The sequence below is a fragment of the Microbacterium sp. genome (genome assembly GCF_044340635.1).
Classification (GTDB): Bacteria; Actinomycetota; Actinomycetes; order Actinomycetales; family Microbacteriaceae; genus Microbacterium.
The window spans coordinates 113824-171494 of record NZ_JBIITF010000006.1; the positions used below are offsets into that span (position 1 = coordinate 113824).

A 57671-nucleotide genomic window follows, 5' to 3' on the forward strand; every position below is an offset into this window, starting at 1 on the left:
CGCGGGGCTGGCCGATGAGTTCGGCGACCTCATCCTCCGTGAACATCGCGTCGCAGTCGCCGCCGAAGGCTTGGTCGATCGGTCGCGGCGTCGGTGTCGCGGACGGCTCGAAACTCGCCGTCGGCGTCCGCGTCGACGGGGAAGTTGCGGTGTCGGTCGGTGACGCGCTGCATCCCGCCAACAAGACCAGGGACACCAGCGACGCGACGAGTGGGACGCGATTCCTCATGCAGCAAACCTACGGGGCGCTCACTACCCGCCCAGGAATATGCACCATCAGGAAACGACGATCCGGTCACGCCGAATCGACGCGCCTGCCCGATAGGCTCGCCCGCGTGTGCACCCGCATCTTCTGGAACGACAATCCGATCGCCAAGACCGTCGCGCGCTGCATGGACTGGGCCGTGAGCGACGAACCCGAACTCTGGTACGTCCCCGCAGGGCAGGACCGCACCGGCGATGCAGGGCCCGGATCTCACACCTGGGTCTCTCAGCAGGCCAGCGTCGTCGTCAGCATGTGGGGTATCGGAACCGTCGACGGGCTGAACTCCGCGGGCCTTGCGGCGCACGCCCTCTACCTGGACCCGGCGGATGTCTCGTTCCCCCTCCCCGACGAACGGCCGGTTGTCGCGCACACGATGTGGGTGCAGTACCTCCTCGACAATTTCGCCACGGTCGCGGATGCGATAGCGGCCGTGGGGGACATCCGAATCGTTGCGCCGCTGCTCCGCGGTGAGACGTTCGGCGTCCACATCGCGCTCGAGGATACGACCGGCGACTCCGCCATCATCGAGCCCCTCGAGGGCCGGATGGTCGTGCACCACGGACCCGAATACACCGTGATGGCGAACTCGCCGACCCTCGACCAACAAATCGAGAACCTCGAGCGGTACCGCCCGTTCGGCGGCGAGCTCCCACCCCCGGGAGACATCACCTCGCCCGATCGCTTCGTGCGCGCCGCCTACTTCCTGCACTACCTGCCTGAGCCCGCGAGCGTCGACGAGGCTGTTGCCGGCGTGTTTCAGCTGATCGCCAACGTCTCGGTGCCGTACGGCGCCCCCTACGCCGACGGCGGGGTCTACCCGACGTGGTGGCGGGCTGGCGCCGACCTCACGAACCGCACCTACTACTTCGGGTCGACGCGAAGCCCGGGCATCTTCTGGGTGGACCTGCCCGCGCTCGCCGGCCGCACAGAGGTGCTGCGGCTCGACCCGCGTGACACGTCACTCGTCGGGGACGAGACATCCCGACTCGAGCCCGCCGCTCTCCGCTACTGAGCCCACGTCGTCGAACTGTCACGAAACGCTCGATACGGGACCCGGATGCAGCGGTTCGTGACAGCTCGACGACTCGAAGACACCTCGGCGCGCCACTAGCGCAACGCCCACCGGCGCGCAACGGGTGGCCGGATGATCGCGCTCAGAGCGCGCCTGTGACAGGTTAGAGAGGTGGTTCACCGTCTGCCTGCCACCCCACACGCGTAGGACCAGCGACGACCGCATCCGAGTGAGGACGAACGCATGACTGCTCCCCCAGAGCCCGCCCCGTACACGGCCTCGATCCCGATCATGACGCAGGAGCCGTTTCCGGACACGCCGGGCAGTCCCGAGCCGGAGTGGTTCAAGACCGCGGTGTTCTACGAGGTGCTCGTCCGCTCCTTCAAGGACGGGGACGGCGACGGCACCGGAGACTTCCGCGGGCTGATCGACAAACTCGACTATCTGAAGTGGCTCGGCGTCGACTGCCTGTGGGTTCCGCCCTTCTTCCCCTCACCTTTGCGCGACGACGGCTACGACGTGGCCGACTACACGGGCGTCCTACCCGAGCTCGGGACGGTCGCCGACTTCCAGGAGTTCCTCGACGCCGCCCACGAGCGCGACATCCGCGTCATCATCGACTTCGTCATGAATCACACGAGCGACGAGCATCCGTGGTTCCAGGCGAGCCGCAACGACCCGGATGGCCTGTACGGCGACTTCTACGTGTGGAGCGACACCGACGAACTCTACGAGGATGCCCGCATCATCTTCGTCGACACCGAGCCCAGCAACTGGACGTGGGATCCGGTCCGCAAGCAGTACTTCTGGCACCGGTTCTTCTCGCACCAGCCCGACCTCAACTTCGACAACCCGAAGGTTCACGAGGCGATGATCGATGCCATGCGGTTCTGGCTCGACATGGGCCTGGACGGCTTCCGCCTCGATGCTGTGCCGTACCTCTACGAGCGGCCGGGCACGAACGGCGAGAACCTGCCCGAGACCCACGAGTTCCTGCGGAAGGTGCGGGGGATCGTCGACACCGAGTACCCGGGGCGCGTGCTGCTCGCCGAGGCGAATCAGTGGCCGGCCGACGTCGTCGACTACTTCGGTGACCCCGACGTCGGCGGTGACGAATGCCACATGTGCTTCCACTTCCCCGTGATGCCCCGCATCTTCATGGCGGTGCGCCGCGAATCGCGCTTCCCGATCAGCGAGATCCTCGCTGAGACGCCCTCGATTCCGTCCGGATGCCAGTGGGGCATCTTCCTGCGCAACCACGACGAGCTCACGCTCGAGATGGTGACGGACGAGGACCGTGACTACATGTGGAACGAGTACGCGCAGGACCCGCGGATGAAGGCCAACATCGGCATCCGTCGCCGCCTCGCTCCCCTGCTCGACAACGACATCGACCGGATCGAACTCTTCACCGCGCTGTTGCTCTCCCTGCCCGGATCGCCCGTCCTCTACTACGGCGACGAGATCGGCATGGGCGACAACATCTGGCTCGGCGACCGCGACGGTGTCCGCACGCCGATGCAGTGGACATCCGATCGCAACGCCGGGTTCTCGACCGCGAATCCGGGGAAGCTCGACCGTCCGATCGTCCAGGACCCGGTATACGGATACCTCGCGGTCAACGTCGAGGCGCAGCAGGAGGACCGCTCGTCGCTGCTGCACTGGACGCGCCAAATGATCCATGCCCGAAAGAAGCACCCCGCATTCGGGCTCGGAAGCTTCAACGACCTGGGCGGCTCGAATCCGTCGGTCCTGTCCTACTCGCGCGAGCATACGAACGACGACGGCACCGTCGATGTGATCGTGTGCGTGAACAACCTGTCGCAGTTCCCTCAGCCGGTGGAGCTGGACATGCGACGCTTCGAGGGCATGGTGCCCGTCGAATTGATCGGCGGAGCGCCCTTCCCGCGCATCGGCGAGCTGCCCTATCTGCTGACGCTGGGGGGCCACGGGTTCTACTGGTTCCAGCTGCACGAGCCGGCGAACGAAACCGAGGAGGTGGGGTTGCTGTGACCTCGATAGATCACGCCCTGTTGGAGGGCTATCTCGTACGAACACGCTGGTTCGGTGGCAAGGGGCGCCCCTTCGGGGTTTCGCAGGCGCGGGTGCTCGCCGAGCTATCGGCACCCGAGCGGCCGAACGTGACGGTCTACCTCGTCACGGTGGAGTATGCCGACGAGGTCGGCGGCACCGAGCTGTACCAGGTGCCGTTGGCGGGCTACGACGACATCGAAGATCGGATCGGTCACGCGTACGTCGGTGCGGTCGACATCGATGGGCACCAGCGGCATCTCTACGACGCCGTGCACGACCGCGACGCGATGGCGCTGTGGCTGGACGCGTTCGTGGCCGCCGAGGCGAGCGGCCAAGCCGACGCCGGTGGACTGCGATTCCATCGACTGCCGGGCGCCGAGCCGCTCGATCCCGAGCTGCGCCCCTCGCCGATGACAGGCGAGCAGTCCAACTCGTCGGTACGCTTCGACGAGACCGCGATGATGAAGATCTTCCGCAAGCTCAGCCCGGGCGTGAACCCCGACATCGAGATCCACGAGGAGCTCACCCGGGGCGAGTCGGAGTACATCGCCGAGCTGTACGGGTGGATCGAGGCCACGGTCGACGGCGAGGTCATTCAGCTGGCCATGCTGCAGGAGTTCCTCCGCACCGCCACCGACGGCTTCGAGCTCGCGATGGCGAGTGTTCGCACATTGCTGGCGGATCTGGAGCAGGGAGCGGATGACTCGGGTGGCGATTTCGCGGGAGAGGCCGCGCGCCTCGGCGAAGCCCTCGCCAAGGTGCATACGGTGCTGCGTGAGCGTTTTCCGTCCGGTCGGACCGGACAGGAGGCCACCGCGGCTCTCGCGGCCGCCATGACGGAGCGTCTGGACCAGGCACTCCGCGTGGTCCCCGAGATCGAGCCCCACGCCGACCGACTGCGCGCCGTCTACTCAGAGGTCGCCGCGCTCGACGGACTCGACGTGCAGCGCGTGCACGGCGACCTGCACCTCGGCCAGACGCTGCGCACATCACGCGGCTGGCGCCTCGTGGACTTCGAGGGCGAACCGGGCCGACCCTTCGCGGAGCGGGCGCTGCCCGATTCGCCGTGGAGAGATGTCGCAGGCATGTTGCGTTCGTTCGACTACGCGCCCGGTGTCGTCGAGATGTCGTTGGCCGGAACGAGCCGGATCATCGATGAAGACGAGTGGGCTTTGCGGGGCGAACGCGCGGGTGAGTGGTCTTCGCGGGCACGCAGTCACTTCGTGGACGGATACGTCGCGGCTTTGCACTCGTCGGAGGAGGGCGACACCGCGAGCGAAGATGGCGTCGACACCTCGCCAGCCGAGAACGAGGCCAGCGCCCGTGAGCGACGCGTGCTGCTCGCGGCCTACGTCGCCGACAAAGCCGTCTACGAGGTCGTCTACGAAAAGCGCAACCGCCCCGCGTGGGTGGGAATCCCGCTGGCGGCGCTCGCGCGCATCAACGCCGAGTAACTGATCATCCGGACCGGGTGGCCCGGCTCCGGGCTACCCGACGTCGGGTAGCTCGGGTCAGGGCTGCCCGCTCAGGTTGCCCCGCTCAGGCTGTGATGACCTGTGCGGTGCCCGGCGCGGCACTCGGGCCCATCTCATCCGCCAGACGGTTCGCCTCTTCGATGAGCGTTGCGACGATCTCGGACTCGGGGACGGTCTTGATGACCTGGCCCTTCACGAAGATCTGACCCTTGCCGTTTCCGGAGGCGACGCCGAGATCGGCATCGCGGGCCTCGCCGGGCCCGTTGACGACGCAGCCCATCACGGCCACACGAAGCGGGACGGTCATGTCCTTGAGCCCCTCGGTCACGTCGTCGGCGAGCGTGTAGACGTCGACCTGCGCACGCCCGCACGACGGGCACGAGACGATCTCGAGCTTGCGCTCACGGAGATTGAGTGATTGCAGGATCTGGTGCCCGACCTTGATCTCTTCGGCGGGCGGGGCCGAGAGCGAGACGCGAATGGTGTCGCCGATCCCCTCACCGAGCAGGATGCCGAAGGCGGTCGCGGACTTGATCGTGCCCTGGAATGCGGGTCCCGCCTCGGTCACGCCGAGGTGCAGGGGCCAGTCGCCCATCTCGGCTAGGAGGCGGTATGCCTTCACCATCACGACGGGGTCGTTGTGCTTGACCGAGATCTTGAAGTCGTGGAAGTCGTGCTCCTCGAAGAGGGATGCTTCCCAGCGAGCGCTCTCGGCGAGCGCCTCGGGCGTCGCCTTGCCGTACTTCTGCAGCAGGCGCGGGTCGAGAGATCCGGCGTTCACGCCGATGCGGAGGGAAACACCGGCGGCCTTCGCGGCGGCCGCGATCGTCCCGACCTGATCATCGAACTTCCGGATGTTCCCCGGGTTCACGCGCACGGCGGCACAGCCCGCGTCGATCGCCTGGAACACGTACTTCGGCTGGAAGTGGATGTCGGCGATGACCGGGATCTGGCTCTTCTTCGCGATGATGTGCAGCACATCCGCGTCGTCTTGCGACGGCACGGCCACGCGCACGATCTCGCAGCCGGATGCCGTCAGCTCGGCTATCTGCTGAAGCGTGGCGTTGATGTTGGTCGTCGGCGTCGTACACATCGACTGCACGCTGACCGGCGCATCGCCACCGACGAGCACCTTGCCGACGCGGATCTGTCGACTCTTACGACGAGGCGCGAGAACATCCGGCACCTTCGGCATCCCGAGATTTACTGCTGGCACGGACCCAGCCTACGCGGGTGCCACGGGGAAGAGGCCCGCTTCCAGCTCACTCGGAGAGGCGCTTCATCTCGCTTTGGATCCGGCCCTCGCTCGGACCGCCCGCCCCCGCGCCGAATGCACGGATACCAGTGGCCACGACGCCGATCGCGATTCCCGCAATCGGCCAGATCGGCCAGAAGCCCTCGAACCCGCCGGACATGCCGCCCGAGAAGGCCCAGATCAGGACGAACAGGAGACTCAGCACCACCCAGGTGATGAGTGCCTGCCAGAAGTGATTCTTTGCTTTCAGGCTGCTGATGGCACGCCCGCGAAGATCTTCGCTCATGGCGAAAGCATAGGGATGGCCGCTGCCCGGCGGTAGACCCGAGGCACCGGTAGGCGCGTGCTATCGTGACGGCATGTCCGCGAACCGCTCCTGGTGGCCCGCCTCTTAGGCGGTGTGTTCGCGTTTCCACGAATCCAGACCGCCCGCCGTGGCGGTCTTTTCGTTGAGCGACCGCCCCGCCGGGCCGAGCCGAAGGACCCACGATGACCGGCCATCGCCCCCCCAGTGATGCGGATGGCAGCGAGCTGCTGCAGCGCCTGCGCGACTCCGCAGAGGATCGTCCCCTCGTCCTGATCGCACGCGATGGCGCGGATGTCGAGATCCTCACGGGAACCGTCGTCGACGTCGAGATGCTTGCCGATATCCCGTTGGTCGACGCGGAGGGCTCCCCGCAGGAGGTCCTCGCCCTGGTTCCGTACCGGCAGGTGCGAGAGCGCGGGTTCGAATGCCACGACGATGGAGCACCGCTTCGTTGCATCATCGTCACCGAGCGCGGCACCGTGTCTCGGGACGAAGCGATGCGCGTCCTGCCGACCGCGCCCGTGCCGCTGCACGACACCGGGTTCAACGTCTCTGACGAGGACTACGCCGAGATCGTCCGTGACGTCATCGCCGACGAGATCGGACGAGGCGAGGGCGCGAACTTCGTCATCCGCCGCGACTTCACCGCCCGCGTAGACGCCGATCCGCGCGAGACCGCACTCACCTGGTTCCGCGCGCTGCTCGAGCACGAGCGCGGCGCGTATTGGACCTTTGCCATCGTCACGCCGGGCCACGTCGCGGTGGGCGCAAGCCCCGAGGCGCACGTCAGCGCCAGCGGCGGCGTGGTCACGATGAACCCCATCTCGGGTACGTTCCGTCACCCCGCAGGCGGATCGACGCCCGAAGCTCTCACCGCGTTCCTCGAGAACACGAAAGAGACCGAAGAGCTCTTCATGGTCGTCGACGAAGAGTTGAAGATGATGAGCGCCGTCTGCTCGGATGGCGGGCGCATTACGGGCCCGCACCTCAAAGAGATGTCGCGGCTGACGCACACCGAATACATGCTGCGGGGCCGCAGCACGCTCGATCCTCGGGACATCCTGCGCGAGACGATGTTCGCGCCGACCGTCACGGGCTCACCGATGCAGAACGCCTGCACGGTGATCCGCCGGCACGAGACGAGCGCCCGGGGCTATTACTCCGGTGTGGCCGCACTCTTCACCCCGAACGGCGACGCACACGATCTGGATGCGCCGATCCTCATCCGCACGGCCTACCTCGTCGAAGGGCGGCTGCGCGTCCCGGTCGGCGCGACGCTCGTGCGCCACTCGGACCCCGATGGCGAGGTCGGCGAAACGCACGGCAAGGCCGCGGGTCTGCTCGGTGCGATCGGCGCAGTTCCGCGCGAGAGTGCGCCCGCACCCGTCTCGGATCCGGATGCGCCGACCACGCCGCGCGCCCCGCTTGCGGAGGACCCGGCGATCGCGACGTTGCTCGCCTCACGCAACTCCCGTCTGGCCCCCTTCTGGTTGAACCCGCAGGACTCCGATGCTCCCGGCCCGTTCCTCGGGAGCACTGCGCTCGTGGTCGACGCCGAAGACCGATTCACGACGATGCTCGCGCATCAGCTCCGCCACCTCGGACTCACCGTGCGCATCGCCCACTGGTCCGAGGTGACGGATGCCGAGGCATCCGATGCAGAGCTGCTGATCGCCGGCCCGGGTCCGGGCGACCCGCTCGACGACAGCCCGCGGATGCGCCGCATGCGCGAGATCGTGTCGGCCCGCCTAGCCTCCGGGCGCCCGCTGCTGGCCGTGTGCCTGAGCCACCAGATCCTGGCCAACACGCTCGGGATGACTCTGGCTCCGCTCACACGACCTCACCAGGGCCTGCAATTGAGCGTCGACATCTTCGGCCGCCGCGCCTCGATCGGGTTCTACAACACCTTCACGGTGCGCACCGAGCCCGGGACGACGCGGGTCGGTCGGACCGAGATCGCAGCGGACCCGGCATCCGGCGACGTCTATGCGATGCGCGGACCGGGGTATGCGTCGGTGCAGGGCCACCTGGAGTCGATTCTGTCGCGGGATGGCATCGAGACGCTCGAGCGCCTGATCGCACAAGCCTTCGCCCCCGTCGACGCCTGACGCCCCGGGCGCTGAGCCGCACGGTCACTGAGCCTGTCGAAGTGACCAGCAGCACCCTTCGACAAGCTCAGGGAGCGAGCGGCGGGTCGTCAGTTGAACAGCTGGATCGGGTTGAACACGTCGGCGAGCAGCAGCAGCGCACCCATCCCGATCAGCAGAATCACGACGACGAACGTCACGGGCACGAGCTTGGTCGCATCGACCGGCTTCGGCGGCGGGCGACGGAACAGACGCGCCCACGCCTTCTTCACGCCCTCCCACAGGGCAACGACGATGTGACCGCCGTCGAGCGGGAGCAGCGGCACGAGGTTGAAGACGAACAGCGCGATGTTGAGCGAGCCGAGCAGGCCGAGCAGCACCGAAACACGGCTCAGGATCGGCGCATCCGTCGAAGCGACCTCGCCCGCAATCAGACCCACACCCACCACGCTCATTGGTCCGTTCGGGTCTCGCTCCCCTCCGGTGAACAGCGCGACGCCCGTCTCGTAGAGCTTGACGGGCAACTGCGCGACGATGCCGACCACGGCGCCGACGTTCTCGATCGCGGCTTGCGGACCGGTCCAGATCGGCTGGCTCTGCAGTTCGTTCGCCGGAGTGATGCCGACGAAGCCGACATCCTGGGTCTCCGCCACTCCGTCGGCGTCGACGACGGGCTGCCCGGCGTCGTCGTAGACGGGACGCTCGGCGAGCAGGGGTGTGACCGCGAGGGTCTGCTGGGCACCGTCCCGCTCGATGTCGAAGGTCAAACGTGTGCCGGGGTTGTCGCGGATGATGGCGGATGCCTCATCGAAGGTCGCGACGGGACGTCCATCGATCGAGAGGATGCGGTCGCCGGGAAGGATGCCGGCGGCCGCGGCGGGGCTTGCGGGGTCGTCCGGGCCGCACTCTGTCTGTTCCGAACCGGCCGCGACGACGCACTCGCTCACGGCTGCGACAGACGTCGATGCGCTCTGCACGCCGATGCCGCTGAAGACAAGCATGAAGAGCAGGATGGCCAGCAACAGGTTCATGACCGGCCCGCCGAGCATGATGATGATGCGCTTGTAGACGGGCAGTCGATAGAAGGTCCGCGTGTCGGCTGTGCCGATCATCGTCTCTTCGTTGGCGACGCGAGCGTCCTGGATCATCGCCGCGAACATCCCCGCCGCACGGCCCTGGCGTGGCGGCGTGGCCGCTCCCCCGCCGTCGGCGTCCTGCGCTCCCACGCGCGCGACCTCGGCCTCGCGTTCAGCGGGCGTCGGGGGGTACATGCCCGACATCGAGATGTACCCGCCGATCGGGAGAGCCTTGATGCCGTACTCGGTCTCGCCGAACTTCCGCGACCACAGGGTGGGGCCGAGGCCGATCATGTACCGGCCGACGCGCACACCGAAGAGCTTGGCGGGCACCAGATGCCCGACCTCGTGCAGCGCGATGGAGACCGCCAGGCCGACGACGATGACGAGCAAGCCAATGGCGAAAGTCAGCACGGTCACGGGCCAACGCTACCGCCGGTTGCTTGGAGCCCGCCCCGAGGGTCGTATGCGTGCGGCCGGAGGGGCGGGAGGACGCGGCTAATGTTGACGGAGAACCAGCGAACGAGCGGATAGGAGCCCGGCATGCGCACACGCCAATTGCGCGCGCTTCGTGGGGCAGCTGCAGCCATGCTCGCCGTTCTCTTCGCCGCCGTCTCGCACACGATGGGTGGCGGCACGGCTCCGGGCATCGTGATCCTGCTCGGGGTATCCGCTCTCGCCTGGCCGGTCACAACGGCGCTCGTCGGTCGGGGGCTCCGTCCGGTCGGACTCGCGTCGGCCGTGATCGTCACGCAGGTGGCCCTGCACGCCGTCTTCGCACTGACCTCGAGCTCCGGTACGTCCGCGGGCGCACTGCCCCAGAACCTCGCCGCGCACCAGCACGGTCAGGTCATCATGGACGCCGCGGGTGCCTTCGCCCAGGTCGTGCTGCCCACGCCGCCCATGCTTGCAGCGCACGCGCTCGCTGCCGTCGTATCCTTCCTGGCACTGTTCGGCGGCGAACGGATGCTTCGCGCCATCGCCGCGTGGACCCTCCGCCTGCTGCACCGGGCCGCCGTCGCGGCGCCCGGCTCCGCCTCGGTTCCGCGCGCGACCTTCACGGTGGCACCCGCACCGATCGCTCGTAACACCCGCGGCACACCCCGCCGCCGCGGACCACCTCTGAAGTGGGGCGACGCACTCGTCGCATGATCCGCCGGGCAATCCGCTCGCGCGTTCCCCACGAATCCGTCGTAGCGGCCCATCGCCGCGCGGCGCCCACAGAGAGAACTCCGAACATGAACACCACGACCCCTGCACACACCCGTTCCGCCCGCCGCCGCCGCTTCGGCGTGCGAGCGGCAGCCGCTGTCCTCGCCTCGGCGGCCCTCGTCGTCGCGGCTCCCCTCGCCGCACAGGCACATGTCACCGCGACACCGGATGCTGCGACCGCCGGCGGCTATGGCACCCTGACGTTCGCCTTCAGCCACGGCTGCGACGGATCGTCGACGACTGCGCTCGAGATCACGATCCCCGAGGGACTCGCCTCGGTGTACCCCACCATCGAAGCAGGATGGCAGATCGACGTGCAGCGTGATGGCGAGAACGGCCCCATTTCGCTGATCACCTACACCGCCGACGAGCCGGTCCCTGATGGGATCCGCGCCGCAGTCGTCCTCGGCGTGCAGTACGCCGAAGACACCGCGGGCGAGACGCTCGCCTTCCCGGTCAACCAGGTGTGCGAAGTGGGCAACACCGACTGGGCCGAGATCGCCGAGGACGGGGTCGACCCGCACTCCCTCGACGCTCCCGCACCCACGGTGACCGTCGGCGAGGCCACCTCGGACGAGCACGGCACCGGCACCTCCGACAGCGAACACTCCGACTCCGACGAGCACGCCTCGGACGCGGTGTCCACGAGCGACGCCTCACCGCTGCCGCTCGTGCTCGGCGGGGCAGGACTCGTGCTGGGCGCGGGCGCCCTCGTCGTCGCCCTGCTGGCCTTCCGCCGCACCCGCAGCTGATGCCCGTTCGGCCCGGTCTCCGCGCCACCCGCGGGTGACCGGGCCGGATGTGTGCGGTCCGAGGCATCCGTCCCCTCGTCTGATTAGATGGAGGCGCCATGACGTCACCCGCCTCTGAATCATCGTCTGACTCGTCCGCGGGTGCGTCGCGGCTTCCGCCGGTGCTGCGGCCCGAGCGGCCGCCCGCCCGCTCCCTGCAGGCGCTGGCCGGCCGGTACGCGACAGCCGTGCACGGCGACATCGCCGATGCGACGGTCTCGGGCATCACCCTGGCGACCGCCGACCTGCGCCCGGGCGAAGCTTTCGTCGCGATCCGGGGCATCAACCGGCACGGCGCCGAGTTCGCGAAGCAGGTTGCCGAAAAGGGCGCCGTGGCCGTGATCACGGATGCCGCGGGCGCTGAAATCGCGGCCGACGCCGGCCTGCCGATCATCGTCGTCGAGAACCCGCGCGCGATGCTCGGCGACCTGTCGGCCTGGGTCTACGGCACCGGTCCCGGCGACGACCTCCCGATCCTGCTCGGCACGACCGGGACGAACGGCAAGACCAGTACGTCGCACCTCCTCGCCGGGATCCTCGAACAGCTCGGGGTGGTCGTCGGTCTCAGCTCCACGGCCGAGCGGCACATCGCCGGAGAGGTCATCGTGTCGCGGCTGACGACGCCCGAGGCATCCGAATTCCACGCCCTCCTCGCCCTGATGCGGGAGCGTGGCGTCGAGGCGGTCGCGGTCGAGGTGAGCGCTCAGGCTCTCAGCCGCCACCGCGTCGACGGGCTCGTCTTCGATGTCGCGGCATTCACGAACCTCACGCACGACCACCTCGACGACTATCCCGACATGCGGGCCTACCTCGAGGCCAAGCTGCCGCTCTTCCAGCCCGATCGTGCCCGCCGCGGTGTGGTCTCGCTCGACTCGGCCGCGGGCGCTGAGTTCGTGGCGAGCTCGGGGATCCCGGTCGTCACGATCGGCACGCCCGCGATCGCCGCGGATCCCGAATCCGCTGCCGCCGCCGACTGGACCGTCACGATCCACGACGAAACGCAGGCCGGTACGCGGTTCACACTGTCGGGTCCCGACGGTGAGCTGACGACGGTCGTCCCCGTCATCGGTCCCCACATGGCCGCGAACGCGGGCCTGGCGATCGTCATGCTGCGCGAGGCCGGGTATACGTGGGAGCGGATCGCCCACGCGCTGGAGCGCGACGGCACGATCCACGCGTACCTGCCCGGCCGGACGGAACGTGTCTCGGGCGACCGCGGGCCCGCGGTGTTCGTCGACTTCGGACACTCCCCCGACGCCTTCGAGAAGACCCTCGCCGCGGTGCGACGTGTCACGCCAGGGCGCGTACTCATGCTCTTCGGTGCGGATGGCGACCGCGACGCCACGAAACGCCATGACATGGGGCGGACGGCGGTGCAGGGCAGCGACATACTCGTCGTCACCGACCACCACCCCCGCTTCGAGGACCCGGATTCGATCCGAGCGACCCTGATCGAGGGGGCTCGACGCGCGCGACCGGACGCCGAGATCCACGAGTACTCACCGCCCGAGCGCGCCATAGAGGCTGCCGTCAAAATGGTCGGCGAAGGCGACGCGATCCTCTGGGCGGGCCCGGGGCACCAGGACTACCGCGATATCCGCGGTGTTCGAACCCCGTACTCGGCGCGGGAGCTTGCGAGGCGAGCGCTCAAGGCGCGCGGCTGGCCCGTGCCGGAACCGCACTGGCCGGTCCCCTACGCCGACTGACACGCACACACGTTTCGACTCGTCGCTACGCTCCTCGCTCAACGAGCGACGTTTTCAGGATGCAGCGGCGATCGCGGCATCCGCCGTGCGGCGTGCCCACGCCTCGGCGTCGGCGAGGCTCTCCCGGGTCAGGGCATCCGGCGCCTCGTGTGCGTCCACGACGCGCGCCACGGTGTCCACGATGCCCGTGAATCCGAGGCGCCCCTCGTGGAACGCATCCACCGCCTGCTCGTTCGCCGCGTTGTAGACCGCGGGGTATGTGCCGCCCGCGCGGCCGACCCGCTTGGCGAGGGCGACAGCGGGAAAAGCCTTCTCGTCGAGCGGCTCGAACGTCCAGGACGTCGCGGTGGTCCAATCGAGCGGACGGCCAACGCCGCCGACACGATCCGGCCAATCGAGCCCCAGCGCGATCGGCAACCGCATGTCGGGCGGCGAGGCCTGCGCGAGCGTCGAGCCGTCCACGAACTCCACCATCGAGTGCACGATCGACTGCGGGTGCACGACGACGTCGATCTCGTCGTACGGCACATCGAACAGCAGGTGAGCTTCGATGACCTCCAGACCCTTGTTGACGAGCGTCGCCGAGTTCGTCGTCACCATCCGGCCCATGTCCCACGTCGGGTGGGCGAGTGCCTCTGACGGGGTCACACCCTTGAGTTCGGCACGGGAGCGACCGCGGAAAGGACCCCCGGATGCCGTGAGCACGAGCCGTCGCACCTCGTGCGCTGCCCCACCACGCAGGCACTGGGCTATCGCGGAATGCTCCGAATCCACGGGCACGATCTGTCCCGGCGCCGCGATTCGCGAAACGAGATCTCCCCCGACGATCAGGGACTCCTTGTTCGCGAGAGCGAGCGTACGGCCGCACTCCAGCGCCGCGAGCGTGGGTCCGAGGCCCACCGAGCCGGTGATCCCGTTCAGCACGACATCCGTCTCGACGTCGCGCACGAGCGCCTCGGCCTCGTCTGCTCCCAGCGCGGTGTGCTCGACCCCGAACTCGGCGGCCTGGGCATCCAACGTCGCGCGGTCCGTGCCCGCGGCCAGCCCGACGACCTCGAAGCGTCCCGGGTTGGCGCGCACGACATCGAGCGCCTGCGTGCCGATCGAGCCGGTGGATCCGAGGATGATGATGCGGCGCATCCGGTCAGCCTACCGAGCGCGCACAGCCGGTCACGTCGACAAGCTCCGTGACCGCGCTCCGGCGCGCGTGGCTCGGCGACCGGGCGGTCAGCCCGCCGCGCGCTGTGTGGCGAGGATGTCGACGACGAAGACGAGGGTCTCGTTCTGCAGCTCGTTGCCCTCGACCGCCCCGTAGCCGAACTCGGGCGGGATCACGACGAGGACCTGCGAGCCGACCGTTTGACCCTCGAGCGCCTGACGGAACCCGTCGACGACGCCGGTGGTCGTGAAGCTCGCGGGTGCGCCGCTCTCCCAGCTGGAGTCGAAGACCGTGCCATCCGACCACTTCACGCCGGTGTACTGCACCAGGACGGTGTCGCCCGAGTTCACGGTCGCACCATCGCCCTGCTTCAGCACCTCGATATCGACCGTCGTCGGCGCATCGCCGCCCGGGAGCGTGATGGTCGGTGCGCCGTCCTCGGCGAGTTCGACGGTCGGGAAGCCATCGACGGGCGACTGGTCGGCACCCCATGCGGCGAGAGGCGTCACGCCGAGCACGTCGACGACGTACACCTCAGCGCTCACGGTCTCGCCGGTGGTCGAGTCCTGGGTCGCCGGGAAAGTCAGCACCATGCGCGAGCCGATGTTGGCGCATCCCATGATCTGTCCGAAATTCGAGTCGCTCGTGACGGCAGCCGGCAGGATCTCGCCCTCGACGTACCCGACGTCGCCGAGACGCTCGCCGGTATCGGCCGAGAATGCGCTCAGCGCGTACTGGACGTAGTCGCCCTCTTCGAGCGGGTCGCCGTCGCCCTCGGTGATGACCGTCCGCTCCAGCTCAGGAACCTCAAGCCCCGTCGTGAAGGTCGCGGTCGATACCGTGCCGGCATCGCCTTCGACCGTGACCGACTCGGACGCGTCGCCGGAGGGGGCTGCGACGTCGCACAGGGAGCCCGTGCCGGAGGCAGAGGCGTCGGGCGTGCCCGAGCCGGAGCAACCCGCCAGGACGAGGGCGGACAGGGCGAGTGCCGACAGGGCGGCGAGGGGGCGAATGCGCACGGATAGACCTCGATGCTGTTCGGGGAGAGACTCCATCCTGACGGAGGTTTCTTTGACTCACCTGAACGCCCGCACGCGCGGTGCTCGCATTCCCTGGCGCGCATGCTTCCCGCGATAACCTCGGGCAATGACCTCCGCAGAACCGGAGCCCACCGGCGCGCCCGCAACTCCCGAAGTCGCGCACAGCGAACCGGGGATGGGTTGGACCTACCGACTGGGCCGGACGTTCGTCGCCCCGCTCGCGCGAATGGTCTACCGTCCGATCGTCGAGGGCCGCGAGAACGTACCCCGCGAAGGTGCCGTGATCCTCGCGAGCAACCACCTCTCGTTCATCGACTCGGTCGCGATTCCCATTGCGGCGCCGCGACCCGTGCACTTCCTGGCGAAGTCGTCGTATTTCGAGGGCGCCGGGATGTCCGGATGGTTCACGCGTGAGTTCTTCCTGGCGATCGGAGCCGTACCCGTCCAGCGCGGAGCCGGACAAGCGGCGCTCGATGCCCTCGACCAGCAGCGGGCGCTTCTCGATTCCGGCCGTGCTGTCGCCCTGTACCCCGAGGGCACGCGGTCGCTCGACGGTCGCCTCTATCGCGGCCGGACGGGCGCCGCGTTCCTCGCTCTGCAGACCGGTGCCCCGGTCGTGCCGGTGGGACTCCTCGGCACGGCCGAGGTCATGCCCGTCGGCGCACGGATGCCGTCGCTCAGTGAGCGGGTGACCGTCCGCTTCGGTGAACCGCTCGACCTGTCGCACCACGGCGCACCCGAGTCTGGGCGTGCTCGCCGCGGCGCGACCGACGAGATCATGGCGGCGATCCACGCGCTCACCGGGCAGGAACTCGCCGGAACCTATAACGAGGCACCCGCCCAGGGCGCGGTCGAGAAGATCAAGCGCGTGCTGCCGCACGAGCGGCTCTGACGCCCCGACCCGATGCCGGGCGCGGATCCGGGCCGCGTCAGCCCGCGACCCCGATCATCGCCTCGTGGCGGACCGGGAAGTTGACCGAGTTTGCGATGAAGCACCACTCGTTCGCGAGCGTGTGCGCCCGGTGGGCCTGCTCGAGCATCGAGGCATCCGCCACCACGACACGCGGCCGCAACACCACCTCGGTGAACGCGCCTCCGCCGCGGCCGTCGAGCGCCATCGTCCCCTCGGCCTCGTCGGAGTAATCGAGCACGATCACCCCGAGTGTGACGCACGCGTGAAGGTAGCTCAGCAGATGGCACTCCGACAGCGCAGCGAGAAGCAGGTCTTCGGGATTCCACTTGGCGGGATCCCCCCGGAACGGACGATCCGCGGATGCCTCGAGCCCGGGTTTTCCGGCGATCTCGATCGTCACCGACCGGTCGTAGTCGCGGTAGCCGCTGGTTCCCGTCCCGCGATCGCCGGTCCATGTCGTGGCCACACGGTAGCGGTGTTCGCCGTTCATACGGGAAGTGTCGCACGCCTCGCCCGGCACGGGCTCGCGATTAGGCTGACCTGGTGTCAAGATCCCTCACCGTTCCGGGCGCCGTCGAACTCGCCACCGTCGATCGCGGCGGCTTCGTCGAATCTCGGCATAGTGGCGCCGCGGTCGTGCTCTCGCCCGACGGAACGATCCGTGCATCCTTCGGCGATGGGGAAGCAACGCTCCTGCCCCGCTCGAGCCTCAAGCCGCTCCAGGCCGTCGGGATGCTCACGGCGGGCGTCGAGTTGGAGGGCGAGCGGCTCGGGCTCGCCACCGCCAGTCACACCGGCACGGATCGCCATGTCGGCGTCGTCCGCGCGGTCCTCGAGCAGGCCGGATTGACCGAGGATGCCCTCGGATGCCCGGCAGCCCGCGCGTCGGATCCCGAAACCCGCGACCGCCAGATCCGTGACCTCGATCCCGCGGCGCCGGTCCGGATGAACTGCTCGGGCAAGCACGCCGGGATGCTCCTCACGTGTGTCTCGAACAACTGGGACACGGCGGGTTACCTCGACCTCGACCATCCGTTGCAGCGTCACCTGCGCGACACGATCGAGCGTCTCACCGGCGAGAAGATCCAGGCGAGCGTCGTCGACGGATGCGGGGCGCCGGTTCATGCCGTGACCCTCAACGGGCTCGCACGCGGCATTCACCGCATGGGCACAGCATCCGAGCGCTCACCCTTCGCCCTGCACCGTCACGCCGCAGCCGTCGTCCGTGCGGTGCGGGAGAACCCGTGGACGATCGCCGGACCAGACCAGCCCGACACCCTCATCGCCGAGCGTCTGGGGGTCTTCGCGAAGCTCGGTGCCGAGGGCGTTCAGGTCGCCGTCGCGCCGGATGGCACGACGGTGGCGCTGAAGATGCTCGACGGAGGCCAGCGCGCGGCACCCATCGTCGCCCTCACGCTGCTGCAGACGGCTGGTGCCTTGAGCGCCGCGGATGTCGCGCTCGTCGCGAATGATCTACAGCTCGACATCCGGGGCGGTTCTGAGGTCGTCGGCCGCATCCGCCCCACCGTCGGCGTCTCGTGATCGACGACGCGTTCGTCTGCATCTGACGTCACGCAACCACCGCCCTCCGGAGGAGAGACCGCATGAGGATCGCCGTTCCGACCGAGGTCAAGAACAACGAGTACCGGGTGGCGCTGACGCCCGCGGGAGCCCACGAGCTTGTGCGTGCCGGACACGAGGTGTTGGTCCAGCGCGGCGCCGGAGAGGGATCGTCGCTTCCGGACGGCGAGTATGCCGCGGCGGGCGCGACGTTGATCGACGACGCCGACGAGGTGTGGGCCGCAGCCGAGCTGGTGTTGAAGGTCAAGGAGCCCGTGACATCCGAGTATCACCGCTTCCGCCCGGGGCTCGTGCTGTTCACGTACCTGCACCTGGCCGCGGACCATGCGCTGACGGAGCGTCTGCGGGATCACGAGGTCGTCGCGATCGCGTATGAGACCGTGCAGTTGCCGGGCGGGGCACTTCCCCTTCTCGCGCCGATGAGCGAGGTCGCCGGCCGTTTGGCTCCGACCGTCGGCGCCCACACTCTCCTCAGGTCTGAGGGAGGGCTCGGTGTTCTGATGTCGGGTGTTCCGGGGACGCGACCAGCACGTGTGACGATCATCGGCGGCGGTGTGGCCGGCGCGAGCGCCGCGGCAGTCGCCGTCGGTCTCGGTGCCGATGTCACGGTCTTCGACACCCAGGTCACGCGTCTGCGGGAGCTCGACGATCGATTCGCCGGGCGGGTGAAGACCGCCGCGTCCAATCCGCTCGATCTCGACCGGGCGGTGATCGACTCCGACCTGGTGATCGGCGCGGTCCTCGTGCCGGGGGCGCGGGCGCCGAAGCTCGTGACGAATGAGATGGTTGCCCGGATGCGTCGCGGTAGCGTGCTTGTGGACATCGCCGTGGATCAGGGCGGATGCTTCGAGGACACGCATCCGACGACTCACGCCGACCCGACTTTCCGCGTGCATGGCTCGGTTTTCTATTGCGTGGCGAACATGCCGGGCGCCGTTCCGCATACGTCGACGGCGGCGCTTGCGAACGCGACGCAGCCGTACATTCGTCAGCTCGCGGGCCGCGGGTGGCGCTCGGCGTTGACGGCTGATCCCGCCCTCGCGCACGGCTTGAACGTCGCCGAGGGTCGGATCGTGAACGCGGGAGTCGCCGAGGCGCACGGTCTGCCGCTGACGCGGCTCGAGGACCTCGTCAGCTGAGCGCACGCCGCTGGCGCACGCCGTGACCGAACGCCGCGTGTGCCCGCCGCTGGCTTCCTCAGGCGAGGCCTCCGTCGATCGAGCGCCCGTACTCAGCCGGGTCGTCCGGCACGAGCACTTTCGAGTCGCGGTTGAGGGTCTCACCGCGGAAGAACGGCTTGGACCGCGGGAACGCGAACCAGATCAGCATCAGCACGACCCCGACCGCGAGGGCGCCGATGCCGAGCACGAAGGTACTTCCGATGCCGAGCAGTGACCCGCTGTAGCCGTAGTCGACGTCGTACATGTCGATCGCGGACTGGACGAATGCGTACGTGAGCATGAGTGCGCCGAGGAGCGGTAGCAGGCCCTTGTAGAAGAAATCGCGTGCCGAGCTGAACAGGTCTTTCCGGAAGTACCATACGCATGCATAGCCGGTGATGCCGTAATAGAAGGCGATCGCGAGCCCGAGCGACAGGATGGAGTCCTGCAGGATGTTGTCGCTGATCAGGGTCATTCCGATGTAGTACAGCGAGGCGACAACGCCCATCACCACGGTCGAGAACGACGGGGTCTTGTACTCGGGGTGCACGGTGGCGAACCGACGCGGCAGGGCCTTGTATGCGGCCATGGCGAGGGTGCCACGTGCGGTGGGAAGGATGGTCGTCTGCGTAGACGACACGGCCGAAATCAGAACCGCGACGACGAGCACCCATCCGAACGGTCCGAGCAGCCCATCCTTGATCGCCAGGAAGAAGTCGTCGGCGTTCGCCTCGTTGCCAAGTCCCGTGCCGTCCGTGCCGAGGCCGGCGTACATCATGGCGGCGACCGTGACGGCGACGTAGGTGACGAGCAGGATGACCGTCGTGAGCAGCGCCGCGAGCCCGGGGATGCGCTTCGGGTCCTTCGTCTCTTCGTTGAGCGCCAGGCAGGTGTCCCAGCCCCAGTAGATGAAGAGGGCGAGCAGGATGGCCTCGATGAATCCAGACCAGTCGGTGAACCCGAGGGGATTGAACCAGGCCCAGTCGAAGGGCGTCGCGTCGGGTGCGGTGCCGGAGAAGAACTGCGTGAGGGCGGCGATGACGAAGATGGCGAGGGCGAGATATTGGATGGCGAGCAGCACGTTCTGCAGACGCTCACCGATCTCGACCCCGCGCCAGCTGATCCACGTCATGGCGGCGATGAAGAAGACCCCGGTTCCTGTGACGAGCGGGACGTTCTCGGAGAGCGAGCCGTCGCCGATCAGGGACCAGAAGTAGATGGCCGCGATCTGGGCGAGGTTGGCGAGGACGACCATTCCGGCGACGGCCACACCCCAGCCGCCCAACCATCCCACGAAAGGACCGAAGGCCTTGGTGCCCCAGGTGAAGGTCGTTCCGCAATCGGGCACGGCCCTGTTCAGCTCGCGGTACGCGAAGGCGATGAACAGCATGGGGACGAAGGCGATCACGAACGCGATCGGAGCCTGGGCTCCCACGGCGAGCACGACGAAGCCGAGGGTCGCGACGAGCGAGTAGACGGGCGCCGTCGAGGCCAGTCCGATCACCGTCGATCCCCAGAGCCCGAGCGTGCCGGTGGCAAGACCCTTGCCTTCGGGGCGGCGGAGGTCGATCGGAGTGGTGGCGGTCATGTCCACACCTTGGCCGAGCGGAAGGCTCCTGCGCAAGTAACGATCGTGCGGGCGCCGCGAGCCCGTGTCTGTCCTCCCGCGACGCGGTCCCGCGATGCGCCCGAGTCCACGCACATCAACCCGCGGATCCGAGCAGGTTCACCCGCACCGGGCGGCTGACCGGTGCGCACAACCACGCCCGTCCGACGCCCGGGCGCGCATACGGCGGAAGCGACCGCTCCCCCGCGACGGTTCGCAACTCGGGCGCACAGTCCGCGTCGACGACCAACGGATGCCGGGCCCGCAGCTCCTGCAGCAGCCCCCAGCGGGCCAGCCAGTCCTCACCATCGCCGACGAGTATCTGCGGCCTTTGCGATTCCTCGACGATGTCGGCGAGCCGGGACGCCGCGGGTGTCTGTCGGAGCAGGCGCACGTCGCCGAAACCATCCCCGCGCACGCGCAGAGCATTCGCAACCGCGTCCGTCTGCCGTGTCACGACACCGGTCAGCTGCTGCGGGTGCCAGTCCGAGACCCTCGCGGGCTCAGGGAACGGGCGTTCCTCGGTTCGCGCGAACTGCACCTGCCAGGCCGCCAATCGACCGCGTCCGGGTGAGAGGTCGGACCGAAATCCGCTGCCCTCGCCACCCGCCGCGACATGATCCATTCGCGTACTGAGCGCCAACAGCGCTCGCTGCGGCAAGGCATCCACAATCCGAGCCAGTCGCCCGGAGAGCGACCGCGCTGTGACGACGAGCCGGCCGGTGCGTGCGATCCGGTCCAGCCGGTCGGCCGCTGCGACCGCATGGTCAGGCGGGAAGCGCGCGAGAAGGTCATCCGCGTCATCAACGAGCCACAACCCGGACTCCTCCGCGCCCATGAGTGTGTCCCAGGCCGCCTCGAGGTCGTCGGAGACGACGATGGCGTCAGCCGCCTGTGCCGCGATGAGCGCGATGATCGAGGATTTTCCCGACGCCCCCCGTCCGACGACGGCCAGTCCACCCGTCTCGGCGAGCGCGATCGGGAATTGCCGCTGCCGGCCAGGGTCGTCCGCCAGCGCCAGCAAGATGCCCTCACCTGCCTCCGACTGCTCACGGCGAGCGCGCGCACGGAGCTGTTCGAGGGTCACGACTGCCGGAAGCGCCGGGAGCCACGGCGACCGCGGCGCATCCTGCGACCCGGTAGACGCCGCCACGTCTGCGAGCTCGGCAATGCTGGTCAGCGCGATCCTCACCGGGTGCGCGCCCGAGTCTCCCGCCCGCCGCACAAAGGCCCGTCCGCTCCCGAGAAACCCGCCGGGCAGACGAGACGCCGAGTCATCGCCGATCACCGCACGGCTGTCAGCCGAGTCCGCCGCGCGTAGCGCGATCCGGAGCGGGCAGTTCGCCAGCAATGCATCGGGCATGGCGCCCGACACGCGTTGAGACCCGAGGACGAGGTGCATACCCAGCGCGCGCCCCCGGGCCGCGACATCCGCGAAAATGCGATGCAGGCCCTCGTGCTCGGCGAGGAGCGCCGCGAATTCGTCCACGACGATGACGAGCCGGGGCAGCTCGACGCGCGGGTCCGCGATGTCCCGTGCACCGCGAAGTGCGAGGTCGTGCTCGCGTCGACGCATTTCGGCGCGCAGGCTCGCGATCGCGCGCTCCGCGGAATCACCATCGAGGTCGGTGATCACACCGGTCACGTGCGGCAGGTCGGCGAGTGCGTCGAAGGTCATACCGCCTTTGAAGTCCGCAAGGAGAAAGGTGACTTCCCGGGTCGAGTAGGCGGAGCACAGGCCCGCGATCCAGGTGGTCAACAGCTCCGATTTGCCGCTGCCCGTCACGCCCGTGACCACCGCATGGGGACCGTCCCGTACGAGGTCGACCAGCACGCTCCGGTCGCCGTCGCGTCCGAGTGCCACGGACAGGCCACCGGGGGATCCCACACCGGGCAAGTTGCGCACGGCAGAAAAAGAGACCGGCGGGGCCTCTTCGTTCCGCCCGAAGAGCGCCTGCCCGCGTCGCGAGAGGACACGGGCCATCGCGCGCGCCTGGGTGTCCGAGACGGCTTCCACCGCCAGTTCGATTCGGTCCACCCCGATCACGAGCGTCGCGTCGTGCGGCTCTCGCACATCGAGGACGACGCCGCATCGGGGATCTATCGTGGACGCCGCGCTCCCCCAGGTCAGCAGAACCCCGGTCGGTGCTGGGCCCGCATCCGCCGGGCTGATGACGATCCGCGTCGGACCCTCGCCGCGGTCAGTGCCCGTCCGAGTGCCTTGCTCTGCATGGTGATGGGGCAGCGCCGACATCCATTCCCATTCGTCGGGTGCCGCGCCGAATACCCGGAGAGTCTCGGGCGTGTGGCTGAGGCAGAGCTGCAGGACGAGCGCGCGGAGAACGGCACGTGCCAGTGACAGCTCACCCCGTACCGCGATACCCGCGCGCCAATCGACCGTGAGCGGTGCATCGGCCAAGCTGGCAGTCTCGCGCTTCAGTCGTTCCGCCTCGGGTCGGGACGAGTCGCCCGTCAATAGCGTCGTGCTGGGCCGTCGGCCGTGACCGACGACGGCGAGATCACGCGAGCCCGACGGTGCGGCTCGCCAGATCTGTTCGGTGAGAAGAGCGAAGGCCGCCACATCCGGATGTCTGGCGCGCAGTTCGCTCCGTTCACGGCTATGGCGCTCGATCGCGGCGGCTTCGACATCGGCGAGGGCTCGCGCGTAGTCGGCCTCGGCGCGCGCCCGCTGCCGGCGACCGCTTCGCGCATGGTCGATGAGCCCGCCGAGCGCGACGAGAGGACCCAGCAGCGCGAAGAGCAGCGCGAAGGGCGATCCGGTGATGGCCCAGAGCGCGACCCCGCCGATGAGCGGCACGATGGACGCCACGACCGGGAACGGCGCACGCACGGGCGTAACCGGAACCGCGGGCAAGGTCAGGGGTTCGTCAAGATGCACGCGCCCAGTCAATGCGTTGCGCGACCGATGGTGAGGCCGGATCCCCCGAATTCGGGATCAGGCGCCGGAATCGGCCTCTGGGGAGGAGCCATCCGAGACGGGCGCCTGCGGGCGGCGAGCGGATCCGCGTTCCGCCGTATCGGTGTCGTCGTCGGTAGGGTCTGGTGGCCGCGTCCCCGGCCGCCGCACGTCAACCACGACGATCGAGATGTTGTCGCGGCCGCCGTTGTCGAGGCAAGCCTGCATCATCTGCTCGATCGCGACCTGCGGGTCTTCGTTCTCGAGCAGGAAGTGACGGATGCCGAAGTCCGTGAGCTCCTTGGTCAGACCGTCCGAGCAGATGACGAAGCGATCACCGTCCAGAACGTCGAGTCGGATGTAATCGGGATGAACGCTCTCGCTCGGCCCGACCGCGCGGGTTATCACGTTGCCGTACGGGTGATTCTCGGCCTCTTCGGGACTGAGGCGACCGGAGGCGATCAGCTCCTGGACGACCGAGTGATCCGTGGTGACCTGAGCCAGCGTGCCATCGCGCAGCAGGTAGACCCGAGAATCCCCGATATTGAGCGTGACCCAGGTGGGTTCGACGCCCGTGGTCTCGAGGAAGATCCCGGTGACGGTTGTGCCGGTACCGTCATCTGTCGCCTCGGGGTGGGCGATGATGTCCTTCACCGCCCGCGAGAGAGCCTTCTCGATCGACTTCGGATTGATCCGGCCGTCGCGCACCAGATCACCGAGACGATCGACGGCACTCGCACTCGCGATCTCGCCGCCGAGGTGCCCGCCCATCCCGTCCGCGACGATAAAAAGCGGATAGTCGGCGAGGACGGCGTCCTGGTTGAGCTCGCGTCGCATCCCTCGATGCGTCACCGCAGCCCACGAGAGCGAAAGTTCGCCACCGCCCTTGAGCGTCACGGTGCGGCGATCTGCGATCGCGTCGAATTCGGGCACGCGGTCATCCCTCCGATGGGCCAGCGACTCGGTGCGCCGAGATCACGCCGACCGCGCGCGGCGCGGCGCGGCTTACACATCCTAGTAGACCGCTCCCGACCTGCGGATTTCGCTCGACGGTCCGGGCATCACCCCGAGAGGTGACACCGGCAGCCACACCGTGTTCGCTCTGGGCGAACAGGCGTCGTCAAGCGGACGGACGAGGCCGAGCGTGGTGGTAGTGATCGGGTCGCTGGCACGACGAAACCCCCGCCGGGAACAGAGCGGGGGTTTCGACTGTCGTGATTACGGCCGGGGCGCGTTCGGGTCCTCGGGCGCTGCCGGAGGCGCCGGAGGCGCTGCGGGCGGCGGGTACGAGCCCGCCGGGGGCGGGTAGGCGCCGGGCTGGGTGGCCGGGTTGGACGGGAATCCGCCGGCAGGCGTCTGGACGGGGATACCGCTCCAGACCGTCTTGTCGGCGAGGAAGGTGCGCGCCCACGGAGCTGCCGGAATCGCGGTGTTCCAGCGCGACTTGTCGAAGGCCAGAATGCCGAGCCACACGATCGTGAGGAAGAAGTAGAGGATCAGCCAGACGGCTTCCTTCTGGAGCTTCAGCCCCACACGCCACGCAGCCATGAGCGTGTATAGGAAAGCTGCGAGCAGGATCAGCTGCCCGAGGACCGGGACCCAGCTCAACACTCCGCCGGCGAGCCACAGGACAAGCAGCCACCAGGGGTTGAGGTCGCCGAGCTTGACGAAGATCAGGGTGTTGTAGATCGGCACCCAGGCGCGCCACTTGCCCTGGACGCCGGCCTTCTCGAAGATCTTCATGAAGAAAATGGAGCCGATGATGTATCCGGCGAGGGCGATCAAGAGGAAAAGGGGCAGGAGGATGAGCAGGAAGGCGAGCGCTGCTGCACCGGACCCGTCGTCGTAGCTGATGCTCAAAGGCATGATGATATCCATCTGTCGGGGCCTGTCGGCCGCGGTTCGCAACCCATAGGGGCGCGTGTCACATGGTAGCGAGATTCCGAGCGAACATGCAGGAGAATCTCAGGTAACTCCAGATCTTGCTACGACCAGGGACCAGACGCGATCCTCTCCGGGGCGCACATCGATGCCGGCGGCACTCGCCCAGCGAGCAAACGCCGCGGCCGTTCGGATGCGCGGCCGATCGAGTGCAAGACGTCGCGTGAGCTCACCCTTCGCGTGCTTGTTGAAGTGGTTGAGTGCCCGCACCGATCCCCCGTCGTCCGATGCCGTGACGACACGCAGGTAAACCGACGGCGTCGACTGCGGGAGGGGCCCCAGGGCGACATACGCCTCAGACCGAAGATCCAAAACGAACGAAGCGCCGGATGCCTCGACGGCGGCCGTGACCGCGGCTGCCCAGTGTCGGCGGAGAGGCCCGAGCGCCGGCATCGACGCGGTCGCGCCCAGACGGTAGGCGGGAATCGGATCGAGCGCACCGACGGGGCCGAACGGAGCGCTGTGGATCATGACGTGGCTGCCGAGCCAGCGCCGCGCGGCCGGGCCGAGCTCTCCTGCCGCGAGGGCGTCGTAGAGGACGCCGGTGTACCGGTCGACGGCGGCCATGACCGGTGCCATCCGCAACGCGGAATTCACCTCGATCTCGCCGAGTTGGCGCGGACCCAATCCGAGCACGCGCGCGGCCAGAGCGGAATCGCTCGATAACTCGACAAGAGCGTCGATGGCCTTCTGCCGTGAGGGCATCAGGGAAGGTAGCGCAAGCGCGCTCAGGTCGAGGGATCCTGTGCCGCCGGGCCTCTTGGTCTCGGATGGGGGAAGCAGGATCAGCACGAAGACTCCGGAGCGCGGGATGCGGGTGAGGGATCACGAACGAACGAAGGCGAGGAGCCCCATGGGCCCCTCGCCTTCATGCCGTCGGAATTAGCTGACCAGCGCCGCGTTACCCGCAACGATGGTGAGCACGTCGCCCTCCATCGAGAGGAATCCGTCCTGTGCGCTCGCGAGAATTTTCGACCCATCGGGCTGCGTGATACGCACCTGACCCTCAGCGAGGATCGCGAGGATGGGCTCGTGACCGGCCATCAGACCGATCTCGCCCTCGACCGTCTTGGCGATGACGAGCGTCGCCTCACCGGTCCACACCTCCGCGTCCGCGGAGACCAGGCTCACGTTGACGGGCATGCTCAGCCGTTTTCCTTCTGGATCTGCGCCCAGCGCTCTTCGACGTCGCCGATACCACCGACGTTGAAGAATGCCTGCTCGGCCACGTGGTCGAAGTCACCCTTGACGATCGCGTCGAACGATTCGATGGTCTCCTTGATCGGAACCGTCGAACCCTCGACACCGGTGAACTTCTTCGCCATGTAGGTGTTCTGCGAGAGGAACTGCTGGATGCGGCGTGCACGCGACACGACGACCTTGTCCTCTTCCGAGAGCTCGTCGACACCGAGGATCGCGATGATCTCCTGCAGTTCCTTGTTCTTCTGGAGGATCTGCTTCACCGCGGTGGCCACTCGGTAGTGGTCGGCACCGATGTAACGCGGGTCGAGGATGCGGCTGGTCGACGTCAGCGGGTCGACGGCCGGGTACAGACCCTTCGACGCGATCTCACGCGAGAGCTCGGTCGTGGCGTCGAGGTGCGCGAACGTCGTCGCGGGCGCCGGGTCGGTGTAGTCGTCGGCGGGGACGTAGATTGCCTGGAGCGAGGTGATCGAGTGACCACGCGTCGAGGTGATGCGCTCCTGGAGCACACCCATCTCGTCGGCGAGGTTCGGCTGGTATCCCACGGCAGACGGCATACGGCCGAGCAGCGTCGAAACCTCGGAACCGGCCTGCGTGAAGCGGAAGATGTTGTCGATGAAGAGCAGCACGTCCTGCTTCTGCACGTCGCGGAAGTACTCCGCCATCGTCAGCGCCGACAGGGCGACGCGCAGACGCGTTCCCGGCGGCTCGTCCATCTGGCCGAAGACGAGGGCCGTCTTCTCGAAGACACCCGCCTCTTCCATCTCGTGGATCAGGTCGTTGCCCTCACGGGTGCGCTCGCCGACACCGGCGAACACGGAGACACCACCGTGGTCCTGCGCGACGCGCTGGATCATTTCCTGGATGAGGACCGTCTTGCCGACACCGGCACCTCCGAAGAGGCCGATCTTTCCACCCAGCACGTACGGCGTGAGCAGGTCGATGACCTTGATGCCGGTCTCGAACATCTGCGTCTTCGACTCGAGCTGGTCGAAGTTCGGGGCCTTGCGGTGGATGCCCCAGCGCTCGGTGATCTCGATCTGCTCGCCCGGCTTGGCGTTGAGCACCTCGCCGATGACGTTGAACACCTTGCCCTTGGTGACATCGCCGACGGGCACCGTGATGGGGCCGCCGGTGTTGCGCACCTCCTGGCCGCGAACGAGGCCGTCCGTGGGCTTCAGGGCGATCGCGCGTACGAGGTCGTCACCCAGGTGCTGGGCGACCTCGAGCGTCAGCTCGGTCGACTCTTCGCCGATCGTGATCGTGGTCTTGAGAGCGTTGTAGATGTCGGGGATCGCGTCGTGCGGGAACTCGATGTCGACGACGGGACCGTTGACGCGCGCGACGCGCCCGACGACCGCGGTCTCCGTCGTTTCGGCGGTGGCGGTAGAGGTCATGGTCTTCTTCTCTTTCGTGTGGGCTTACTTGCTCGAGATGTTTATTTACTCGATGCCAGGGCGTCGGCGCCGCCGACGATTTCGGCGATCTGCTGCGTGATCTCGGCCTGGCGCGCATTGTTGCGCAGACGTGTGTACGTCGTGATGAGCTTGTCGGCGTTGTCGCTGGCGGACTTCATCGCCTTCTGCGTTGCGGCGTGCTTTGCCGCGGACGACTGCAGGAGGGCGTTGAAGACGCGGCTCTGGATGTAGACGGGCAGGAGCGCGTCCAGCACCGTCTCGGGGTCCGGTTCGAACTCGTAGAGCGGGTACACCGCGTGCGAGTCATCCGCGGAGGCATCCGACTCGACGACCTCGAGGGGCAGCAGACGAAGGGTCTCCGCCGACTGCACCATCATGCTGACGAAGCGGTTGTACACGAGGTGGATCTCGTCGACGCCATCCGCCTCTCCGCCGCGCCGGTAGTAGTCGAGCAGCTCTGAGCTGATCGCCTCCGCCGTCGTGAACTGCGGGGTGTCGGTGTCGCCGATCCACTGCGCGGCACTCGCCAGCTTGCGGAACTGGAAGTAGCCGACCGCCTTACGCCCGACCAGGAAGTAGGTGACTTCCTTGCCCTGGGAACGCAACAGTGCCGCGAGCTCGAGTCCCTCACGCAGAATCTGCGAGTTGAACGCGCCCGCGAGACCGCGGTCCGAGGTGAAGATGACGACGGCCGACCGGCGGATGACCGGGCGTTCCGTCGTGAGCGGGTGTTCGACGTTGGAGTGGGTCGCGACCGCCGAGACGGCCCGCGTCACGGCGCGCGCAAAAGGTGAGGACGCCTTGACGCGCGCCATCGCCTTCTGGATGCGCGAAGCCGCGATGAGCTCCATCGCCTTCGTGATCTTCTTGGTCGTCTGAGCAGAAGAGATCTTCTGCTTGTAGACCCGTAGTTGTGCGCCCATGGTTTCGCTGTCGCGTCTCCTTAGCCCCGGCGGCCCTTGACGATGCGCTCCTGGTTGACGTCTTCGGCCTCAGCGGCCTCGACCTCTTCGTGTCCAGGAGCAGAAATGCTCTGACCCTTGCCGCCCTGGAACTCGAGGGTGAACGCGTCGACCTGCTTGTCGAGCTCGGCGAGTGTGTCATCGTCGAGCACGTTGGTCGTGCGGAGCGTGGTCAGGATCTCTGTGTTGCGTCGAAGGTGATCGAGCAACTCGCTCTCGAACCGCAGCACGTCCTCGACGGCGATGCTGTCGAGCTTGCCGTTGGTGCCGGCCCAGATCGAGACGACCTGGTCCTCGACCGGGTAGGGCGAGTACTGGGGCTGCTTGAGCAGTTCGGTCAGGCGCGCACCACGTGCGAGCTGTCGACGCGACGTCGCATCCAGGTCGCTCGCGAACATCGCGAACGCCTCGAGCGAGCGGTACTGCGCGAGTTCGAGCTTGAGCGTTCCCGAGACCTTCTTGATCGACTTGACCTGCGCGTCACCACCGACTCGGGAAACGGAGATACCGACGTCGACCGCGGGACGCTGGTTGGCGTTGAACAGGTCGGACTGCAGGAAGATCTGCCCGTCCGTGATCGAGATGACGTTGGTCGGGATGTACGCCGAGACGTCGTTGGCCTTCGTCTCGATGATCGGGAGCCCCGTCATCGAACCCGCGCCGAGCTCGTCGGAGAGCTTGGCACAGCGCTCGAGCAGACGGGAGTGCAGGTAGAAGACGTCACCCGGGTAGGCCTCGCGGCCCGGCGGGCGACGCAGGAGGAGCGAGACGGCGCGGTAGGCCTCGGCCTGCTTCGACAGGTCATCGAAGATGATGAGGACGTGCTTGCCGCCGTACATCCAGTGCTGGCCGATGGCCGAACCGGTGTAGGGGGCCAGGTACTTGAAGCCGGCGGGGTCGGACGCGGGCGCGGCGACGATGGTGGTGTACTCCATCGCTCCGGCATCCTCGAGCGCGCCCTTGACGGCCGCGATCGTGGAACCCTTCTGGCCGATGGCGACGTACACGCAGCGAACCTGCTTGTTCTCGTCGCCCGACGCCCAGTTGTCCTTCTGGTTGATGATCGTGTCGATCGCGATGGCCGTCTTTCCGGTCTGGCGGTCGCCGATGATCAGCTGACGCTGACCGCGGCCGATCGGGATCATCGCGTCGATGGCCTTGATACCGGTCTGCATGGGCTCGTGCACCGACTTGCGCTGCATGACGCCGGGGGCCTGCAACTCAAGGGCGCGACGACCCTCGGTCGCGACCGGGCCGAGACCGTCGATCGGGTTGCCGAGCGGGTCGACCACGCGGCCGAGGTATCCGTCGCCCACGGCGACCGAGAGGACCTCACCCGTGCGGGTGACCTGTCCACCGGCTTCGATGCCCGAGAACTCACCCAGGATGACGACACCGATCTCGTGCTCGTCGAGGGTCTGAGCGAGACCCTGCGTGCCATCCTCGAAAATCAGGAGTTCGTTCGCCATGACGCCGGGCAGGCCCTCGACGTGGGCGATGCCGTCCGCGGCGTCGACGACCGTGCCGACCTCTGTCGCGGCTGCGCCCGTGGGCTCGTACGCTGCGGCGAAATCCTTCAGCGCGTCACGGATGACGTCGGGGCTGATCGATAGTTCTGCCATTGTCTTCCTCTATCTTGAGAGTGCTGTCTGGTGCGGGGCTCTCGCTCCGCGTTCCGCACGGGGTGCGGGAAATCTGGGTTCAGCCGGCCATTCGCTGGCGGAGATCTGCGAGGCGCGCCGCTACCGACGCGTCGATCACGTCGTCCGCGATCTGCACACGCAACCCCCCGACAACGGTGGAGTCGACCACGGTGTTGAGCGACACGTCACGGCCGTACTTCGTGCTCAGCAGGCGGACCAACTGCGCTGCCTGTGCGTCCGTGAGCGGCGTCGCCGTCGTGACGGTCGCAACCGTCCGGTTCAGCTCGTCCGAGACGATCCGCATCGTGCGCGAGAGTGCCTCGCGGATGCGTCGCTCCCCCGGCTGCTGCACGATCGACGCGACGATCAGGGATGTCCCCGCGCTGACGCGGCCCGCGAGCAGGGTGTCGACGAGCGCACCCTTGGAGGTGGCATCGCCGAGGCGGCTGCCGAGCGCGAGCTCGAGCTCGGGGTTCTGCGTGACCATACGCGAGACCGAGAACAACTCGCCCTCGAGGTCGGTCGACGCCTCGGAAATCGCGACCACGCGGATCGCGAGCTCTTCGAAACCGGCGATCAGATCGGTGGCCGAAGACCACCGCTGCTGAACCGCGAACGAGAGCAGAGAGACCGTCACGGGTGCGAACGCCGCGCCGAAGACATCCTCGACGACCTTCCGCCGCGACGCCGTCGAAGCCGACGGGTCGGCCAGCGCACCGCTCAGGTGCGACGAAGATCCAACGACCCGTGCCGCGTGGAAGAGCTGACTCGCCACGGCGAGGTCAAGTCCCTTCGCCGCGGACAGCTCGGCGTTCGACGCGCGCTGGGCCTGAGTGGTCGCGCTGCCCATTACTCGGCCTTCCCCGCAGCAGCCTTTTCGGATGCTTCGAGTTCGGCCAGGAACCGGTCGACCACGGACTTCGCCTTCGCGTCGTCGGAGAGGGTCTCTCCGATGACACCACCGGCGAGGTCGAGCGCAAGGGTTCCGACCTCCGAGCGGAGCGAGACGAGAGCACCCTGGCGCTCGGCCTCGATCTGCGCGTGGGCCGTCGCGGTCTGACGTGCAGCCTCGGCGGTCGCGGCTTCCTTCGCCTCGGCGAGGATGCGCTTGCCGTCCTCACGGGCGGCTTCGCGGATCTCACCGGCCTCGCGGCGGGCGTCGGCCAGCTGCGCGGTGTACTCCTGCAGCGCGGCCTCAGCCTGCTTCTGCGCCTCGTCGGCCTTGGCGATGTTGCCCTCGATCGCGGCGGACCGCGCGTCGAGCAGCGCCGTCATCCGGGGAAGGATGACGCGCCAGAACACCAGCAGGATGACGACGAAGCACACCGCAGACCAGACGATGTCGTAAATCGCCGGGATGAGCGGGCTGGGCGCCTCGCCCTCGCCTTCAGCGGCGAGAGTGACAAGAGCGTTCAGCATCCTGTCTCCTTAAGTGTGGGTCTGATGACTTAGAAGCCGAAGATGAAGCCGGTCGCGATACCGATGAACGCAAGCGCCTCGGTGAACGCGATACCGATGAACATCAGGACCTGAAGGCGGCCGGCCAGTTCGGGCTGACGTGCGACGCCCTCGATGGTCTTGCCGACGACGATGCCCACGCCGATGGCCGGGCCGATCGCGGCGAGGCCGTAGCCGACGGTCGCGACGGAGCCGGTGACCTGGGCGAGAACCGTAGTTGCATCCACGGGTGTGTTTCCTTTCGGTGGGGGGCGGCGGTTGCCGACCCGATCAGTGCTCTTCCGCTACCGCGAGCTGGATATAGACCGCGGTGAGGATGGTGAAAACGTAGGCCTGGAGGAACGCCACCAGGATTTCGAAGAGGGTGAAGGCGAAGCCGAACGCGAGCGTTCCGACGCCGAGGAGCGACCAGAAGCCGCCGAGCGAGAAGATGAAGAACTGCGTCGCCGCGAAGAAGAGCACCAGCATGAGGTGGCCGACGATCATGTTCATCAGCAGTCGGAGCGTCAGCGTGACCGGCCGGATGATGAACGTCGACAGGAACTCGAGCGGGATGATGATGATGTAGAGCGGCCACGGAACGCCCGACGGCATCAGCGAGTTCTTGAAGAAGTTGCCCGGGCTCTTGCGGATACCCGCGTAGATGAACGTCACATACGCGACGATCGCGAGAAGCAAGGGCATCGCGATGACGCTCGTACCCGCGATGTTCAGCAGCGGGATGATTCCCGTGATGTTCATGAACAAGATCAGGAAGAAGAACGTCGTCAGGATCGGCAGGAACCGGTTGCCGTCCTTGCGGCCCAGGAGGTCGTGGGCGATGTTGACGCGGACGAAGTCCAGGCCCATCTCGACGACGCTCTGGAAGCGACCGGGGACGACCTTCATGCGGCGCGTGCCGATGAGGAAGACGACGATCAGCACGACGGACGCGAGGATCTGAATCAGGTTGATGCGCGTCAGCGCGAACCAGGTTCCCTCGAAAAGGACGGCGTCGGGGAAGAACTCCCAGATCGATGGCGGATGGAATCCACCATCGTCAGTGCTTGCGGTGGCGATCAAAGTCGCGGCTTGAGTCAACTGCGCTGGCTCCAGCTTCGGGGGCATCGGAGGGTACCGATGCGACGGGAATGGTGAGAGTCAACCGCGGCGGTGCACGTCACTGTGTATCGGTAAGACTGCGGAAAAGACTGCCGAAAAAATGTCTAACGACGGTGTCTGTTACGACTGTGTCTGTCACGAACCTCAGTTCGATGCACGGCCCAGGGGAACGTTCCAACCCTATCAAGGATCTGGGCAGGTCACGAATCCGCGGGCGGCTTCGTGATGCTCCGTGAGGTTTCAGGAGAGCTGTCATCCCCCGGCCCGGTGACAGCGCCCGGCGCTGTCATCTCATCGGGCATCGTGACATCGCTCACGTAGGGCAGGCGCATCCGGAGCATCACGATCACGTCCACGGCCAGGGAAGCCACGATTCCCGCGATCAATCCCACGAAGAAGACCGGCGGAACGATCCACTCCTGCCCCCGCAGCACGAGGAGGACGACGATGAAGATGACGAACTTGAGCAGCCAGCCGCCCAACACGATTCCGAAGAAGATGGGGACGAACAGCGGGTCGCCGAACCATCGGTTGGCGATCAGGATGCTGACGGCCGTGATGCCGAGGAACACCGCCGCGGTGAGCACGCCCGCGAGGGCGCTCCACGAGCCATCCGCTCCGGCGACGAAGTAGCCGATGACCGCCCCAAGGACGGCCAGAGCGGCCGTGAGCAAACCGCCCCAGCGCAGAGTCATGGCGAGGATCGGGGTGCTGGCGACGACGCGGCCCGAGGACGGGTTGGACGGCAGGGACGGGTCGGTCATGGCAGTTCCTCCACGGGGGTCAGGATCTCGTCGGGGGCGCGGGAGCCCGCCTCGCGACGGGGACGGCGCGACGGCATGAATGTCAGGACCAGGCACGCGGCGGCGCCGATGACGGCGAAGACGACCCCGATCCAGTAGGACAGTTGGTTGCGTTCGGCGATGAACATCAAAAGGACGGCGAAGCTGATGACCGCCGTCCAGGCGTAGAAGATCAGGACGGCATCGCGGTCGCTGTGCCCCATGTCGAGCATGCGATGGTGCAGGTGCTTGCGGTCGGGCGAGAAGGGGCTCTTGCCCGCGCGCAGACGACGGAGCACCGCCATCCCGAAATCGAGCAGGGGCAGCAGAACGACGACGACCGGCAGCACGATCGGAATGAAGGCACCGAGCAGCTGTGAGCGGCCGATGTCCTCGGGATCGAGGGCCCCGGGCGGGATGGCGCCCGTGATCGCGATCGCGGACGTCGCCATCAGCAGGCCGAGCAGCAGAGCACCCGAGTCGCCCATGAAGAGCTTCGCCGGACTCCAGTTGAGGGGCAGGAAGCCGAGGCAAGCGCCCACGAGCACGGCGGCGATGAACGTCGCGAGCGAGAAGTTGTTCGTCGCGAACTCGCGAAGCAACAGATAGGAGTAGACGAAGAACACACCGTTCGCGATCAGGCACACGCCTGCGACGAGGCCATCCAGCCCGTCGATGAAGTTGACCGCATTCATCACGATGACGATCGAGAAAACGGTCAGGGTGAAACTGACCCAGCTCGAACCGACCGTCAGCCCGCCGATGGGCAGCGAATAGATCTGCAGTCCTCCGACGCCCGCGATCAAGCCGGCCGCGAGAAACTGGGCGCCGAGCTTGATGAGCCAGTCGAGGTCCCACAGGTCGTCGACCACGCCGACGATGACGATCAGCAGCATCGCGCCGAGGATCCCGTAGATCTGCTGCGGAACGAACCAGAACGGATTGAAGAAGTCGTTGGCGCGCGACACGACGAAGGCGGCGACGATGCCGAAGAACATCGCGACTCCACCGAGCCGTGGGGTCGGGGTCTTGTGGACGTCGCGCTCCCGGATGCCGGGATACAGCTTGAAGCGCATGCTGAGCTGCCATACGGCCCACGTCAGGACGAACGTCAGGGACGCCGTGAAGAGGATCGTGAAGATGTACTGCTTCACGCGGCGGTGCCCGATTCAGATGCGTCGGCTTCGAGGGAGTCGCCCAGCAGCTCGCGCAACCGTTCGGTCGAGACGGCGCCCGCGCGAAGGACCCGCACCCGAGCGTCCTTCTCGCGGCGGGCCAGGGCCGTCGCATCGATGATCGTCGAGGCCACGCCCGTGCTCGAGGGTCCATCGTCGAGATAGACCTTGACGCTCGAGCGCAGCATCCGCTCGGCTTCGAGGACGGAAGTCGCGGCCGGACGGCCGGTGAGGTTGGCGCTCGAAACCGCGAGCGGCCCGGCGTCCTGGATGAGGTCGAGCGTCACCCGGTTGTCGGGCATCCGCACGGCGACCGTGCCGTTCGTCTCGCCCAGGTCCCACGCGAGCGAGGGCTGGCTGGGCAGCACGATGGTCAGCCCTCCCGGCCAGAACTCACCGATGAGTCTTTCGATCGGCTCGGGCACCTCGCTGACGAGTGCGGCGAGCATCGGCGCGCCCGAGACGAGGACGGGCGGAGGGGACTGGCGACCGCGCCCCTTGGCAGCGAGCAGGTTCGCGACGGCGGCCGGGCTGAAAGCATCAGCCGCCACCCCGTAGACCGTGTCGGTCGGCAGCACTACCAGTTCACCGCGCGCGATCGAACGTCGTGCGTGCCGCAGGCCCGCGAGGAGCTGCGCCTCGTCGCGGCAGTCGAAGATGTCGGACATGTCCCGCCAAGTCTACGGCGGGCGCGAGAGTGCCCGTTATCGCGGGCGAGAGTGCCCGTTACCGTCGTCGAAGTGCAGCAGAACGGGCACCCTCGCGGGGGCGGGGGCGGGGGCGGGGGCGGGGCGGGGGCGGGGCAGGGGTCAGGGACGGAGGGCGGTCGTCGCGCGGTCGCGCATCGTCAGATCCGGATGCGTCGCTGCCGCGCGCCATCCGTCTGCCGTCAGAATGTCGCGCACCGCAGCGCCTTGCCACTCGCCGTGCTCGATCACGACCGTGCCGCCGGGGTGCACGAGCCGGAGGGCGGCTCGGCTCACACGGCGCACGACGTCCAAGCCGTCGGGGCCGCCGTAGAGCGCCGCCTCGGGGTCGTGGAAGCGCACCTCGGGGTCGCGCGGGATCGCGTCGTTGGGCACGTACGGGGGGTTCGAGACGACGACATCGACGGTGCCATCGAGCTCGGGCAGGGCCGTGTCGAGATCGCCGCGGACGATGCGGGCGTTGGTCGCACCCACGAACTCGGCGTTGCCCTTCGCCCAGATGAAGGCATCCGGAGACTTCTCGACGCCGTAGACCGTCGCATGCGGCACCTCGGTGGCCAGCGCCAGGGCGAGCGCACCGCTTCCCGTGCCGAGATCGACGGCGATCGGCGACGGCGTTGCAGCAGCCCCCAGCGAATCGATCGCGAACTGCGCGACGATCTCGGTCTCGGGTCGAGGCACGAAAACACCGGGGCCGACCTGCAACACCAGGCGACGAAACGGGGCGAGCCCGGTGAGGTGCTGGAGCGGTACCCGCGCGGCGCGGCGCTCGACGAGAGCATCGAACGCCGAGGCATCCTCCCCCTCGATCGAATCACCGCGAATGCTGGCAGCCTGCACTCCCCCGCGACTCGTACCGAGCACGTGTGCGGCGAGCAGCTCGACGTCGACGCCGGGATCGGCGATGCCCGCCCCCGCGAGTCGCTGCGCGGCCTCGCGCAGCGAGGTCGCGAGCGCGCGCGGAGAAGAGGGATGTTCGGAGGGAGGCATGAGCGCCCCCACATTACCGGGGCACCCGACCGGGCATTACCGGGGCACCCGACCGGGCATTACCGGAGCACCCGCCCGGGCATTACCGGGGGCCATCCCCTCGGGCCGCGGATCCGCGGATTCGTCACAATCACGCCGACCCGGACGGGCCTCGCCTAGGCTCGTTGAAGCGCGTCGAGGACGACGCCGAGCTCCGAGACATCCCGCGAACCCAGTGACATCCCGAAAGGCACGCCCATGGCCGGCATCCACCCAGACATCACGTCCGCATTCGGAAACACCCCTCTCGTCCGGTTGAACCGGGTCACGGAGGGGCTCGGCGGCGTCGTGCTGGCGAAGCTCGAGTTCTACAACCCGGTCTCGAGCGTCAAGGACCGCCTGGGCATCGCGATCGTCGACACCGCGGAGGCATCCGGCGAGCTGAAGCCCGGCGGGACCATCGTGGAGTCCACGAGCGGCAACACCGGCATCGCCCTCGCCATGGTGGGCGCTGCCCGTGGCTACAAGGTGATCCTCACGATGCCCGCCTCGATGTCGAAGGAACGCCGCACGCTCCTCAAGGCCTTCGGCGCCGAGCTCGTCCTCACCGACCCGACGAAGGGGATGTCCGAGGCCGTCGCCATCGCCAAGCAGATCGTCGCCGACACGCCGGGCGCGATCTGGGCCCGCCAGTTCGAGAACGAGGCGAACCCCGCTATCCACCGCAAGACGACCGCCGAAGAGATCCTGCGCGACACGGACGGCGACATCGGATACTTCGTCGCCGGCATCGGCACAGGCGGGACGATCACGGGCGTCGGCCAGGTGCTCAAGGAGCGCGTACCGGGAGTACAGATCGTGGCCGTCGAGCCCGCCGACTCCCCCATCCTCACCAAGGGGCACCCCGGACCCCACAAGATCCAGGGCATCGGCCCCAACTTCGTGCCCGAGATCCTCGACCGCGACGTCATCGACGAGGTCATCGACGTGTCGTTCGACGACACCCTCGAGGTCGCCCGCAAGGTCGCGACGGACGAAGGCATCCTCGTCGGGATGTCGAGCGGTGCCGCCATCTGGGCCGCCCTGCAGATCGCAGCCCGCCCCGAGGCCGCCGGCAAGAACATCGTCGTCATCGTCCCGTCCGCGGGCGAGCGCTACCTCTCCACCGCTCTGTACGAGCACCTGCGCGAGGAGTGACGTGGGCCTTCGTTCCGCCTGGCTGACGATCCGAGAGGATGTCGCGGCCGCTCGTCTGCGGGACCCCGCCGCGCGCGGCGACCTCGAGATCGCGCTGCTGTACCCGGGCCTGCACGCCATCTGGGCCTACCGCATCCATCACCGCCTGTGGCTGCGGGGTGCCAAGTTCCTGGCTCGCGCGATCTCGCAAGTGACGCGCTGGCTGACCGGGATCGAAATTCACCCGGGAGCACGACTCGGTCGCCGCTTCTTCATCGACCATGGCATGGGCGTCGTGATCGGCGAGACCGTCGAAACCGGCGATGACGTCATGCTGTATCACGGCGTCACGCTGGGTGGACGGCAGCGCGAGGGCGGCAAGCGGCACCCGACGCTCGGCGACCGCGTTGTCGTCGGCGCGGGGGCGAAGATCCTCGGGCCCGTCGTCATAAGCGACGACTCCGCGGTCGGCGCCAATGCCGTGGTCACCCGCGATGCTCCGGCAGATTCGGTGCTCGTCGGAATCCCGGCGAAAGCGCGTGCGCGCCGTCCGGGCGAGGACACCCGGGCGCTGCTCACGGCACCCGAGTACTCGATCTGACGGCCCGGGGCGCGAACACGACGATCCCATGACCCGCGCGATGCACCCGCGCGACACACGCGCGGTGATATACCAGTTGGCGGATGGTCGGATAGCGTGAAGCGGTGACTTCGCCGACTTCCGCCGCTGCCCCACCGCCAACCGCTTCCCCCGCGCTCGCCATGCAGTTGAACGGCCTGATCAAGCGCTTCGGCGACAAGACGGCCGTGGACAACCTCGACCTCGCCGTGCCCGAGGGTTCGTTCTACGGTCTCGTCGGTCCGAACGGGGCCGGCAAGACCACCACTCTGTCGATGGCCACAGGACTGCTGCGTCCCGACGCCGGTCGCGCGTTCATCCACGGCGTCGATGTCTGGACCGAGCCTGTCCGCGCGAAGGCCATGATCGGCAACCTGGCCGACGGCGTGCGCCTGTTCGACCGCCTCACCGGCGAACAGCTGGTGACGTACACGGGCATGATGTTCGGGCTCACGCACGCGGATGTCGCGGCGCGCACCGCGGACCTCCTCCGCATCATGGACCTGACCGCGGCCGCCGGCACACCCGTCGTCGACTACTCCGCCGGTATGACCAAGAAGATCGCCCTGGCCTGCGCGCTCGTCCACGCCCCCCGCATCCTCGTCCTCGACGAACCGTTCGAGTCCGTCGATCCGGTTTCGGCCGCGAACATCGAGGACATCCTGCGCGACTACACGAAGGGCGGCGGCACGGTCATCGTGTCGAGCCACTCGATGGATCTCGTGCAACGCATGTGCGACCACGTCGCCGTTATTGCAGCGGGTCGCGTGCTCGCCGCCGGCACGGTCGCCGAAGTGCGCGGCGACGCGACGCTGCAAGACCGATTCGTCGAGCTCGTCGGCGGCCGTCACCACACGGAAGGACCCGAGTGGTTGCGACTCTCCTGAGGATCCGGTTCCGCGTCCTCGGCAATACGCTCTCCCGCCAGCCCTGGCAGCTGGTCGGATTCATCTTCGGCGCCCTGTGGGCCGTCGGCGCCGTCGCGCTGATCGCCATCGGACTGTTCTTCGTCGGCACCCTCGGCCTCGAGGTGACACGGCTCGTCCTCATCGCCGGCGGCAGCCTGCTGACTCTGGGATGGGTGCTCGCGCCCGTCTTCGCCGCCGGGATCGACACGACGCTCGACCCGTCGCGTCTCGCGACGTTCCCGCTGACGACGACCCGCATGATGGTCGCACTGACCGCGGCGGGAGCCACCGGAATCCCCGGTCTCGCGACGATTCTCGGTGGCCTCGCGAGTCTTGTCGCGTGGTGGCGCTGGCCGATCGCGCTCGCTGCGGCGGTCATCTGCGTTCCGCTCGGCATCCTGATCTGCGTCGTCGTCTCACGGACTTTCGCCTCGATCGCGGCAGGAATGACGGGAGGCCGGCGCATCCGCGAAATCGTCTGGATGCTCGCGTTCATCGTGCTCATCCTCGCGGGTCCGATCATCGCCGGCATCGGTTCACTCCTGAGCGCCGCGAGCGGCCCCTCCAACGACATGACCGCTCTGTCTGGTGTGCTCGAGGCCGTGTCCTGGACACCCCTGGCAGCCGCATGGTCGGCCCCCGCCGATCTTGCGTCCGGGGCGCCTCTCATCGCCGGCGCGAAACTGCTGATCGCCCTGGCGACCGTCGCGCTGCTGTGGTTCATCTGGCACCGGAGCCTCTCGGCATCCCTCGTCGCACCCCCCGCTCGGGGCGGCCGCAAGGTCGCCGCGGGGAAGATCGGATGGTTCGGGCGCTTGCCCACCGGCGGCACCGGGGCGAGTTGGGCACGATCCCTGACGTACTGGATCCACGATCCCCGCTATCTCCGTCAGCTGATCACCGTTCCGCTTGTGCCCGTGCTCGTGGTGTTCTGGGCTCGGGGCGATGCGACGAACACGTTCATCGCGTTCAGCGCCACGTTCGTCGCCTTCGTCCTCGGCATCGTGCCGTATGCAGACGTGTCGTATGACGGCACGGCGTTCGGGACGATCGTTGCGACGGGCGTTCGCGGTCGTCAGGACCGTCTCGGCCGGATGCTCGCGGCCGCGACCGTCGGGCTTCCGCTGGTAATCCTCACGGCGGTGATCACGATCGCCATCACGGGCGATTGGCACCTGGCGCCCGCGATCATCGGGTCGGCGATCGGCATGCTGCTCACGGCATACGGCGTGTGTGCGGTGAGTTCGGCCTACCTGCTCGTGCCCGTGCCCGCGGCGGGCGACAATCCGTTCAAGCGCGTCCCCGGAGCGACGTTCTCAATCTTCCTGGGTTTCCTCGCCGTGTGGGTTCTCGCCGCGGTGCTCGCCGCCCCCGAGATCATCCTGGCGATCATGGCCGCGGTGACGGGTGATGTGCTGTTCAGTTGGCTCGCGCTGGTCGTCGGCGTTGTGCTCGGTGTCGTGTTCTTCGTGCTCGGCGTGGGGATCGGCGGTCGGATCTTCGATCGGACCGCGCCGAGCCTGCTGCAGCGCGTGCGAGCGACCACCGGCAGCTGACGTCCCGCTCCCCCGCCGCAGGTTTCGCGACCGCGAACGGACGCGACTCGCCGTGTGAGAGAAGTCCCCACGGCATGTCGCGTCCGTTCGTGATGGGAACCTGATGTCCCGACTGACGCGTCAGGGGCGGGACTCGCGAGCCTCGACGACTTTCTTCTTGAGGAAGATCATGGGAAGGAACATCGTCGCGAGCGCCGTGATCAGCCACACGATGACGGGGCCCAGTACCCAGGCGACAGCATCCGTGATTCGAAGGCCCCCGATCGGCAGGAGGACGACGACCAACAGAGCCACGAACGTCGACACGATGCCGATGCCGCCGAGCAGCGCGGGGGCATAGCGCCGGGCCATTTTGGCGATCCAGGGTGCCGCACGCTTTGCAGGATCGCGAAGATCAGGATGCAGAGCACGAAGCCCCACCACTCGTTCCACTGGATCTGGAACCCGGGCAGCACCCAGTCGGCGACGAGCAGGCCGAGGGCGGCGGACAGAACGAAGATGAGGCTGCGGATGATGAAAGCGATCACGGGGTGACCCTATCGCGTCAGTCGCATCCGCCCCGGCTGCACCGCTCGAAGCGGGGCCCGGTTCTTCAGCGCAGCCCCAGCGCGATGCGCCGGTCGTGCAGAGCGTGGTCACGCAGGTGCAGCATCACAGCGATCGCCATGACCACGAGCCCGCCGATCTCGAGGCTCTCCTCGAAGCAGGCAAGCGCCCACACCATCGGGTCGTTCTCGTTACGCGTCAGGGCCTCGACTTCGGCGCCGGCGCTCGCGCTGACGACCTCGATCCCGATCGCACCGCCGACATAGAGCACGGCGGCGACGATGATCAGGCGCCGCGTGGAGGTCGGCAGACTCCAGACGAATCGCGCTGCGAACGGCGCGGCGATCACGAGGGCGAGGCCGACGGGGATGACCCAGGCGTACCACAGCGGTCCCCCGGTGATGCCGAGCGCATTCCGCGTCACGTACATCAGGCTCTCGTGCAGAGCCGCTCCCTCATCGAGCGAGAGATAGGCGAAGACGGCGGAGAGCGTCCACCACCACCCGCGGCCCTTCGTCGTGGCGAGCGCCGCGGCTCCGAGCAGGAGAGCGATGCCCACGAGGAGCATCATGGTGAACCATGTCGGGATGCTGACCTCGGCGTCCATATCAAATGCACCCACGAGCCGGCCGTCGTAGGTGAGGACGTCGAGCGCGGCCAGAGTGTGCACGGCCAGGTGAGCGCTGGCGAGCCCGGCGGCGATCAGGACGAGAGCGATCGCGATGCTCCGCACGGGCAGCGTCAGGACAACGTCGCGCGATCGATCGAAGCCGCCCACGTCCATGGCAGAGGTCTCGGTAATTCGGCTCATGACGCCCCCAGTGCGGTCGAAAGGCGACGTGCCCCAAACAAACGGGGGTCGTTCACCCCCGCGTCACCTTCAAGACACCCTAGCTTCACCGCGTGTTCATCCGCCACTCCGCCTCCCCGCGCGGAAGCATCGGCCGACGGTGAAAGGGGTCAGGCGCCGATGGCGGCCAGGCGTTCTTCCTCGTCCGCCGCGATGCACGAGTCGATGACGGGACCCAGGGCACCGTCCATCACCTGATCGAGGTTGTAGGCCTTGTAGCCCGTCCGGTGGTCCGCGATGCGGTTCTCGGGGAAGTTGTAGGTGCGGATGCGCTCGGAGCGATCCATCCCGCGGATCTGCGACTTGCGGGCATCGGATGCCGCCGCCGCGATCTCTTCCTGCTGCCGCGCGAGGATCCGGGCCCGCAAGACGCGCATGCCGGCTTCACGGTTCTGCAACTGCGACTTCTCGTTCTGCATCGACACCACGATTCCCGTGGGCAGGTGGGTGATGCGAACCGCGGAGTCGGTTGTGTTGACCGACTGCCCGCCGGGACCCGACGAGCGGAACACGTCGATCTTGAGGTCGTTCTGGTTGATCTCGACCTCGTCGGGCTCATCGACCTCGGGGAAGACCAGCACCCCGGTCGTCGAGGTGTGGATGCGTCCCTGCGACTCGGTGGCCGGCACCCGCTGCACGCGGTGGACGCCGCCCTCGTACTTCAGGTGCGCCCACACTCCCTGGGCGGGATCGGCCGACGAGCCCTTGATCGCCACCTGAACGTCCTTGTAGCCGCCGAGGTCGGACTCGGTGCGTTCAAGAAGCTCGGTCTTCCATCCCTGGGACGCCGCGTACTGGATGTACATGCGCAGCAGGTCGGCCGCGAAGAGCGCGCTCTCGGCGCCGCCCTCGCCGCCCTTGATCTCCATGATCACGTCGCGCGCATCGTCGGGGTCGCGCGGGATCAGCAGGCGGCGGAGCCGCTCCTGCGTCGCGTCGACCCGTTCTTCGAGCCCAGGCACCTCTTCGGCGAACGCCGCATCCTCACGCGCGAGTTCACGCGCGGCGGCGAGGTCGTCGGATGCAGCGGTCCACGCGTCGTACGCGGCCACGATCCGGCTGAGCTCGGCGTAGCGTCGATTGACGCGTTTGGCGCGCCCTGCATCGGCGTGCACAGCGGGGTCGGAGAGTTCCTCCTGCACCCGCCGGTGCTCGTCGATGAGTCCGCGAACGGAGTCGAAAATCCCGGGTTCGGCCACGGCGGACCCGATCAGCGGATGTTGTTGTCGTGCCCGTGGCTGCTGCCGTGCGCGCCCGCGGTCGGCGCCGGGATCGACTTCTGCATCTGCACGAGGAACTCCACGTTCGAGCTCGTCTCCTTGAGCTTGCCGAGGACGACCTCGAGGGCCTGCTGCGGGTCGAGACCCGCGAGCGCACGGCGCAGCTTCCACGTGATCTTGACCTCGTCGGCCGAGAGCAGCATCTCCTCACGGCGCGTGGAGGATGCGTTCACGTCGACGGCCGGGAAGATCCGCTTGTCGGCGAGCTGACGCGAGAGGCGCAGCTCGCTGTTGCCCGTTCCCTTGAACTCTTCGAAGATGACCTCGTCCATTTTGGACCCGGTCTCCACGAGCGCGGTCGCGAGGATCGTGAGCGATCCGCCGTTCTCGATGTTGCGCGCGGCGCCGAAGAAGCGCTTGGGCGGGTACAGAGCCGAAGCATCCACACCACCGCTCAGCACGCGACCCGAGGTCGGCGCCGAGATGTTGTAGGCACGGCCGAGACGCGTGATCGAGTCGAGCAGCACGACGACGTCGTGACCGAGCTCGACGAGACGCTTGGCGCGCTCGATGGCGAGTTCGGCGACCGTCGTGTGGTCTTCCGCGGGGCGGTCGAACGTCGAGGCGATGACCTCGCCGCGAACCGTCCGCTGCATGTCGGTGACCTCTTCGGGACGCTCGTCGACGAGCACGACCATGAGGTGGACCTCGGGGTTGTTCGTCGCGATCGCGTTGGCGATCTGCTGGAGCACGATCGTCTTGCCCGCCTTGGGGGGCGCGACGATCAGGCCGCGCTGGCCCTTGCCGATGGGGGCGACGAGGTCGATGATCCGCTGCGTCAGCTTCTCCGGCGCCGTCTCGAGACGCAGGCGATCCTGCGGGTAGAGCGGCGTGAGCTTGCCGAACTCGACACGGGTCGCGGCGTCGTCGACCGACAGGCCGTTGATCGCGTCGACCTTCACGAGGGCGTTGTACTTCTGACGTCCCTGGTGCTCGCCCTCGCGCGGCTGCTTGATCGCGCCGACGACGGCGTCACCCTTGCGCAGGTTGTACTTCTTGACCTGGCCGAGCGAGACGTAGACGTCGCTCGGGCCGGGCAGGTAGCCGGACGTGCGGACGAACGCGTAGTTGTCGAGGACGTCGAGGATGCCGGCGATCGGGATGAGGACGTCGTCATCGCCGATCTCGGTCTCGAACTCATCCATCGGCGCGCCGGGCGAGCGCTTGGTGCGACCGCGACCGCGGCCGCGGCCACCCTGGGTGTTGTCGTCGTCGTCTACGGGGCCGTTGTTCTGGGCCTGGGCGCTCTGACCACGCTGCGGGTTCTGGCCGCGCTGGTTCTGGCCACCCTGGGCGTTGTTCTGGCCACCCTGGTTCTGGCCACCCTGGGCGTTGTTCTGGCCACCCTGGTTCTGGTTACCCTGAGCGTTGTTCTGAGCGCCTGCGTTCTGGTTGGCCTGGTCGCCCTTGGCCTGACGGCCCTGGTTCTGTTGGCCACCCTGGTCGGCCGCAGAGGCAGCGCCGTCCTGGCCATCCTGTGCGTCACGGCCACCGCGGCTGCGGTTGCGGTTGCGGTTGCGGCTGCGACGACTGCCCGTCTGCTCGCCCTCACCGTCGTTCTGGGCGTTGCCGTCGTTCTGGGCGTTGCCATCGTTCTGGGCGTTGCCGTCGTTCTGGGCGTTGCCGTCGTTCTGGGCGTTGCCATCGTTCTGGGCGTTGCCATCGTTCCGCGCACCGGAGGTGCTCTGCGCGCTCTCGGCGGAGGAATCGGATGCCTCGTCAGCGTCGTTTTTCCGGGGCGCGGAGTCGCCTTCCGCGGACGGCGCAACGGCCGGGGCGTCCGCAGACGGCGCTGCGGCGGTCTCCGTAGTCGCGTCGGCGGTGGATGCCGAAGCATCCGACAGCGCAGCGGACGTGAGCGCGGCCGTGACCTGCGCCTCGACGTCGGCGTCGAGCGCCGACTGCGGGGTCTTCAGCGTGTGACCCAGCTCAGCGGCGACGGCGATGACGCGCTTGGCGTCGACACCGAAGTCCGCGGCGAGCTCACGGACGCGGCGGCGGCGCTTGGAGGCGCGGGCCGGCTTCGAGGCGGGCGCCTCGTCCGGGAGGGATGCGTCAGCCTCGACAGAACCCTGTTCGGGCGCCGAGTCGGCGGGCGCTACATCCTGAGGAGCGGCGTCCTGAGGAGCGGCGTCCTGAGGAGCGGCGTCCTGAGGAGCGGCGTCCTGAGACGCGCCATCCTGGGGTGCTGCGTCCTGAGACGCTGCCTCGGTGGTCTGTGCGCCCTCGGGCGCGTTGTCACCGGTCTGCTCACCCTGAATGGGGGTGGCGCCGGTCTGGATCTCGGAGATTGACTCCACGAGTACTCCCTTGCACGTGTGAATGAACACGACTGCATGCGATGTCGCCGCGGCGGACACCCGCCCACGCCGAAAGGATGAAGAAGGATTCGGGGGGCATGCAGTGCTTCGCAGATTGCGATCGGAGGCCAGATTCACGCAGCCGAAAACGGCTGTGTGGCACCCTCCGTGTGTTCCCTCACTGTAGCACCTTTGAAGTCGACGGCCAGCATGAGGGCCTCCCACGCGGTGTCAGAGACCCGCTCCACGACGTCGGCCGCCTCGAGGCGTCGTCCGGGGCCATCGGCGAGGACGAGGATGCTCGGACCCGCCCCCGAGACGACCGCCGCGAACCCGGCGAGGCGCAGGGCCCGCACGATCCGCAGCGTCTCGGGCATCGCCTCGGCACGGTACTCCTGGTGCAGACGATCCTCGGTCGCGGCGAGCAGCAGCTCGGGGCTCTGGGTCAGCGCGGCGATCAGCAGGGCCGACCGGGAGACGTTGAAGACCGCATCCTCGCGCGGCACGTTCAGCGGCTGCAGACTGCGGGCGAGCGAGGTCGACATCGTGAAGCCCGGGACGAACACCAGCGGCGCGACACCGCGGTGCACGAGCAGCTTCTTGTGCTGCGGACCATCGGGGGTGATCCACGCGATCGTCAGGCCGCCGAAGAGTGCGGGCGCGACGTTGTCGGGGTGGCCTTCGAGCTCGGTGGCAAGACGCAGCAGATCGTCATCAGAAACGTCGACCCGTCCTTCGAGGAGCGTCCGGGCGATGACGAGCCCCGAGACGACGGCGGCACCGGATGACCCCATGCCGCGCCCGTGCGGGATCGTATTGTGCGCCTCGAACCGCAGGCCCGGCATCTCCTGCCCGAACGCGTCGAACGCGTACTGAATAGAGCGGACCACAAGGTTCGAGGCATCCCGCGCGACGTCCTCCGCGCCCTCCCCCTCGACGAACACCTCGAGGCCCGGCTCGGGCAGTTCGGTGACCACGATCTCGTCGTAAACGCTCAGCGCCAGCCCGAGGGTGTCGAATCCGGGACCGAGGTTCGCGCTCGTGGCGGGAACACGCACCACGAAGCTGCGCGGGGCTTGCTCGGTAGCCCGAGGGGCTGTGTTCACGCGGATGCCTCGCTCACGCGACGGGCTCGGCGACGAGGTCGAGAACGGACGCGACCTCGGATGTTGCGGCGTCGACCACGATCGGCTCGACCTGCGAGCCGTCCTCGCGCCGGAGGGCCCACTGCGGGTCCTTGAGCCCGTGACCGGTGACCGTGAGCACGACGCGCGCGCCCTTCGGGATCACGCCGGCGTCGACGCGGTCGAGAAGCCCCGCGACGCTGATGGCCGAGGCGGGCTCGACGAAGATGCCGACCTCGCCCGAGAGCAGCTTCTGGGCCGCGAGGATGCGGTCGTCGTCGATCGCGCCGAACCATCCGTCGGTCGCATCGCGAGCCTCGAGCGCCAGCTCCCACGAGGCGGGGTTGCCGATGCGGATCGCGCTGGCGATCGTCTCGGGCTGACGGACGATCTCGCCGCGGACCAGCGGTGCACTGCCCGCGGCCTGGAAGCCGAACATGCGGGGCAGGCGGGTCGAAACACCGCGCTCGACCTCTTCGCGGTAACCACGCGAGTAGGCGGTGTAGTTGCCCGCATTGCCCACCGGGATGAGGTGGAAGTCGGGGGCGTCGCCGAGCTGCTCGACGACCTCGTACGCGGCCGTCTTCTGCCCCTCGATGCGGTCGGGGTTGACCGAGTTGACCAGGTGCACCGGGTAGTTGTCGGCGAGCTCGCGCGCGATCTCGAGGCAGTCGTCGAAGTTGCCGCGGATCTGGATGAGCTTGCCGTTGTGCGCGACGGCCTGGCTGAGCTTGCCCATGGCGATCTTGCCCTCGGGAACGAGCACGGCCGCGGTGATGCCGGCGTGCGCGGCGTAGGCCGCGGCCGAGGCCGAGGTGTTTCCGGTCGACGCGCAGATGACGGCTTTGGCGCCGTGCTCGACAGCGCGCGACAGGGCGACGGTCATGCCGCGGTCTTTGAAGGACCCGGTCGGGTTCATGCCCTCGAACTTGACCCAGACATCCGTTCCCGTCATGCGCGAGAGCGCCGGTGCGGGAAGGAGCGGCGTGCCGCCCTCACCCAGCGTGACGACGGTCGAAGCGTCGGTGACGCCGAGTCGATCGGCGTATTCGCGGAGGACTCCGCGCCAGAGGTGTGCCATGTCAGTCTCCTTCTACCCGCAGAACCGACACGACCCGCTCGACGACGCCGCTCGCGGCGAGTCGGGCGACGGTGTCGCTGAGATCCTGCTCGAGTGCTTTGTGTGTGCCGATCACGATGCGTGCGATGCCGGGTCCGCCGTCCGGGTCCGCGACGACCGTCTGCTCGACGGTCGCGATGGATACCCGTCCCTCGCTGAGGATCCCCGCGACGGTGGCGAGCACGCCCGTCTCGTCGCTGACCTCGAGCGTGATCTGGTAGCGCGTCGTGACGCGGCCGATCGGCAGGATGGGCAGGTTCGCGCGGGTGGACTCGCCCACTCCGACGCCGCCGGCGATGTGGTGGCGCGCGGCGGAGACGACGTCTCCGAGCACGGCCGAGGCCGTCTGCACTCCCCCGGCTCCGGCGCCGTAGAACATGAGGCTTCCGGCGGCTTCCGCCTCGACGAACACCGCGTTGTTCGCGCCGTGGACGCTCGCGAGCGGGTGCGTGCGGGGCACGAGTGCCGGGTAGACGCGCACCGAGATCGCATCGCCGGTTCCAGTGCCGGGACCGGTGCCCGAGGCATCCTCGATCCGTTCGCAGACCGCGAGGAGCTTGACGACGTAGCCGGCGTGACGCGCGGACTCGATCAGCGAGGCATCGACCGACGTGATGCCCTCGCGGTGCACGGTGTCGAGCGGAACGCTCGTGTGGAACGCCAGGCTCGCGAGGATCGCGGCCTTCTGTGCGGCGTCGTAGCCCTCGACATCCGCCGTCGGGTCGGCCTCCGCGTAACCCAGGCGCTGGGCGTCGGCGAGCACCTCGGCGAAGTCGGCGCCCTCGGTGTCCATGCGGTCGAGGATGTAGTTCGTGGTGCCGTTGACAATGCCCATGATGCGACGCACGCGGTCGCCCGCGAGGGAGTCGCGGAGGGGACGGATGATCGGGATCGCACCGGCCGCAGCGGCCTCGTAATAGACGGATGCTCCGACCTGGTCGGCCGCGTCGTAGATCTCCGCGCCGTGGGTCGCGAGCAGCGCCTTGTTGGCCGTGACGACGTCGGCACCGGACGAGAGGGCGTGCAGGATCGACGTGCGGGCGGGCTCGAGACCGCCCATCAGCTCGATCACGATGTCGGAACCGACGATCAGCGAGTCCGCGTCCGTCGTGAACAGCTCGCGCGGCAGGTCGACGTCGCGCGGGGCGTCGACGTCGCGAACGGCGATGCCGGCGAGCTCCAGTCGGGCGCCCGCCCGGTCGGCCAGTTCGTCGCCGTGGCGGAGCAGCAGCCCTGCGACCTGCGAGCCCACGGCTCCGGCGCCGAGCAGCGCGACGCGCAGGGTGCGGTAGTCGGTCATTCGTTTCCTCTCAGACCCGAAACGCCGGCGTCGCGGGCGAGCAGGTCGTCGATCGTCTCGCCGCGCACGATCACGCGCGACGCTCCGTCCCGGACGGCCACGATCGGCGGCCTCGGGACGTGGTTGTAGTTGCTCGCGAGGGCGTAGCAGTAGGCGCCCGTCGCGGGGACGGCGAGCAGATCGCCGGGTGCGACATCCGCGGGCAGGTACTCGGCGTCCACGACGATGTCGCCCGACTCGCAGTGCTTGCCGACAACGCGCACGAGCGCGGGTTCGGCCGTGCTGGTGCGGTCGGCGATGCGGGCCGAGAACTGCGCGTCGTACAGGGCTGGGCGCGGGTTGTCGCTCATGCCGCCGTCGACGCTCACGTAGCGACGCGTGGCCGATGCCGTGGAGCCGGCGGGATCGGATGCCTCGACCGAGACATCCTTCGTCGTCCCGACCTCGTACAGCGTGACGCCCGCGGTACCCACGATGCTCCGCCCGGGCTCGAACGCGAGGAACGGGACCGGAACCCCGAGGGTGTTCGCCTCGCTCGCGACGACCGACACGATGCCCTCGGCGAGTTCGCCGATCGGGGTCGGCTCGTCCGCGGAGGTATAGGCGATGCCGAATCCGCCGCCGAGGTTGAGGACGGGGAGCGGTCCTCCGGGCAGATCCGCGAGCACACCGAGCAGACGTGCGGCGGAGGCGCGGAAGCCGTCGGAGCCGAAGATCTGCGAGCCGATGTGGCAGTGCAGGCCGACGAGATTGAGGCCGGGCGTCGCGCGCACGCGGGCGACGAGCTCGGGGGCGAGTTCGAGGCCGAAGCCGAACTTCTGGTCCTCGTGCGACGTGGCGAGGAAGTGGTGGGTTTCGGCGTGGACGCCCGTGTTGACCCGCAGCAGTACGTCCTGCGGGGCACTCTCACGTCCGCTGCGCGCGACGATCGCGGCGAGGCGGTCGAGCTCCCACACGCTGTCGATCACGATCGATCCGATGCCGACCTCGACCGCGCGCTCGAGCTCGGAGACCGACTTGTTGTTGCCGTGGAAGCCGAGGTGATCGGCGGGCACACCGGCCGCGAGCGCCACCTCGAGTTCGCCGCGCGTGCAGACGTCGACGCGCAGGCCCTCTTCGCTCACCCAGCGGGCGACCTCGGTGGAGAGGAACGCCTTGCCGGCGTAGTACACGCGGGCCTGCGTGCCGTGGCGGGCCGCCGCATCCTGGAAAGCCTCGCGCGTGCGGCGTGCCCGAGCGCGCACCTCGCCCTCGTCGAGCACGAGGACCGGCGTGCCGTACTGCGCCGCGAGGTCGCGGACGGCGACGCCTCCGAGTTCGAGCTGACCGTCGTCGCGCCGGTGCGCGGCCGCGGGCCACACGTGCGGGGCCAGCGCGTTCGCGTCGGCGGGCGGAACGAGCCATCCGGGGGCGAGCGGCGAGGCGACGGACACGAGCAGACCAATCGGGTGGATACGGCAGGGGATCAGCCGCGGGAAGCAGCGGGTGCCCGGGCGGAGTCTCTCACGCAGGGCGACGCTTGCAGTCTAGCCGTCAGCGCGCGCCGGTCCGTTTTCGCCGCCGTCCGCGACGACGTGCCGAGCGGGCACGGCATCCGGACCGCCGGGCGAAGCGAGCCGGTCCCGCCACAGACGCCGGGTCGACTCGTCGACGAACGCCGCGGCGACGCTGTCCTCCGCCATCCGACGCATCAGCTCATCGTCGAAGCCGAGGTCCTCGCGGAGCACCACGGCCTCTCTCGAGAGCAGCGAACCCGTCTGGCGCGGATTGTCGTCGCCCAGCACGACACGGACACCCGCACGCGCGAACCGGGCCGCCGGGTGATCGATGAGCGAGTCCACCGCCCCCGTGTACAGGTTCGACGTCGGGCAGACCTCGATGGCGATACCCCGCTCGACGAACCAGTCCATGAGCCCGGGTTCGCGAGCGATCCGTGCGCCGTGCCCGATGCGCGTCGCGCCGAGCAGTTCGACGGCTTCGACCGCCGCCCGTCCGGGCGCCGCCTCCGCGGCGTGACACGTCAGCCCGAGCCCGGCACTCCCGGCGATCGCGAAGGCGTCGACATACCGTTCCAGCTCGGGAAACCTCTTCTCGTCGCCCGCCAGGTCGAAGCCCACGACGCCGCGGCCCGCGGCCCGCGCGGCCGCCCGTGCCACCGCCTCATTCGCCTCGGTCGGGTCGCTGCGCAGCGCCGCGACCACGACGCCCGCGGGCATCCGTGTCGCCGCGGCGCCATCCGCCACCCCCCGGCAGACGGCCGCGATCACCGCATCCAGGTCTCCGCCGGAGACGTGCGAGGCCGGTCCGAAACGCAACTCGAGGTAGTCCTCGCCGTCCGCGGCGGCGTCCTCCACGGCCTCACGGGCGATGCGTTCGAGGTACTCCAGGCGGGAGAAGAGCGGGAAGGACGACACGACCTTGACGAGATACTCGGTGAGATCCGCAGGCCGCTCGAGCTGCAGCGCCTGCGCCCAGTCGCGGTCGGCATCCGGCAGGCCCAGCTCTCGGGCGACCTGGGCGGCCGTCTCAGGCCGCACCCGTCCCTCGAGGTGCGAGTGCAGGTTGATGAGCAGGGTCCCACCCGTCCGAGGCACGAAGGGGCGAGCGGCATCGATTGCAGCGGTCATCAGCCGCACACGCCGGAATCCTGGAGGGTGGGGTCCACCAGGATGCCGCTCGCGATGTCGAACTGCGCGACGACCCGCTCATCGACGACGGCGACGTCGGTCAGGGTGAGCCCGGCGGGAAGGGATGAGGCGATGCACACCTGCCACGTCTGCAGAACAACGTCGGCGAGCGCGCCGAACTGATCGCGCAGACCCTGGGCGTCCGCGGTCGCACCCGCCACCGACAGCGACGCGGGGGTCAGGGCGAGCGCGCCGGCTTGGGCCGAGGGTGTGAGACCCACACCGACCGGGATCGCAACGCCGAACAGATTGAGGTCGATCGAGATCGCGACCTCGGACCCCGTGAGAGCGAGCGACTCCTCGGGGAATCCCTCGACACCCGCGAGCAGTGTGCGCACCTGCTCCTGGTCGAGCGAAACCGTCGCTTCGGCCGAATCGAGCGGGCCGTCTGCGGTGAGCGGTACGCCGCGCGCCGTGACGTCCACATCACCCGTGAAACCCTGGAGTGAGACATCCTGTGCTGAGATTCGGACCTCGTCGAACCGACCCGCGATGAGCTGCGGGATGACGAGGCCTTCGATCTGCACCTCGGCCTGGTCGGCCGGCACGCCGAGCTCGCTCGCCAGGGCCCCGCGCACACCGCGCTCGACCAGATCACGCGCGAGCCACTCCCCCGCGAACGCGGCCCCGCCGAACAGCACGATCACAACGACGAGCGAGACGATCCAGGGCCACAGGCGCCGCTTCCGCCGGGGCGGGGGCGCATCGTCCCAGTAGAGGGTCGGCACGTCCGGCGGCGGCGTGGTCATCGCTACATCCGTTCGGGCGCCGAGACGCCGAGCAGGTCGAGGCCGTTCCGCAAGACCTGTCCGGTCGCGTCGTTCAGCCAGAGGCGGGTGCGGTGGACGGGTTCGATCGGGGCGTCGCCGAGCGGGATGACCCGGCAGTTGTCGTACCAGCGGTGGTAGAGCCCCGCGAGCTCTTCGAGGTAACGGGCGACGCGATGCGGCTCGCGCACCTCGGCCGCGAACCCGACGATGCGCGGGAACTCCTGGAGCGCCCCGAGCAGAGCCGACTCGGTCTCGTGCGTCAGCAGCTCGGGGGCGAACTCGCTGCGATCGACGCCCGAGTCCAGGGCGTTCCGGGCGACGTTGTGCGTGCGCGCGTGGGCGTACTGCACGTAGAAGACGGGGTTGTCGTTCGTGCGCTTCCGCAGGATCTCGGGATCGAGCGTCAGGGGTGAGTCGGCCGGGTATCGCGCGAGCGAGTAGCGCAACGCATCCGTCCCGATCCAGTCGCGCAGATCGTCGAGCTCGATGATGTTGCCGGCGCGCTTGCTGAGGCGCGCGCCGTTGATCGACACCAGCTGGCCGATCAGCACCTCGATGTCCTTCTCGGGGTCGTCCCCCGCGGCCCCGGCGAGGGCCTTCAGGCGATGGACATAACCGTGGTGGTCGGCGCCGAGCAGGTAGATCTTGTGCGCGTAACCGCGGTCGCCCTTGTTGAGGTAGTACGCGGCGTCGGCGGCGAAGTAGGTGTACTCGCCATCGGACTTGCGGATGACCCGGTCTTTGTCGTCGCCGAAGTCGGTCGTCCGCACCCACACCGCACCGTCCGCGTCGAACACGTGACCCTGCGCCCGCAGGCGATCGACGGCCTCGTCGACCAGGCTGGGTCCGCCATCCGCCGGCTTGGCGTGCAGGGTCCGCTCACTGAACCACACGTCGAAGTGCACGTTGAACTTGACGAGCGAGTTCTGCATGTCGCCGAGCTGAAGGGCATAGGCGCGCTCGCGGGTGACGGCGAGCTGCTCTTCGGCCGGTAGGTCGAGCAGCGCAGGCTCTTCCGACAGCACCCGTTTCGCGAGGTCCTCGATGTAGGAGCCGGGGTAACCGTCCTCCGGCGTGGGCTCACCCTTGGCCGCGGCGAGGACGGACCGGCCGAACCGGTCCATCTGCACGCCCGCGTCGTTGATGTAGAACTCGCGCACGATCGTCGCGCCACTCGCCGCGAGCACACGGCCCATGGCATCGCCGAGCGCCGCCCAGCGGGTGTGCCCGATGTGCATCGGCCCCGTGGGGTTGGCGCTGACGAACTCGAGGTTGATCGTGTTGCCGCGCTGCGACTCGTTCGTGCCGTACGCCGCGCCGGCCTCGACGATCGTGCGGGCGAGGGAACCTGCCGTGGCGGCGTCGAGGGTGATGTTGATGAAACCCGGGCCCGCGACATCCACGCTCTCGACGCCCTCTGCCTGCGCGAGGGCTTCGGCGATCTCGCCTGCGAGCTCGCGCGGGTTCGCCCCGACGAGCTTCGCGAGCTTGAGCGCGGCGTTCGAGGCCCAGTCGCCGTGGTCGCGGTTCTTCGGACGCTCCACCGGCAGGTCAGCCGCGGTGAGTCCGTCGGTCGATCCGGGGCGCCGCGCCTCGGCGAGCGGGCGGACGACGGCGAGCAGGGCGGCGGAGAGATCCTCGGGGTTCATAGCTGGCCCAGTCTAGTTCGGCGCCCGCGTGGGCTCCGGTCGCGCTCGCCGTCGCGCGAACGGTCGCTGAGCCTGTCGAAGCGACCAGCGGAGTCCCTTCGACAAGCTCAGGGACCGGGGTCGCAGCCCAAGGAGCGCAACACGCGTCAGCCGAGCTGGACCAGCTCCAGATAGTCGTCGGGGACGGATGCCTCGGCGAAGGGGTCGGCGGTCGGATCATCCGCGTCCGCCGGGCCCGCGACATCCGGCACCATCCACGCGTCGACGTGCAACCGATCGAGCCCGACCTGCGCGCCGTGGAAGCTGAGGAACGCGCAGTCCGCGGCGTCCCGCCCGGTCGCGATGCGCACGAGCGAGCGGCGATCGGCGAGGCGCGTGGCGTCGATGACGTACCAGGCCCCGTCGAGGTACGCCTCGGCGACGGCGTGGAAGTCCATCGGGTCGAGCCCCGGCGCGTAACACGCGGCGTATCGAGCCGGTATATCCATCGCCCGCAGCAGCGCGATGACGACGTGCGCGTAGTCGCGGCAGACGCCCTGTCCCGTCATGAGGGTGGTGACCGCACTGTCTGTGCCGAGGCTGAGGCCCGGCGTGTACGTGACCGACTGCTCGACGAAGCGCGTGACGGCGGCGACCAGCTCAGCGCCCGCGAGCCCTGCGAACTGGTGGCGCGCCTGCGAGAAGACCTCGTCGGACTGGCAGTAGCGGCTCGGGCGCAGGTAGATGATGCTGTCGAGCTCGCTCGTGCGGGCCGGACCCGTCTGGCCCTCGACGACCGCCTCGTACCGGACACGCAGAGGTCCCGGCTCACCCGTCAGGCGGTGCAGACGGGTGCCGTCCTGGTCGATGATCTCGGTCGGGGTGTACACCCGATCGTCGCGTGTGAATGTCAGAATCTCGCTCGCGAGGGGCACCTGACGAGCGGTCGTCAGCGAGAAGATCAGGTCGGCGGGGCCGGCCAGATCGAGGTCGAGTTCTGCGGTGACGATGCGCTGCACCGAGACATCCTCGCATGCGCGTGTGACGACCTTGCACGTGGCCAAAACGGTGCTCGTCCGACAGCAGACGACGGTCGTGGCATCCGCACGCGATTCCGTGAATTACCCTCTATCCATGCCCGAAGCCTCCCGCCGTCCGCGCGTGCGCGTCGGCGTGGTCTGGGCGATGGCCGCGGCGGTCGTCGCGGCCGCCGTGATCGGCGCGTGGCAGCCGTGGCAGCGCCCCACGCCGGCCTCCGATGTCGCGGGCGGCGCGGGTCTCCAGAACGCGGGGACGGATGCCTCGGCACCGGCCGCCTTGACGATTCCGCCCGATGCGACGGTTCTCGTCTTCGGCGACTCGTGGACGTACGGTTCCGCGGCGAGCGACCCGACTCTCGGCTACGCGTATGAGCTCGGGCGCCTGACCGGCTGGACGACCATCGTCGACGGCGTGCGCGGCAGTGGGTACCTGAAGCCGGGCATCGACGGACCACATTTCGGCGAGCGCATCACCTCTCTCGATCCCGCGTTGGACCCCGACCTGATCATCGTGCAGGGGTCGATCAACGATCGACTGCTCGTCGCCAAGAACGATTACGCCGGGGCCGTGAACTCCGCGTGGGACGCGCTCTCCGCAACGTATCCGGATGCCTCGATCGTCGTGCTGGGGCCAGCTCCTCAGGTGCTTCCGGTCGAAAGCGGCACGGCCCTCATCGACTCGGAGCTCTCGCGCCTGGCCGCCGAACGCGGCTGGTGGTACATCTCCCCCATCCACGACACATGGATCGTCGCGTCGAACTACTTCGACATCATCGACACGGGCGTCGGCAGGAACCATCCGTCCACCGGCGGTCACGCGTATCTCGCGCAGCGGTTGGCACAGGCGCTCGCCGAACGGATGGCTGTCGTCGAGGCCGTCGCCGAGACCCCAGCGCCCACCGAGGGCTGACCCGGCTTTCGGCACCCTTCGCCTGCACCGGGAGGCGCTCCGCCGAGTGATAACCTCGATCGGTACGCCTCCGTAGCTCAGGGGATAGAGCGTTGGTTTCCGGTACCAAAGGTCGCTGGTTCGATTCCAGTCGGGGGCACAGGAAAGAAGTCCCGGGTTTCAACCCGGGACTTCTTCGTTTGTCGGGCCGCGTGCGACCGCGGCAGGACCGCGCGCACGACGTCGCGATCGGTGGTCGTGCACCGACGCGATGGAGCGACCGTGCTTCGGATCGCTGGGATGAATATGTGCGAGTGGTGCCGCTGAGGCGCGCATCCGCAGCCCGTTCCGCCCGACGAGGGCGCTCCGGATTCACCCGAGGTCCGAGCCCAAGGAACTCGGCTTGACGCTCAGGTTCTCGTCGAGCTGAACCCATCCCTCGGGAGCCATACCCGCGGGGGCCAGAGTGGCGTGTGCCACGCCCTCCACCGCTACTGTCATGCCCCCGCACCCCGTCGACCAATTGGTGCGCGCATCCAGCGGCCACATCACGATGCAGACGCTTCCGGGTCGGTCGCTCTGCACGAGCCAGAAGCCCACGTCTTCGTACTCGCCGACATAGCGCGCCGTCTCGACCAACACCTCCTCCGTCGCGTAGTCGGGCAGCGCCGGAAGCACGTCCTCGGGCGTGGCGGGCCGCTCGAACGCCACAATGCCCTCGATGGATGAGGGCTCGACCCCCGGCGATGTCGCGCTCGGAATCGAAGTCGCGGGCGCCGGCGCGACGGGCACCACGCTCCCCCGCCCGAGCACGCCTGACGCGAACCCCGCACCCACCGCGATCCCCGCGACGACGACCACGGCCGACGCACTCACCGCGATTTGCGCACGGCGCCGACGGATGCTGTCGGCCCGCGCCGCTC

General features: G+C 68.3%; 52 protein-coding genes and 1 tRNA gene (2 of these 53 only partly in view). 16 read left to right on the forward strand and 37 right to left on the reverse strand.

What is annotated here, in order from left to right:
- Positions 1-229: the 5' portion of a hypothetical protein gene (locus tag ACIQ0W_RS07560; RefSeq protein ID WP_396642139.1), read on the reverse strand. It extends 197 nt beyond the left edge of the window; 229 of the gene's 426 nt are visible here — the first part of the coding sequence; its start codon is at positions 227-229; its stop codon lies off the left edge, out of view.
- Between the two features lie 106 nt (positions 230-335).
- Here ACIQ0W_RS07560 and ACIQ0W_RS07565 point away from each other — a divergent pair, with 106 nt between their 5' ends.
- The 3 genes from ACIQ0W_RS07565 (at position 336) to ACIQ0W_RS07575 (ending at position 4765) form a co-directional block, all read left to right on the forward strand.
- Positions 336-1277 carry a linear amide C-N hydrolase gene (locus ACIQ0W_RS07565; RefSeq protein ID WP_396642141.1) on the forward strand — a complete coding sequence of 314 codons (942 nt, stop codon included), beginning with the start codon at positions 336-338 and terminating at the stop codon, positions 1275-1277.
- Between the two features lie 291 nt (positions 1278-1568).
- The gene (gene treS / locus ACIQ0W_RS07570; RefSeq protein ID WP_396642206.1) at positions 1569-3290 is read left to right on the forward strand and encodes a maltose alpha-D-glucosyltransferase; all 1722 of its coding nucleotides are present in this window, start codon (positions 1569-1571) and stop codon (positions 3288-3290) included.
- Positions 3287-4765 (forward strand): phosphotransferase, encoded by a 1479-nt coding sequence (locus ACIQ0W_RS07575; RefSeq protein WP_396642142.1) that lies wholly within the window; start codon positions 3287-3289, stop codon positions 4763-4765. Before treS ends, ACIQ0W_RS07575 begins: the two co-directional genes overlap by 4 nt.
- Positions 4766-4850: 85 nt before the next feature.
- On the opposite strand, the gene ispG is transcribed toward ACIQ0W_RS07575, so the two are convergent.
- A complete protein-coding gene (ispG, locus tag ACIQ0W_RS07580) occupies positions 4851-5981 on the reverse strand; it encodes a flavodoxin-dependent (E)-4-hydroxy-3-methylbut-2-enyl-diphosphate synthase (RefSeq protein ID WP_396642207.1) in 1131 nt (376 codons plus the stop codon).
- Between the two features lie 67 nt (positions 5982-6048).
- Positions 6049-6327 carry a 2TM domain-containing protein gene (locus tag ACIQ0W_RS07585; RefSeq protein WP_396642143.1) on the reverse strand — a complete coding sequence of 93 codons (279 nt, stop codon included), beginning with the start codon at positions 6325-6327 and terminating at the stop codon, positions 6049-6051.
- Positions 6328-6530: 203 nt separating this feature from the next.
- Between ACIQ0W_RS07585 and ACIQ0W_RS07590 the strand changes: the two genes are divergently transcribed.
- Complete coding sequence (locus ACIQ0W_RS07590) at positions 6531-8456, forward strand: anthranilate synthase family protein (protein WP_396642144.1); 1926 nt, start codon at positions 6531-6533, stop codon at positions 8454-8456.
- An 89-nt stretch (positions 8457-8545) separates the two neighbouring features.
- On the opposite strand, the gene ACIQ0W_RS07595 is transcribed toward ACIQ0W_RS07590, so the two are convergent.
- Complete coding sequence (locus ACIQ0W_RS07595; RefSeq protein WP_396642146.1) at positions 8546-9931, reverse strand: M50 family metallopeptidase; 1386 nt, start codon at positions 9929-9931, stop codon at positions 8546-8548.
- A 123-nt stretch (positions 9932-10054) separates the two neighbouring features.
- Here ACIQ0W_RS07595 and ACIQ0W_RS07600 point away from each other — a divergent pair, with 123 nt between their 5' ends.
- From ACIQ0W_RS07600 to ACIQ0W_RS07610, 3 genes are all read left to right on the forward strand, one after another.
- On the forward strand, positions 10055-10663 hold the full coding sequence (locus tag ACIQ0W_RS07600; RefSeq protein WP_396642147.1) for a hypothetical protein: 609 nt from the start codon (positions 10055-10057) through the stop codon (positions 10661-10663).
- Between the two features lie 86 nt (positions 10664-10749).
- Entirely contained in the window at positions 10750-11475 is a 726-nt protein-coding gene (locus ACIQ0W_RS07605) for a YcnI family protein (protein WP_396642148.1), read from the forward strand.
- Positions 11476-11573: 98 nt separating this feature from the next.
- A complete protein-coding gene (locus ACIQ0W_RS07610) occupies positions 11574-13220 on the forward strand; it encodes a Mur ligase family protein (RefSeq protein ID WP_396642149.1) in 1647 nt (548 codons plus the stop codon).
- Positions 13221-13274: 54 nt separating this feature from the next.
- Here ACIQ0W_RS07610 and dxr read toward each other — a convergent pair whose 3' ends face one another.
- On the reverse strand, positions 13275-14360 hold the full coding sequence (gene dxr / locus ACIQ0W_RS07615) for a 1-deoxy-D-xylulose-5-phosphate reductoisomerase (RefSeq protein WP_396642151.1): 1086 nt from the start codon (positions 14358-14360) through the stop codon (positions 13275-13277).
- A gap of 87 nt (positions 14361-14447) precedes the next feature.
- A complete protein-coding gene (locus tag ACIQ0W_RS07620; protein WP_396642152.1) occupies positions 14448-15398 on the reverse strand; it encodes an FKBP-type peptidyl-prolyl cis-trans isomerase in 951 nt (316 codons plus the stop codon).
- A 127-nt stretch (positions 15399-15525) separates the two neighbouring features.
- Between ACIQ0W_RS07620 and ACIQ0W_RS07625 the strand changes: the two genes are divergently transcribed.
- Positions 15526-16311: a lysophospholipid acyltransferase family protein gene (locus tag ACIQ0W_RS07625; protein WP_396642153.1), complete on the forward strand. Its 786-nt coding sequence runs from the start codon at positions 15526-15528 to the stop codon at positions 16309-16311.
- A 37-nt stretch (positions 16312-16348) separates the two neighbouring features.
- On the opposite strand, the gene ACIQ0W_RS07630 is transcribed toward ACIQ0W_RS07625, so the two are convergent.
- Positions 16349-16822, reverse strand: coding sequence for an OsmC family protein (locus tag ACIQ0W_RS07630; RefSeq protein ID WP_396642154.1), 474 nt, complete (start codon positions 16820-16822; stop codon positions 16349-16351).
- A gap of 53 nt (positions 16823-16875) precedes the next feature.
- On the opposite strand from ACIQ0W_RS07630, the gene ACIQ0W_RS07635 reads away from it, so the two are divergent.
- Positions 16876-17874, forward strand: coding sequence for an asparaginase (locus ACIQ0W_RS07635; RefSeq protein ID WP_396642155.1), 999 nt, complete (start codon positions 16876-16878; stop codon positions 17872-17874).
- Positions 17875-17936: 62 nt separating this feature from the next.
- The gene (ald, locus tag ACIQ0W_RS07640; RefSeq protein WP_396642156.1) at positions 17937-19052 is read left to right on the forward strand and encodes an alanine dehydrogenase; all 1116 of its coding nucleotides are present in this window, start codon (positions 17937-17939) and stop codon (positions 19050-19052) included.
- 58 nt (positions 19053-19110) lie between these two features.
- Here ald and ACIQ0W_RS07645 read toward each other — a convergent pair whose 3' ends face one another.
- From ACIQ0W_RS07645 to prmC, 17 genes are all read right to left on the reverse strand, one after another.
- Positions 19111-20661: an APC family permease gene (locus tag ACIQ0W_RS07645; protein ID WP_396642157.1), complete on the reverse strand. Its 1551-nt coding sequence runs from the start codon at positions 20659-20661 to the stop codon at positions 19111-19113.
- Positions 20662-20776: 115 nt separating this feature from the next.
- The gene (locus ACIQ0W_RS07650) at positions 20777-23578 is read right to left on the reverse strand and encodes an FtsK/SpoIIIE domain-containing protein (RefSeq protein ID WP_396642158.1); all 2802 of its coding nucleotides are present in this window, start codon (positions 23576-23578) and stop codon (positions 20777-20779) included.
- 57 nt (positions 23579-23635) lie between these two features.
- Positions 23636-24529: a PP2C family protein-serine/threonine phosphatase gene (locus ACIQ0W_RS07655; protein WP_396642159.1), complete on the reverse strand. Its 894-nt coding sequence runs from the start codon at positions 24527-24529 to the stop codon at positions 23636-23638.
- Positions 24530-24814: 285 nt separating this feature from the next.
- A complete protein-coding gene (locus ACIQ0W_RS07660) occupies positions 24815-25462 on the reverse strand; it encodes a DUF5684 domain-containing protein (RefSeq protein WP_036294917.1) in 648 nt (215 codons plus the stop codon).
- A gap of 99 nt (positions 25463-25561) precedes the next feature.
- A complete protein-coding gene (locus tag ACIQ0W_RS07665; protein WP_396642160.1) occupies positions 25562-26329 on the reverse strand; it encodes a YaaA family protein in 768 nt (255 codons plus the stop codon).
- A gap of 90 nt (positions 26330-26419) precedes the next feature.
- Positions 26420-26680 carry a F0F1 ATP synthase subunit epsilon gene (locus ACIQ0W_RS07670; RefSeq protein WP_396642161.1) on the reverse strand — a complete coding sequence of 87 codons (261 nt, stop codon included), beginning with the start codon at positions 26678-26680 and terminating at the stop codon, positions 26420-26422.
- Between the two features lie 2 nt (positions 26681-26682).
- Entirely contained in the window at positions 26683-28137 is a 1455-nt protein-coding gene (gene atpD / locus ACIQ0W_RS07675; RefSeq protein ID WP_396642162.1) for a F0F1 ATP synthase subunit beta, read from the reverse strand.
- Positions 28138-28178: 41 nt separating this feature from the next.
- Positions 28179-29081 carry a F0F1 ATP synthase subunit gamma gene (locus ACIQ0W_RS07680; RefSeq protein ID WP_396642163.1) on the reverse strand — a complete coding sequence of 301 codons (903 nt, stop codon included), beginning with the start codon at positions 29079-29081 and terminating at the stop codon, positions 28179-28181.
- 20 nt (positions 29082-29101) lie between these two features.
- Positions 29102-30742, reverse strand: a complete 1641-nt coding sequence (gene atpA / locus ACIQ0W_RS07685) for a F0F1 ATP synthase subunit alpha (RefSeq protein WP_396642164.1) — start codon at positions 30740-30742, stop codon at positions 29102-29104.
- Between the two features lie 79 nt (positions 30743-30821).
- On the reverse strand, positions 30822-31613 hold the full coding sequence (locus ACIQ0W_RS07690) for a F0F1 ATP synthase subunit delta (RefSeq protein ID WP_396642165.1): 792 nt from the start codon (positions 31611-31613) through the stop codon (positions 30822-30824).
- Entirely contained in the window at positions 31613-32182 is a 570-nt protein-coding gene (locus tag ACIQ0W_RS07695; protein WP_396642166.1) for a F0F1 ATP synthase subunit B, read from the reverse strand. The genes ACIQ0W_RS07690 and ACIQ0W_RS07695 overlap by 1 nt, the downstream gene beginning before the upstream one ends.
- Positions 32183-32211: 29 nt before the next feature.
- Complete coding sequence (atpE, locus tag ACIQ0W_RS07700; RefSeq protein WP_036294846.1) at positions 32212-32448, reverse strand: F0F1 ATP synthase subunit C; 237 nt, start codon at positions 32446-32448, stop codon at positions 32212-32214.
- A gap of 43 nt (positions 32449-32491) precedes the next feature.
- The gene (gene atpB / locus ACIQ0W_RS07705) at positions 32492-33328 is read right to left on the reverse strand and encodes a F0F1 ATP synthase subunit A (protein ID WP_396642168.1); all 837 of its coding nucleotides are present in this window, start codon (positions 33326-33328) and stop codon (positions 32492-32494) included.
- A gap of 194 nt (positions 33329-33522) precedes the next feature.
- Positions 33523-34086 carry a hypothetical protein gene (locus ACIQ0W_RS07710; RefSeq protein WP_396642170.1) on the reverse strand — a complete coding sequence of 188 codons (564 nt, stop codon included), beginning with the start codon at positions 34084-34086 and terminating at the stop codon, positions 33523-33525.
- Positions 34083-35258 carry an MraY family glycosyltransferase gene (locus ACIQ0W_RS07715; protein WP_396642171.1) on the reverse strand — a complete coding sequence of 392 codons (1176 nt, stop codon included), beginning with the start codon at positions 35256-35258 and terminating at the stop codon, positions 34083-34085. Before ACIQ0W_RS07715 ends, ACIQ0W_RS07710 begins: the two co-directional genes overlap by 4 nt.
- Positions 35255-35947 carry an L-threonylcarbamoyladenylate synthase gene (locus ACIQ0W_RS07720; protein WP_396642172.1) on the reverse strand — a complete coding sequence of 231 codons (693 nt, stop codon included), beginning with the start codon at positions 35945-35947 and terminating at the stop codon, positions 35255-35257. The genes ACIQ0W_RS07715 and ACIQ0W_RS07720 overlap by 4 nt, the downstream gene beginning before the upstream one ends.
- A gap of 141 nt (positions 35948-36088) precedes the next feature.
- On the reverse strand, positions 36089-36976 hold the full coding sequence (gene prmC, locus ACIQ0W_RS07725; protein ID WP_396642173.1) for a peptide chain release factor N(5)-glutamine methyltransferase: 888 nt from the start codon (positions 36974-36976) through the stop codon (positions 36089-36091).
- 237 nt (positions 36977-37213) lie between these two features.
- Here prmC and cysK point away from each other — a divergent pair, with 237 nt between their 5' ends.
- The 4 genes from cysK (at position 37214) to ACIQ0W_RS07745 (ending at position 41214) form a co-directional block, all read left to right on the forward strand.
- Entirely contained in the window at positions 37214-38152 is a 939-nt protein-coding gene (cysK, locus tag ACIQ0W_RS07730; RefSeq protein WP_396642174.1) for a cysteine synthase A, read from the forward strand.
- Between the two features lies 1 nt (position 38153).
- Positions 38154-38732: a serine O-acetyltransferase EpsC gene (epsC, locus tag ACIQ0W_RS07735; RefSeq protein ID WP_396642175.1), complete on the forward strand. Its 579-nt coding sequence runs from the start codon at positions 38154-38156 to the stop codon at positions 38730-38732.
- Between the two features lie 161 nt (positions 38733-38893).
- Positions 38894-39637, forward strand: a complete 744-nt coding sequence (locus ACIQ0W_RS07740; RefSeq protein ID WP_396642208.1) for an ABC transporter ATP-binding protein — start codon at positions 38894-38896, stop codon at positions 39635-39637.
- Positions 39619-41214, forward strand: a complete 1596-nt coding sequence (locus ACIQ0W_RS07745) for a hypothetical protein (RefSeq protein ID WP_396642176.1) — start codon at positions 39619-39621, stop codon at positions 41212-41214. Before ACIQ0W_RS07740 ends, ACIQ0W_RS07745 begins: the two co-directional genes overlap by 19 nt.
- Before the next feature lie 120 nt (positions 41215-41334).
- On the opposite strand, the gene ACIQ0W_RS07750 is transcribed toward ACIQ0W_RS07745, so the two are convergent.
- The 12 genes from ACIQ0W_RS07750 to ACIQ0W_RS07805 form a co-directional block, all read right to left on the reverse strand.
- On the reverse strand, positions 41335-41565 hold the full coding sequence (locus tag ACIQ0W_RS07750) for a hypothetical protein (protein ID WP_396642177.1): 231 nt from the start codon (positions 41563-41565) through the stop codon (positions 41335-41337).
- 241 nt (positions 41566-41806) lie between these two features.
- The gene (locus ACIQ0W_RS07755; protein WP_396642178.1) at positions 41807-42571 is read right to left on the reverse strand and encodes a hypothetical protein; all 765 of its coding nucleotides are present in this window, start codon (positions 42569-42571) and stop codon (positions 41807-41809) included.
- A gap of 149 nt (positions 42572-42720) precedes the next feature.
- Entirely contained in the window at positions 42721-43794 is a 1074-nt protein-coding gene (gene prfA / locus ACIQ0W_RS07760; RefSeq protein ID WP_396642209.1) for a peptide chain release factor 1, read from the reverse strand.
- A 26-nt stretch (positions 43795-43820) separates the two neighbouring features.
- On the reverse strand, positions 43821-46190 hold the full coding sequence (gene rho, locus ACIQ0W_RS07765; protein WP_396642179.1) for a transcription termination factor Rho: 2370 nt from the start codon (positions 46188-46190) through the stop codon (positions 43821-43823).
- Between the two features lie 134 nt (positions 46191-46324).
- Positions 46325-47296: a homoserine kinase gene (gene thrB, locus ACIQ0W_RS07770; protein ID WP_396642180.1), complete on the reverse strand. Its 972-nt coding sequence runs from the start codon at positions 47294-47296 to the stop codon at positions 46325-46327.
- 13 nt (positions 47297-47309) lie between these two features.
- Entirely contained in the window at positions 47310-48395 is a 1086-nt protein-coding gene (gene thrC / locus ACIQ0W_RS07775; RefSeq protein ID WP_396642181.1) for a threonine synthase, read from the reverse strand.
- A 1-nt stretch (position 48396) separates the two neighbouring features.
- Positions 48397-49734: a homoserine dehydrogenase gene (locus tag ACIQ0W_RS07780; RefSeq protein WP_396642182.1), complete on the reverse strand. Its 1338-nt coding sequence runs from the start codon at positions 49732-49734 to the stop codon at positions 48397-48399.
- Positions 49731-51167, reverse strand: coding sequence for a diaminopimelate decarboxylase (gene lysA / locus ACIQ0W_RS07785; protein WP_396642183.1), 1437 nt, complete (start codon positions 51165-51167; stop codon positions 49731-49733). Before lysA ends, ACIQ0W_RS07780 begins: the two co-directional genes overlap by 4 nt.
- Positions 51168-51260: 93 nt before the next feature.
- Complete coding sequence (gene add, locus ACIQ0W_RS07790) at positions 51261-52361, reverse strand: adenosine deaminase (RefSeq protein ID WP_396642184.1); 1101 nt, start codon at positions 52359-52361, stop codon at positions 51261-51263.
- Entirely contained in the window at positions 52361-53170 is an 810-nt protein-coding gene (locus ACIQ0W_RS07795; protein WP_396642185.1) for a DUF2993 domain-containing protein, read from the reverse strand. Before ACIQ0W_RS07795 ends, add begins: the two co-directional genes overlap by 1 nt.
- Positions 53171-53172: 2 nt before the next feature.
- Complete coding sequence (gene argS / locus ACIQ0W_RS07800; protein WP_396642186.1) at positions 53173-54840, reverse strand: arginine--tRNA ligase; 1668 nt, start codon at positions 54838-54840, stop codon at positions 53173-53175.
- Between the two features lie 146 nt (positions 54841-54986).
- Positions 54987-55838 (reverse strand): transglutaminase family protein, encoded by an 852-nt coding sequence (locus tag ACIQ0W_RS07805; protein WP_396642187.1) that lies wholly within the window; start codon positions 55836-55838, stop codon positions 54987-54989.
- A 115-nt stretch (positions 55839-55953) separates the two neighbouring features.
- Here ACIQ0W_RS07805 and ACIQ0W_RS07810 point away from each other — a divergent pair, with 115 nt between their 5' ends.
- Together ACIQ0W_RS07810 and ACIQ0W_RS07815 are read left to right on the forward strand one after the other, a co-directional pair.
- Entirely contained in the window at positions 55954-56769 is an 816-nt protein-coding gene (locus ACIQ0W_RS07810; RefSeq protein WP_396642188.1) for an SGNH/GDSL hydrolase family protein, read from the forward strand.
- A gap of 66 nt (positions 56770-56835) precedes the next feature.
- Positions 56836-56908, forward strand: a tRNA-Arg gene (locus ACIQ0W_RS07815).
- Positions 56909-57120: 212 nt separating this feature from the next.
- Here ACIQ0W_RS07815 and ACIQ0W_RS07820 read toward each other — a convergent pair.
- On the reverse strand, positions 57121-57671 hold the 3' portion of the coding sequence (locus tag ACIQ0W_RS07820; RefSeq protein ID WP_396642189.1) for a hypothetical protein. 64 nt of this gene lie beyond the right edge of the window; 551 of the gene's 615 nt are visible here — the last part of the coding sequence; its start codon lies off the right edge, out of view — the gene reads right to left on this strand; it ends in the stop codon at positions 57121-57123.

Coding starts and splice junctions, on each gene's coding strand:
- treS (WP_396642206.1), top strand. CDS start 1,569: ATGACGCAGGAGCCGTTTCCGGACACGCCGGGCAGTCCCGAGCCGGAG.
- ispG (WP_396642207.1), bottom strand. CDS start 5,981: ATGCCGAAGGTGCCGGATGTTCTCGCGCCTCGTCGTAAGAGTCGACAG.
- ACIQ0W_RS07585 (WP_396642143.1), bottom strand. CDS start 6,327: ATGAGCGAAGATCTTCGCGGGCGTGCCATCAGCAGCCTGAAAGCAAAG.
- ACIQ0W_RS07590 (WP_396642144.1), top strand. CDS start 6,531: ATGACCGGCCATCGCCCCCCCAGTGATGCGGATGGCAGCGAGCTGCTG.
- ACIQ0W_RS07600 (WP_396642147.1), top strand. CDS start 10,055: ATGCGCACACGCCAATTGCGCGCGCTTCGTGGGGCAGCTGCAGCCATG.
- ACIQ0W_RS07605 (WP_396642148.1), top strand. CDS start 10,750: ATGAACACCACGACCCCTGCACACACCCGTTCCGCCCGCCGCCGCCGC.
- ACIQ0W_RS07610 (WP_396642149.1), top strand. CDS start 11,574: ATGACGTCACCCGCCTCTGAATCATCGTCTGACTCGTCCGCGGGTGCG.
- dxr (WP_396642151.1), bottom strand. CDS start 14,360: ATGCGCCGCATCATCATCCTCGGATCCACCGGCTCGATCGGCACGCAG.
- ACIQ0W_RS07625 (WP_396642153.1), top strand. CDS start 15,526: ATGACCTCCGCAGAACCGGAGCCCACCGGCGCGCCCGCAACTCCCGAA.
- ACIQ0W_RS07630 (WP_396642154.1), bottom strand. CDS start 16,822: ATGAACGGCGAACACCGCTACCGTGTGGCCACGACATGGACCGGCGAT.
- ald (WP_396642156.1), top strand. CDS start 17,937: ATGAGGATCGCCGTTCCGACCGAGGTCAAGAACAACGAGTACCGGGTG.
- ACIQ0W_RS07645 (WP_396642157.1), bottom strand. CDS start 20,661: ATGACCGCCACCACTCCGATCGACCTCCGCCGCCCCGAAGGCAAGGGT.
- ACIQ0W_RS07660 (WP_036294917.1), bottom strand. CDS start 25,462: ATGCCTTTGAGCATCAGCTACGACGACGGGTCCGGTGCAGCAGCGCTC.
- ACIQ0W_RS07670 (WP_396642161.1), bottom strand. CDS start 26,680: ATGCCCGTCAACGTGAGCCTGGTCTCCGCGGACGCGGAGGTGTGGACC.
- atpD (WP_396642162.1), bottom strand. CDS start 28,137: ATGACCTCTACCGCCACCGCCGAAACGACGGAGACCGCGGTCGTCGGG.
- ACIQ0W_RS07680 (WP_396642163.1), bottom strand. CDS start 29,081: ATGGGCGCACAACTACGGGTCTACAAGCAGAAGATCTCTTCTGCTCAG.
- atpA (WP_396642164.1), bottom strand. CDS start 30,742: ATGGCAGAACTATCGATCAGCCCCGACGTCATCCGTGACGCGCTGAAG.
- ACIQ0W_RS07690 (WP_396642165.1), bottom strand. CDS start 31,613: ATGGGCAGCGCGACCACTCAGGCCCAGCGCGCGTCGAACGCCGAGCTG.
- ACIQ0W_RS07695 (WP_396642166.1), bottom strand. CDS start 32,182: ATGCTGAACGCTCTTGTCACTCTCGCCGCTGAAGGCGAGGGCGAGGCG.
- atpB (WP_396642168.1), bottom strand. CDS start 33,328: ATGCCCCCGAAGCTGGAGCCAGCGCAGTTGACTCAAGCCGCGACTTTG.
- ACIQ0W_RS07710 (WP_396642170.1), bottom strand. CDS start 34,086: ATGACCGACCCGTCCCTGCCGTCCAACCCGTCCTCGGGCCGCGTCGTC.
- ACIQ0W_RS07720 (WP_396642172.1), bottom strand. CDS start 35,947: ATGTCCGACATCTTCGACTGCCGCGACGAGGCGCAGCTCCTCGCGGGC.
- prmC (WP_396642173.1), bottom strand. CDS start 36,976: ATGCCTCCCTCCGAACATCCCTCTTCTCCGCGCGCGCTCGCGACCTCG.
- cysK (WP_396642174.1), top strand. CDS start 37,214: ATGGCCGGCATCCACCCAGACATCACGTCCGCATTCGGAAACACCCCT.
- ACIQ0W_RS07740 (WP_396642208.1), top strand. CDS start 38,894: ATGCAGTTGAACGGCCTGATCAAGCGCTTCGGCGACAAGACGGCCGTG.
- ACIQ0W_RS07750 (WP_396642177.1), bottom strand. CDS start 41,565: ATGGCCCGGCGCTATGCCCCCGCGCTGCTCGGCGGCATCGGCATCGTG.
- ACIQ0W_RS07755 (WP_396642178.1), bottom strand. CDS start 42,571: ATGAGCCGAATTACCGAGACCTCTGCCATGGACGTGGGCGGCTTCGAT.
- thrC (WP_396642181.1), bottom strand. CDS start 48,395: ATGGCACACCTCTGGCGCGGAGTCCTCCGCGAATACGCCGATCGACTC.
- ACIQ0W_RS07780 (WP_396642182.1), bottom strand. CDS start 49,734: ATGACCGACTACCGCACCCTGCGCGTCGCGCTGCTCGGCGCCGGAGCC.
- add (WP_396642184.1), bottom strand. CDS start 52,361: ATGACCGCTGCAATCGATGCCGCTCGCCCCTTCGTGCCTCGGACGGGT.
- ACIQ0W_RS07795 (WP_396642185.1), bottom strand. CDS start 53,170: ATGACCACGCCGCCGCCGGACGTGCCGACCCTCTACTGGGACGATGCG.
- argS (WP_396642186.1), bottom strand. CDS start 54,840: ATGAACCCCGAGGATCTCTCCGCCGCCCTGCTCGCCGTCGTCCGCCCG.
- ACIQ0W_RS07810 (WP_396642188.1), top strand. CDS start 55,954: ATGCCCGAAGCCTCCCGCCGTCCGCGCGTGCGCGTCGGCGTGGTCTGG.